This is a genomic window from Paenibacillus cucumis (ex Kampfer et al. 2016) (assembly GCF_019748695.1).
Taxonomy (GTDB): Bacteria; Bacillota; Bacilli; order Paenibacillales; family Paenibacillaceae; genus Paenibacillus; species Paenibacillus polysaccharolyticus.
Genome location: NZ_JACLIC010000019.1, coordinates 1 through 57,671, shown reverse-complemented (window position 1 = coordinate 57,671; position 57,671 = coordinate 1). Strand labels below are relative to the sequence as shown.

At 46.0% G+C, this 57,671-nt stretch carries 58 protein-coding genes (1 of these 58 running past the window's edge); 8 read left to right on the top strand and 50 right to left on the bottom strand.

Translation table 11 applies throughout. The features are described 5' to 3' along the window. From ahrC to spoIIIAA, 22 genes are all read right to left on the bottom strand, one after another. A protein-coding gene (ahrC, locus tag H7T88_RS11485; protein ID WP_221788527.1) for a transcriptional regulator AhrC/ArgR crosses the window boundary here: on the bottom strand, nt 1–327 show its 5' portion. 123 nt of this gene lie to the left of the window's left edge; only the first 327 of its 450 coding nucleotides appear in the window; the start codon lies at nt 325–327; its stop codon lies beyond the left edge, outside the window. Between the two features lie 90 nt (nt 328–417). Then, nucleotides 418–903, bottom strand: a complete 486-nt coding sequence (locus tag H7T88_RS11480) for a hypothetical protein (protein WP_221788525.1) — start codon at nt 901–903, stop codon at nt 418–420. 85 nt (nt 904–988) lie between these two features. Next, the gene (locus tag H7T88_RS11475) at nt 989–1,834 is read right to left on the bottom strand and encodes a TlyA family RNA methyltransferase (protein ID WP_154957657.1); all 846 of its coding nucleotides are present in this window, start codon (nt 1,832–1,834) and stop codon (nt 989–991) included. Between the two features lie 31 nt (nt 1,835–1,865). Next, nucleotides 1,866–3,773, bottom strand: coding sequence for a 1-deoxy-D-xylulose-5-phosphate synthase (gene dxs, locus H7T88_RS11470; protein WP_221788523.1), 1,908 nt, complete (start codon nt 3,771–3,773; stop codon nt 1,866–1,868). 290 nt (nt 3,774–4,063) lie between these two features. After that, nucleotides 4,064–4,969, bottom strand: coding sequence for a polyprenyl synthetase family protein (locus tag H7T88_RS11465; RefSeq protein ID WP_423246130.1), 906 nt, complete (start codon nt 4,967–4,969; stop codon nt 4,064–4,066). Next, nucleotides 4,962–5,219: an exodeoxyribonuclease VII small subunit gene (xseB, locus tag H7T88_RS11460; RefSeq protein ID WP_221788521.1), complete on the bottom strand. Its 258-nt coding sequence runs from the start codon at nt 5,217–5,219 to the stop codon at nt 4,962–4,964. The genes H7T88_RS11465 and xseB overlap by 8 nt, the downstream gene beginning before the upstream one ends. Then, nucleotides 5,209–6,573, bottom strand: a complete 1,365-nt coding sequence (xseA, locus tag H7T88_RS11455; RefSeq protein WP_221788520.1) for an exodeoxyribonuclease VII large subunit — start codon at nt 6,571–6,573, stop codon at nt 5,209–5,211. Before xseA ends, xseB begins: the two co-directional genes overlap by 11 nt. 10 nt (nt 6,574–6,583) lie before the next feature. Continuing rightward, the gene (folD, locus tag H7T88_RS11450) at nt 6,584–7,441 is read right to left on the bottom strand and encodes a bifunctional methylenetetrahydrofolate dehydrogenase/methenyltetrahydrofolate cyclohydrolase FolD (RefSeq protein ID WP_090922511.1); all 858 of its coding nucleotides are present in this window, start codon (nt 7,439–7,441) and stop codon (nt 6,584–6,586) included. Nucleotides 7,442–7,541: 100 nt separating this feature from the next. Then, nucleotides 7,542–7,994, bottom strand: coding sequence for a transcription antitermination factor NusB (gene nusB / locus H7T88_RS11445; protein ID WP_154888448.1), 453 nt, complete (start codon nt 7,992–7,994; stop codon nt 7,542–7,544). Between the two features lie 215 nt (nt 7,995–8,209). Continuing rightward, nucleotides 8,210–8,443, bottom strand: coding sequence for a DUF2273 domain-containing protein (locus H7T88_RS11440; protein WP_090922515.1), 234 nt, complete (start codon nt 8,441–8,443; stop codon nt 8,210–8,212). Between the two features lie 14 nt (nt 8,444–8,457). Beyond that, nucleotides 8,458–8,997, bottom strand: a complete 540-nt coding sequence (amaP, locus tag H7T88_RS11435) for an alkaline shock response membrane anchor protein AmaP (RefSeq protein ID WP_090922517.1) — start codon at nt 8,995–8,997, stop codon at nt 8,458–8,460. A gap of 146 nt (nt 8,998–9,143) precedes the next feature. After that, nucleotides 9,144–9,554, bottom strand: a complete 411-nt coding sequence (locus H7T88_RS11430) for an Asp23/Gls24 family envelope stress response protein (RefSeq protein WP_090922519.1) — start codon at nt 9,552–9,554, stop codon at nt 9,144–9,146. A gap of 217 nt (nt 9,555–9,771) precedes the next feature. Beyond that, nucleotides 9,772–11,115, bottom strand: coding sequence for an acetyl-CoA carboxylase biotin carboxylase subunit (accC, locus tag H7T88_RS11425; RefSeq protein WP_090922521.1), 1,344 nt, complete (start codon nt 11,113–11,115; stop codon nt 9,772–9,774). Between the two features lie 53 nt (nt 11,116–11,168). After that, nucleotides 11,169–11,639 (bottom strand): acetyl-CoA carboxylase biotin carboxyl carrier protein, encoded by a 471-nt coding sequence (gene accB / locus H7T88_RS11420; protein WP_090922713.1) that lies wholly within the window; start codon nt 11,637–11,639, stop codon nt 11,169–11,171. A 139-nt stretch (nt 11,640–11,778) separates the two neighbouring features. Continuing rightward, complete coding sequence (locus H7T88_RS11415; RefSeq protein ID WP_221788519.1) at nt 11,779–12,609, bottom strand: SpoIIIAH-like family protein; 831 nt, start codon at nt 12,607–12,609, stop codon at nt 11,779–11,781. Nucleotides 12,610–12,677: 68 nt separating this feature from the next. Beyond that, nucleotides 12,678–13,316: a stage III sporulation protein AG gene (gene spoIIIAG / locus H7T88_RS11410; RefSeq protein WP_221788518.1), complete on the bottom strand. Its 639-nt coding sequence runs from the start codon at nt 13,314–13,316 to the stop codon at nt 12,678–12,680. Nucleotides 13,317–13,331: 15 nt separating this feature from the next. Beyond that, nucleotides 13,332–14,177, bottom strand: coding sequence for a stage III sporulation protein AF (gene spoIIIAF / locus H7T88_RS11405; RefSeq protein ID WP_221788517.1), 846 nt, complete (start codon nt 14,175–14,177; stop codon nt 13,332–13,334). Between the two features lie 31 nt (nt 14,178–14,208). Then, on the bottom strand, nt 14,209–15,399 hold the full coding sequence (spoIIIAE, locus tag H7T88_RS11400) for a stage III sporulation protein AE (RefSeq protein ID WP_221788516.1): 1,191 nt from the start codon (nt 15,397–15,399) through the stop codon (nt 14,209–14,211). A 20-nt stretch (nt 15,400–15,419) separates the two neighbouring features. After that, nucleotides 15,420–15,809: a stage III sporulation protein AD gene (gene spoIIIAD, locus H7T88_RS11395; RefSeq protein WP_090922532.1), complete on the bottom strand. Its 390-nt coding sequence runs from the start codon at nt 15,807–15,809 to the stop codon at nt 15,420–15,422. Between the two features lie 31 nt (nt 15,810–15,840). Continuing rightward, on the bottom strand, nt 15,841–16,044 hold the full coding sequence (gene spoIIIAC / locus H7T88_RS11390; RefSeq protein ID WP_017687585.1) for a stage III sporulation protein AC: 204 nt from the start codon (nt 16,042–16,044) through the stop codon (nt 15,841–15,843). 29 nt (nt 16,045–16,073) lie between these two features. Then, on the bottom strand, nt 16,074–16,592 hold the full coding sequence (gene spoIIIAB / locus H7T88_RS11385; protein ID WP_154888439.1) for a stage III sporulation protein SpoIIIAB: 519 nt from the start codon (nt 16,590–16,592) through the stop codon (nt 16,074–16,076). After that, complete coding sequence (spoIIIAA, locus tag H7T88_RS11380; RefSeq protein WP_221788515.1) at nt 16,585–17,589, bottom strand: stage III sporulation protein AA; 1,005 nt, start codon at nt 17,587–17,589, stop codon at nt 16,585–16,587. The genes spoIIIAB and spoIIIAA overlap by 8 nt, the downstream gene beginning before the upstream one ends. Nucleotides 17,590–17,842: 253 nt before the next feature. Between spoIIIAA and H7T88_RS11375 the strand changes: the two genes are divergently transcribed. Beyond that, nucleotides 17,843–18,592, top strand: a complete 750-nt coding sequence (locus H7T88_RS11375; protein WP_221788514.1) for a 2-phosphosulfolactate phosphatase — start codon at nt 17,843–17,845, stop codon at nt 18,590–18,592. Nucleotides 18,593–18,679: 87 nt separating this feature from the next. Here the strand turns inward: H7T88_RS11375 and H7T88_RS11370 are convergent, their stop codons facing one another. The 5 genes from H7T88_RS11370 to H7T88_RS11350 form a co-directional block, all read right to left on the bottom strand. Next, the gene (locus tag H7T88_RS11370; protein ID WP_090922538.1) at nt 18,680–19,933 is read right to left on the bottom strand and encodes an aspartate kinase; all 1,254 of its coding nucleotides are present in this window, start codon (nt 19,931–19,933) and stop codon (nt 18,680–18,682) included. Nucleotides 19,934–20,124: 191 nt separating this feature from the next. After that, nucleotides 20,125–20,682 carry an elongation factor P gene (efp, locus tag H7T88_RS11365; protein ID WP_090922540.1) on the bottom strand — a complete coding sequence of 186 codons (558 nt, stop codon included), beginning with the start codon at nt 20,680–20,682 and terminating at the stop codon, nt 20,125–20,127. A 41-nt stretch (nt 20,683–20,723) separates the two neighbouring features. Then, entirely contained in the window at nt 20,724–21,797 is a 1,074-nt protein-coding gene (locus H7T88_RS11360) for a M24 family metallopeptidase (RefSeq protein WP_090922542.1), read from the bottom strand. Nucleotides 21,798–21,836: 39 nt separating this feature from the next. Continuing rightward, nucleotides 21,837–22,280 (bottom strand): type II 3-dehydroquinate dehydratase, encoded by a 444-nt coding sequence (aroQ, locus tag H7T88_RS11355; RefSeq protein WP_090922544.1) that lies wholly within the window; start codon nt 22,278–22,280, stop codon nt 21,837–21,839. Nucleotides 22,281–22,357: 77 nt separating this feature from the next. Continuing rightward, nucleotides 22,358–22,972, bottom strand: a complete 615-nt coding sequence (locus H7T88_RS11350; protein ID WP_253493202.1) for a YqhR family membrane protein — start codon at nt 22,970–22,972, stop codon at nt 22,358–22,360. A gap of 211 nt (nt 22,973–23,183) precedes the next feature. On the opposite strand from H7T88_RS11350, the gene H7T88_RS11345 reads away from it, so the two are divergent. Then, nucleotides 23,184–24,176, top strand: coding sequence for a DUF1385 domain-containing protein (locus H7T88_RS11345; protein ID WP_221788513.1), 993 nt, complete (start codon nt 23,184–23,186; stop codon nt 24,174–24,176). Nucleotides 24,177–24,181: 5 nt separating this feature from the next. Further along, entirely contained in the window at nt 24,182–24,520 is a 339-nt protein-coding gene (locus tag H7T88_RS11340) for an MraY family glycosyltransferase (RefSeq protein WP_090922550.1), read from the top strand. A 103-nt stretch (nt 24,521–24,623) separates the two neighbouring features. Here H7T88_RS11340 and H7T88_RS11335 read toward each other — a convergent pair whose 3' ends face one another. The 3 genes from H7T88_RS11335 to mntR form a co-directional block, all read right to left on the bottom strand. Continuing rightward, nucleotides 24,624–25,625: a patatin-like phospholipase family protein gene (locus H7T88_RS11335; protein ID WP_221788550.1), complete on the bottom strand. Its 1,002-nt coding sequence runs from the start codon at nt 25,623–25,625 to the stop codon at nt 24,624–24,626. Between the two features lie 130 nt (nt 25,626–25,755). Beyond that, nucleotides 25,756–27,357: a family 10 glycosylhydrolase gene (locus H7T88_RS11330; RefSeq protein ID WP_221788511.1), complete on the bottom strand. Its 1,602-nt coding sequence runs from the start codon at nt 27,355–27,357 to the stop codon at nt 25,756–25,758. A gap of 186 nt (nt 27,358–27,543) precedes the next feature. Next, nucleotides 27,544–27,972: a transcriptional regulator MntR gene (gene mntR / locus H7T88_RS11325; protein WP_090922556.1), complete on the bottom strand. Its 429-nt coding sequence runs from the start codon at nt 27,970–27,972 to the stop codon at nt 27,544–27,546. Nucleotides 27,973–28,158: 186 nt separating this feature from the next. On the opposite strand from mntR, the gene splB reads away from it, so the two are divergent. Further along, nucleotides 28,159–29,229, top strand: a complete 1,071-nt coding sequence (gene splB, locus H7T88_RS11320) for a spore photoproduct lyase (RefSeq protein WP_154957666.1) — start codon at nt 28,159–28,161, stop codon at nt 29,227–29,229. A gap of 107 nt (nt 29,230–29,336) precedes the next feature. Here splB and H7T88_RS11315 read toward each other — a convergent pair whose 3' ends face one another. From H7T88_RS11315 to adhE, 12 genes are all read right to left on the bottom strand, one after another. Further along, a complete protein-coding gene (locus H7T88_RS11315) occupies nt 29,337–30,056 on the bottom strand; it encodes a cytochrome c biogenesis CcdA family protein (RefSeq protein ID WP_090922559.1) in 720 nt (239 codons plus the stop codon). A gap of 76 nt (nt 30,057–30,132) precedes the next feature. Continuing rightward, nucleotides 30,133–30,936, bottom strand: coding sequence for a metal ABC transporter permease (locus tag H7T88_RS11310; RefSeq protein WP_090922562.1), 804 nt, complete (start codon nt 30,934–30,936; stop codon nt 30,133–30,135). Nucleotides 30,937–30,984: 48 nt separating this feature from the next. Then, entirely contained in the window at nt 30,985–31,743 is a 759-nt protein-coding gene (locus H7T88_RS11305) for a metal ABC transporter ATP-binding protein (RefSeq protein WP_221788510.1), read from the bottom strand. 111 nt (nt 31,744–31,854) lie between these two features. After that, entirely contained in the window at nt 31,855–32,847 is a 993-nt protein-coding gene (locus H7T88_RS11300) for a metal ABC transporter solute-binding protein, Zn/Mn family (protein ID WP_260510851.1), read from the bottom strand. A 332-nt stretch (nt 32,848–33,179) separates the two neighbouring features. Next, nucleotides 33,180–35,249: a methionine--tRNA ligase gene (gene metG / locus H7T88_RS11295; RefSeq protein ID WP_221788549.1), complete on the bottom strand. Its 2,070-nt coding sequence runs from the start codon at nt 35,247–35,249 to the stop codon at nt 33,180–33,182. A gap of 456 nt (nt 35,250–35,705) precedes the next feature. Further along, a complete protein-coding gene (yidD, locus tag H7T88_RS11290; RefSeq protein WP_090922569.1) occupies nt 35,706–35,960 on the bottom strand; it encodes a membrane protein insertion efficiency factor YidD in 255 nt (84 codons plus the stop codon). A 2-nt stretch (nt 35,961–35,962) separates the two neighbouring features. Further along, a complete protein-coding gene (locus tag H7T88_RS11285; RefSeq protein WP_090922571.1) occupies nt 35,963–36,433 on the bottom strand; it encodes a Fur family transcriptional regulator in 471 nt (156 codons plus the stop codon). Between the two features lie 319 nt (nt 36,434–36,752). Further along, the gene (locus H7T88_RS11280) at nt 36,753–39,047 is read right to left on the bottom strand and encodes a stalk domain-containing protein (protein WP_221788508.1); all 2,295 of its coding nucleotides are present in this window, start codon (nt 39,045–39,047) and stop codon (nt 36,753–36,755) included. Between the two features lie 306 nt (nt 39,048–39,353). Next, the gene (gene pflA / locus H7T88_RS11275; RefSeq protein ID WP_221788507.1) at nt 39,354–40,106 is read right to left on the bottom strand and encodes a pyruvate formate-lyase-activating protein; all 753 of its coding nucleotides are present in this window, start codon (nt 40,104–40,106) and stop codon (nt 39,354–39,356) included. 86 nt (nt 40,107–40,192) lie between these two features. Next, nucleotides 40,193–42,451, bottom strand: coding sequence for a formate C-acetyltransferase (pflB, locus tag H7T88_RS11270; RefSeq protein WP_090922577.1), 2,259 nt, complete (start codon nt 42,449–42,451; stop codon nt 40,193–40,195). Between the two features lie 281 nt (nt 42,452–42,732). Further along, the gene (locus tag H7T88_RS28715; RefSeq protein WP_260510846.1) at nt 42,733–42,861 is read right to left on the bottom strand and encodes a hypothetical protein; all 129 of its coding nucleotides are present in this window, start codon (nt 42,859–42,861) and stop codon (nt 42,733–42,735) included. Nucleotides 42,862–43,506: 645 nt separating this feature from the next. Further along, nucleotides 43,507–46,119, bottom strand: coding sequence for a bifunctional acetaldehyde-CoA/alcohol dehydrogenase (gene adhE, locus H7T88_RS11265; RefSeq protein WP_154888415.1), 2,613 nt, complete (start codon nt 46,117–46,119; stop codon nt 43,507–43,509). Between the two features lie 428 nt (nt 46,120–46,547). On the opposite strand from adhE, the gene H7T88_RS11260 reads away from it, so the two are divergent. Then, entirely contained in the window at nt 46,548–47,264 is a 717-nt protein-coding gene (locus H7T88_RS11260; RefSeq protein WP_090922581.1) for a Crp/Fnr family transcriptional regulator, read from the top strand. Nucleotides 47,265–47,405: 141 nt separating this feature from the next. Here H7T88_RS11260 and H7T88_RS11255 read toward each other — a convergent pair whose 3' ends face one another. From H7T88_RS11255 to H7T88_RS11230, 6 genes are all read right to left on the bottom strand, one after another. Further along, nucleotides 47,406–48,122: a hypothetical protein gene (locus H7T88_RS11255; protein WP_154888413.1), complete on the bottom strand. Its 717-nt coding sequence runs from the start codon at nt 48,120–48,122 to the stop codon at nt 47,406–47,408. Between the two features lie 194 nt (nt 48,123–48,316). Next, a complete protein-coding gene (locus H7T88_RS11250) occupies nt 48,317–49,045 on the bottom strand; it encodes a hypothetical protein (RefSeq protein ID WP_090922585.1) in 729 nt (242 codons plus the stop codon). Between the two features lie 183 nt (nt 49,046–49,228). Continuing rightward, nucleotides 49,229–49,531, bottom strand: a complete 303-nt coding sequence (locus tag H7T88_RS11245; protein WP_090922720.1) for a winged helix-turn-helix transcriptional regulator — start codon at nt 49,529–49,531, stop codon at nt 49,229–49,231. Nucleotides 49,532–49,875: 344 nt separating this feature from the next. Beyond that, complete coding sequence (locus tag H7T88_RS11240; RefSeq protein WP_145413147.1) at nt 49,876–50,604, bottom strand: ThuA domain-containing protein; 729 nt, start codon at nt 50,602–50,604, stop codon at nt 49,876–49,878. Between the two features lie 24 nt (nt 50,605–50,628). Then, nucleotides 50,629–51,597, bottom strand: coding sequence for a sugar phosphate isomerase/epimerase family protein (locus H7T88_RS11235; RefSeq protein WP_221788506.1), 969 nt, complete (start codon nt 51,595–51,597; stop codon nt 50,629–50,631). Between the two features lie 378 nt (nt 51,598–51,975). Further along, nucleotides 51,976–53,088: a Gfo/Idh/MocA family protein gene (locus H7T88_RS11230; RefSeq protein WP_154888409.1), complete on the bottom strand. Its 1,113-nt coding sequence runs from the start codon at nt 53,086–53,088 to the stop codon at nt 51,976–51,978. A gap of 192 nt (nt 53,089–53,280) precedes the next feature. Between H7T88_RS11230 and H7T88_RS11225 the strand changes: the two genes are divergently transcribed. Continuing rightward, nucleotides 53,281–54,099, top strand: coding sequence for an AraC family transcriptional regulator (locus H7T88_RS11225; protein ID WP_154888407.1), 819 nt, complete (start codon nt 53,281–53,283; stop codon nt 54,097–54,099). Nucleotides 54,100–54,209: 110 nt separating this feature from the next. Here H7T88_RS11225 and yxiS read toward each other — a convergent pair whose 3' ends face one another. Together yxiS and H7T88_RS11215 are read right to left on the bottom strand one after the other, a co-directional pair. Then, on the bottom strand, nt 54,210–54,524 hold the full coding sequence (gene yxiS / locus H7T88_RS11220; RefSeq protein WP_221788505.1) for a protein YxiS: 315 nt from the start codon (nt 54,522–54,524) through the stop codon (nt 54,210–54,212). A gap of 52 nt (nt 54,525–54,576) precedes the next feature. Further along, nucleotides 54,577–55,515 carry a Gfo/Idh/MocA family protein gene (locus H7T88_RS11215; protein WP_221788504.1) on the bottom strand — a complete coding sequence of 313 codons (939 nt, stop codon included), beginning with the start codon at nt 55,513–55,515 and terminating at the stop codon, nt 54,577–54,579. 233 nt (nt 55,516–55,748) lie between these two features. On the opposite strand from H7T88_RS11215, the gene H7T88_RS11210 reads away from it, so the two are divergent. Together H7T88_RS11210 and msrA are read left to right on the top strand one after the other, a co-directional pair. Next, complete coding sequence (locus tag H7T88_RS11210; protein WP_221788503.1) at nt 55,749–56,360, top strand: TVP38/TMEM64 family protein; 612 nt, start codon at nt 55,749–55,751, stop codon at nt 56,358–56,360. A 251-nt stretch (nt 56,361–56,611) separates the two neighbouring features. Continuing rightward, nucleotides 56,612–57,574 carry a peptide-methionine (S)-S-oxide reductase MsrA gene (gene msrA, locus H7T88_RS11205; RefSeq protein WP_154957676.1) on the top strand — a complete coding sequence of 321 codons (963 nt, stop codon included), beginning with the start codon at nt 56,612–56,614 and terminating at the stop codon, nt 57,572–57,574. Nucleotides 57,575–57,671 lie beyond the last annotated feature (97 nt).

Sequence of the window (57,671 nt, the reverse complement as noted above, 5' to 3'; positions counted from 1 at the left end):
AAGCAATGCTGCAATGGAGTTCGCTGTTCCCGGCAAACATTTCATCACTACAAGATTGTTGGCGTGATCAATGTGCAGGAAATTATCCACGAGCGCGCGCTTAAGCTTTTGAATCGGATTATAGCGCTGATCGGTTGGCAATGAATATTTATATCGTCCATCATCCATTGGAATTTTGATTAAAAGAAGCTCTTTGATGTCCCGCGATACCGTTGCTTGTGTCACCTGAAAACCCGCTTGTCGCAATGCTTCAACCAGATCATCTTGGGTCTCTATTTCATTTTGACTAATAATTTCACGAATCTTGATATGTCGTTGTCCTTTCATACATGCCTCCAATTAGAAATGTATTGCAAAGATGCAGTCTTGACCTTTAATGCAATGCTGTATCATGCCATATTTCAAACTTATTATATATTAATCCAGATCCTCTCCATCATACACGTCTTCTTGATAATCTATAAGCCTGATTACCATTATATCGGAATCATCCAGATCTACATAAAGCAATCCTTCACATCCGGGGTACAATAATAAATAGGGAAGAAAGCGATCCCTTATAGCAGGTCCGCTTCGTTCAAGCGGTTGCCTGCGACGGGAAGTTTTGACTAAATACCTTGCATCCTGCCGCTCAGCAACATAATCAATAAACAACCTGCTGTATAAAACGGAATTATCGGCCTCAAAGGCTAAAGGTACTTTCATTTTCCCGCCAATCACGTCGTATCCATTGGCCTCAAGTAAAGTCAGAGCAGGAGAATCTTGAATGTTTTCATTAAGTCTTAACTCGGCAAAGCTTACCGGAATCGGACGATTCAGCCAGCTACGCAGTCCGAGAAACAACCATACGATTAAACAGACAGCAAACACACCAATAACGATTGTGTCATATTGACCCTCCATTACCGCTCACCTCAGTGATATATTCGAGATCGAACACCCGTTTTCCTTTGTCCCAAAATATCTTTCCAGCGAAAAGAAACTCATCTTATGATGAGTTTCCCGTAAAAGTATGAGCGGCTTCTTTGGCGACCTGCTCTGCAAGTGCATCAAGTGAAGCCTCGTCGTTCTCTGGTTGTGCGGCCTCTGGTGCTTCCAGACGCCAGTGTGCGAGAAATTCGATATTACCCTCCCCACCCGTAATCGGTGAGAAGGTCAGGCCTTTCAGGTTTAATCCAAGTTGACTGGCAAAATGAAGCATGGTCTGCAATACATCCTTGTGCACCTTCGGGTCTCGGACAACACCTGATTTACCCACTTTATCTCGTCCCGCCTCAAACTGTGGTTTAATTAGAGCCACAATATCCGCAGGCCGTTGCAACAGAGCCAAGAGCGGCGGAAGTATAATTCGCAACGAAATAAAGGATACGTCAATGCTTGCAAAGTTTGGCACAGGTCCACTCAGATCTTCAGGCGTGACGTAACGGAAATTCGTACGTTCCATCACGGTGACCCGCTCATCATTACGCAGTGACCAGTCCAGTTGATTATACCCCACATCAATGGCGTATACATGGGATGCGCCATGTTGAAGAGCACAATCCGTAAAACCACCAGTGGATGAACCGATATCCAACATGACAAGATCATTCATATTCAGGTTGAAATGACGAATCGCTTTTTCAAGCTTTAGTCCACCTCTGCCTACATAAGGATGCACTGAACCTTTTACCTTCAGCTGAGCATCCCTTGGAATTTTCATGCCTGCTTTTTCAATCGGTTCATTATTGGCATACACAAGTCCAGCCATAATCGCAGCTTTTGCCTTCTCACGGCTTTCGTAGTAGCCCTGCTCCACCAGCAGCACATCGATTCGTTCTTTCGGGAGTGACATGTCTTTCTCCTATCCGCTAATCATTCTAATGTTAGGAAGGGAAACGTGTTTTGGACATTCCGTATGAAGATTGAACGGCCATTTTACGCAATTCTGCACTTACATTCTCCACTGTAAGACCAACCTCTTCACGTTGTTCCTTGATGCTGCCATGTTCGATAAATCGATCAGGAATGCCCATCAGATGCACATGAACATCATGTATACCTTGCTCAGCATAGAATTCCAACACCGCACTTCCCATGCTGCCTGCCTGCGAGGTTTCTTCAAGCACAATCAGCTTTGTCCCGCGGACAGCCAGATCACGAAGCATCTGTTCATCTAATGGTTTGAGGAACCGAGCATTGATAACTCCAGTATTTATCCCTTCCCGTTTCACCGTATCTGCAACTTCTTCAGCCAGCTGAACCATGGAACCCGAGGCCATAATCGCGTATCCTTCAGCTGGACGTAGCTGTTCCCAGGATCCTATTGGAATCGGAACTAACACATCGTCCATTGGTACGCCAACCACATTGTTACGCGGGTAACGATACGCAATCGGACCTTCGTTATAATCCAGCGCCGTTTTCATCATATGGCGCAGTTCATTCTCATCTTTTGGCATCATAAGCACGATATTTGGAATGTGACGCATAAACGCAACATCGTATACTCCCTGATGTGTCTCACCGTCAGGTCCAACAAATCCAGCGCGGTCAATTGCAAATATAACATTTGCATTGTGACGACAGATGTCGTGAACGATCTGATCATATGCACGTTGCATGAATGTGGAGTATACCGCATAAACCGGTTTTAGCCCTTCCATAGCCAGTGCCGCACACATCGTAGCTGCATGCTGTTCCGCAATCCCCACATCAATCATGCGATCCGGAAACTCTTTGCTGAAAGGGATTAGACCTGAACCTGTAGGCATCGCAGGTGTAACCGCAACGATACGTTTATCCTCTTTCGCTAGTTCAACAAGCGTCTGACCGAATACTTCGGTGTACATCGGTTTTCCAACGGCTTTGAGCACTTGACCTGATTCAATTTTATATGGCGAAATTCCGTGCCACTTATGCGAATCTGCCTCGGCAGGCTGATAACCTTTGCCTTTGGTTGTAAGTACATGAACCATTACAGGACCATCCACATTGTCAGCCTGTTTGAAAGCCTCAATCAGTTGCGGGATGTCATGCCCGTCAATCGGGCCCAAATACGTGAAACCCAGTTCTTCAAAAAGAACACCAGGAACCATCATATATTTGACACTATCCTTAATCCAGCTCGCCGATTTCGCCAGACGATCACCAATGGCCGGAATTTTTTTGAGAATACCTTCCACATCATCTTTAGCTTTCAAGTAATGACGATCTGAACGAATTTTACTCAAGTATTTATGCATGGCTCCCACATTGGGTGCGATAGACATCTCATTATCATTGAGAATAACCATCAGCTTACGCTGTTCATGTCCGATATGGTTCAGTGCTTCAAACGCCATACCGCCTGTAAGCGCTCCGTCTCCAATGATGGCGATAACCTGATTATCCTCACCTTTCAGATCACGAGCCATAGCCATACCCATGGCAGCAGACAATGAAGTACTACTGTGTCCGGCTTCCCATACATCGTGTTCACTTTCGTTCCGTTTGACAAATCCGCATAATCCGTTCTGTTGACGCAACGTATCAAAGCGATCCATCCGCCCCGTCAAAACTTTATGCACATAAGCCTGGTGTCCCACATCAAAAATCATTTTATCCGTTGGACTGTTGTAGCAGTAGTGCAGGGCCACGGTGAGCTCAACCACTCCTAAGTTCGGTGCAAGATGCCCGCCTGTAGCAGACAGCTTCTCAATCAGAAACTGGCGGATCTCTGCCGACAAAAGGACAAGATCATCCTGGGACATCACCTTTAGATCACTGGGTTGTTTAATTTGTGGAAGCAGCACGAGAATCTCCCCGCTTTCCTAGAATGTTGTTGTTTATTAGATATATATCATTTATTGAGTGTAATGGATGGAATAACATTGAATCATTATACCATAAATGAACAAGAATCATAATTTACAGCCCGCTTCAGCCGATCAAGAGTCGTTCGCTTACGATTCATATCCGAAGCTCTATAATTATGTATTCTCCAATCATTGAAAGAAGCTTTCGTTTCGTTTATTGGCATAAAGAAGCCATTACTATCATTACACTGTTCATTTCACATTGAATCAGCTGCCTAAGTTAAATGTTAATGGTCACGGCTCATCAGATAATCGGCAATCTCCATTAACCTTGAAGCATCCGGCAATTGCGCTCGTTCAAGTGCATCTTTAGCGGATTGTGTGAGGGATTTCACTTCTGCAACGGAAGCTTCCATTCCGATAAAGTACGGATAAGTTACCTTCTGCTGATTCACGTCACTTTGCGTTTTTTTCCCCATCTTCTGCTCGTCACCCGTCAGGTCTAAAATGTCATCCTGAATCTGGAATGCAAGTCCTAAATCCCGCCCAAATACACTCAGCGCCTCCAATTGTCCTTCTGTAGCCCCGCCGATGCGAGCACCTGCAAGGAGGGAGAAGACAATCAGATCACCTGTTTTATGCAGATGAATATATTGAAGCTGAGACAAATCAGTCAACCCTTGCTCGCCTTCCATATCAGCAACCTGGCCACCAACCATGCCTCTGGCTCCTGCAAGTTCAGCTAAATCCTGAACAATAGCTAACAGAGCATCAGCATTCACTCCGCTTTGACGTCCTGTCTGAACAATGCTGTAGAAAGCGTGGGTCAGCAGTGCATCTCCCGCAAGAATGGCTGTCGCTTCGCCATATACTTTGTGATTCGTTAATTTTCCCCTACGATAATCATCATTATCCATCGCAGGCAAGTCGTCGTGGATCAACGAATACGTATGAACCATCTCCACGGCGCAGGCTACCGGCATCGCAGCTGTACGCTCCGCTCCGAAGGCTTCCGCCGCAGCAACGACCAGAAGTGGACGAAGGCGTTTACCTCCAGCCATTAATGAATACTGCATCGATTCCGTGAGCGAACGAGGTATATCCCAATGCTCGGGAAGGGTGTGTTTCAGCGCTTCCGTAACATCTCCAGTTACTTCCTGAAGGTACGCTTCGAATGAAAGACGGTTACTCATTGATCTCACCGCTCTCATCGTCAGCCGTGCCAAAAGGCTTCTTGCGAAGCTCCCCATCTTCTTCTACGATCATCTCGATCTTACGTTCCACTTGTTCCAGCTTCAGGCCACATAACTGGGAAAGTTTCATTCCGCGCTGAAACAAATCAATCGCTTGCTCCAGAGGAACATCTCCATGCTCCAGCTGACCTACGATGTCTTCTAATGCCGCCATTGCCTCTTCAAAATTCAGTTCCGGTTCATTCGCCATGGATGTTGTTGTCCTCCTTCATTCCCCAGACCTGACAGTCCAGCTGTCCGTCCGCTAATTTGATCTTCACCGAGTCGCCCGGCTGTACATCATTTATGGATTTAATCAATTGCTGTTCCTGCTCATCGTAGACAAGACTATAACCACGTGACATTACCTTCAGCGGACTGAGTGCATCGAGATGCCTTACCAGTGACTTCCACTGTTGTTGCTTGCTACGTGTAATTGATCTCATCGCAAGTTCAAGTTGCTTACGAGCGGCTGCATTATCCCGGCGTGCTGTATTCACTTGTTCCCGAGGATTAAACCGCTGTAAAGCTGTCCGCAACCGTTCTTGTTTTTCTCCCGTCCATTTCATTCGTGTATCCACACTTCGTTGCAAGCGTTGATGTAACATATCCAGACGTTCTGTATGCTGCATCAACGTTCTGCGCGGATGCACCAGCACGGGGGAGCGCTGAAGACGATTTAGGCGTTCACGATGATATACGGCACGTTGCTTCAGACTGTTCTGTAACTGGCGCTGTCTTCGTGCAATCTGTTCCATCAGCTCTGCACGATTCGGCACAGCAAGTTCCGCTGCCGCTGTTGGTGTCGCAGCACGTAAATCGGAAGCAAAGTCTGCAATCGTAAAGTCCGTTTCATGACCAACCGCAGAGATCACTGGAATGGTTGAAGCTGCTATGGCTCGAGCTACAATTTCTTCATTAAAAGCCCACAGTTCTTCGAGTGATCCACCGCCCCGTCCTACAATAAGCACATCTGCTTCAGCCATATGGTTAAAGTTGTTTATTGCCTTGACGATGGATGGTGCAGCCCCTTTGCCTTGAACAAGCACCGGGTACAATACAACTTTAGCCGATGGATACCTTCGTTGCAGTGTGATTATAATGTCACGAACAGCCGCTCCTGTAGGAGATGTTACAACACCAATCGTTTGTGGATAACTTGGGATGGGTCTTTTGCGAGCAGGAGAGAACAATCCTTCGTCCTCCAGTTTCTTTTTCAGCTGCTCATAAGCCAGATATAGACTGCCTATACCATCTGGCTGCATATGTGTCGCATAAAATTGATACTGCCCGTCGCGTTCATATACCGAAACGTTACCACGCGCAATAACCCTTGCACCCTCCTTCGGTACAAAGGGTAAACGCTGATTATGCGATGCAAACATGATGGATTTAATCCGACTGTCCTTGTCCTTTAATGTAAAATACATGTGGCCGCTGGAGTGATGCGTGAAATTGGATATCTCTCCGCGCAGCCAGACGTCCGACAGAACCTGATCCGATTCCAGTTTCATCCGGATATATCGGTTCAGGTCTTTGATAGAGTAAATTTTTTGCTCTGCCACAGACAGTTACCTAGGCCAATCCGTGAGCGCGTTTTGCCGCGATCAGAGTGTTCTGCATCAGCATGGTGATCGTCATTGGACCCACGCCGCCGGGAACAGGTGTAATTGGGCCAGAGACTTCTTTTACACTTTCAAAATCTACATCCCCCGCGAGTTTTCCGTTATCCAAACGATTCATGCCGACATCGATCACAACAGCGCCTGGTTTAACATAATCGGCATCCACAAAATTGGCACGACCGATCGCTACGACCAGAATATCCGCTTGACGTGTAATTTCTTTCATATTAGCCGTACGGGAATGACACATCGTTACGGTTGCATTTTCACGTTGCAATAACAAGGACACCGGTTTACCTACAATGTTACTACGACCGATAACGACAGCGTGTTTACCGGACATTTCCAGACCCGTGCGTTTAATTAATTCAATGACACCGGCAGGTGTACACGGGAGCAAGCTGTCATCACCGATAACCAAATTCCCCACATTCACTGGGTGGAATCCATCTACGTCTTTATCTACAGCAATCGCATCGATTACCGCTTTCTCTTCAATGTGGCTCGGCAGTGGAAGCTGCACAAGAATACCATTGATGGACTTCTGATTGTTCAGCTTGTCCACGAGAGCTAGCAAATCCGCTTGCGATGTACTTGCATCCAACCGATGTACTTCAGAGTAAAAGCCGAGGTCATGACATGCTTTTTCCTTATTACGCACATAAACTTGAGAAGCCGGATCTTCCCCCACGAGCACAACAGCCAGACCCGGTACTACTCCCTGTTCGCTTAGTTGTTTTACTTCTGCGGTCATGCTTGCGCGGAGCTCTTGGGATACTTCTTTACCGTTAATAATAGATGCTGTCATTGTACTCTCTCCCTTATATGAACATATATTAGATAAAACGATCTAGATACATCCTTACAGAAAAGCTGGCTTGTCTACTCTACTCCATCAGAAAGTTCCCTTAGGATAATTTTTGCTTGATGCTATCCACTTCCTGAATCATGCGGCCAAGAACACCATTGACGAACTTGCCTGATTCATCTGTACCAAAATACTTCGACAATTCAATCGCTTCGTTGACAGAAACTTTGGCTGGTACATCATCACGGAATACCATCTCATAGGTGGACAAGCGCAAAATTTGGCGGTCTACACGTGACAAACGGCTCAGCTGCCAGCCTTTCAAATAGTCCACAAGCAAACCATCAATCGCTTCCTTATGCCCCCACGCACCTTGCACCATTTCGGTAACGTAGCTACGCATTTTTTCTTCATCACGGATTTCAACTTCCGTTTCATTTTCCTCAGCCGCTTCATTAATCAGCATATTTACCGCTTCAGACGCGCTTACTTCATTCATTTCCATCTGATACAGACTCTGTACTGCAATTTCCCTTGCCAAACGTCTTTTCATGTCCTGCCTCCTGCAGCGCTCATTCCCGAGCGTCATCATGCTTATTTTAAAATTCAAGAAACCACTTCATTACCCTATACAGGATACCCATGGCTCCTCTCTGATATTGCGTTCTCTTTTCACAAAAAAACCTGCAACACGTTTCCTCCAAAAATCGGGCAACTCAAACTACAGTTCTATTTTCGGAAGAAACATATTGCAGGGTTCTGATAGGCTTATTTGAACGGACGCCAGCGATCTCCAAGCCATTGTCGTAACTCTCCCCAAGGGATGAACGAGCCTAGCTTCTCATCGCTTCGTCTGCCAAATGTATACCCGATGAACACCAAAAGTGCAAAGAACAACATATCCCAAAAACCGATCCAAACATAAAGAAATCCCAATAAAATACCAAAGGCAACGCCTAGAATACGTCCCTTGTAGCTATCCCAAAGCTCTTTCCACAACATCAGTGAAACTCACCTCATTCCACGCGACTCTTGTAGTTAGGCGACTGGGTCACATTAGCGATATATACGGTTACAAAAGAAACAGGAATTCCTGTAATCTCTTGCACATGATCATGTATCGCCTTTTGCAGATCCGTAGTCAGCGCCGGAATAGGTGTCTCCCCATCCACAACAGCCCGAATCTTAATCTCCAGTCCTGACTCCACCACACGGATGCGCGCTTTGACGTCACGTACTCCACGAAAACGGGAAGTAGCCTTCAAACAGAGATTTTCAATTGTCTCCATTGAAATCTGAACATCCCCGAACTCGGTACGTTGATCCACAGAAGGTAACGAGCCACGCTCGCGGCGAATCGAGATGTAGAAAAAACGTAAACTCAGGACAAACAAAATCGCTGCCGCGACAATTGACGCAACAATAACATTTTGTTCCTGCTGGTAATTCAATTCGTATGGCAGCACACCGCTAATCAGTAAGATTACCGCTGCCGATATTGCTCCTACGCTTATGCTGTATATAAACAACAGAAGCCGATCCAGTATTTTAGCCACGAACTGCACAGCCTCCCTTGCTCACTCACATTGCTTAACTGCTGAAAAGCTTAACGTTGATCACCTTGTCCGTCTCAAGTGCATAACGAAAGACCCGTCCAAGACGGGATAACCCCCGACAGAAGTGCCGGGGGAAATCTGTCTTATTATTTTACACGTTGCGTGTTCAGGTCGATCTCTTCCACCTTTTCAGCACTCTTGAATTGAACGTCATGAATGTGAACATTCACTTCATTTACGTTCAATCCTGTCATGTTTTCAATGGAGCGCTTCACGTTTTGTTGGATTTCAGTAGCAACCTGCGGCAAACGGTATCCATATTCAATAATAACGGAAACATCCACTGCAGCTTCGCGTTGACCTACTTCAACCTTAACTCCTTTTGAAAGGTTTTTGCGGCCGAGCAATTCCGCGAATCCACCTGCGAATCCACCGCTCATCCCAGCTACTCCTTTAACTTCCACAGTTGCAAGTCCAGCAATCACTTCGATAACTTCAGGTGCGATCTGGATTTCACCGATATCCGTGCGTTCAAATTCTGTCGGTAGTGTACTCATAAATGTTCAACACACCTTTCGCGAGATAAGTTTGCGGCCATCCGTCAGGGTGCCGGTTCATTTTCACAACACTCAGAACCCTTCCGGTCCGGCTTTACCGGAGCTCCTGCAACCATCCGCTAGAAGGCGGGCTTATCCGATGCAGGAGACATGCGCTCTTATTATTACATACTATATCATTTGGGCTAGATTATGACAAACAAGTCCAATATGACTGTTAAATCTCGTTTTCCTCGAGAAATTTAATATCAAAATCTCCGCGAATAAACGTTGGATGCTCCAGAAGTTTCTGATGGAAAGGAATCGTTGTTGAGATGCCTTCAATCGCGAATTCTGCCAAAGCACGCTTCATTTTGGCGATCGCTTCATCACGAGTTGCGCCCCAAACGATCAATTTTGCAATCATGGAGTCATAGAATGGTGAGATTGTGTAACCAGGATACGCTGCGCTGTCCACCCGAACTCCAGGGCCACCCGGTGCAAGGTAAAAACCAATCTTGCCTGGTGCAGGCATAAAGTTACGGTCAGGATCTTCAGCGTTAATTCGGCATTCAATGGACCATCCGTTAATAACCACATCTTCCTGACGGAAAGATAACGGATTACCTTCGGCAACAGAGATCATTTCACGGATCAGATCGACACCCGTTACCATCTCGGTAACCGGATGTTCAACCTGAATACGAGTATTCATCTCCATAAAGTAGAACTCCCCGTTTGGACTTAGAAGGAATTCCAGTGTACCGGCTCCGGAGTAATTCACCGCAAGTGCAGCTCGCACAGCAGCTTCTCCCATGAGCGTACGGACTTCCTCGTTGATCACAGGACACGGTGCTTCCTCAACAAGCTTCTGACGACGGCGCTGAACCGAACAATCACGCTCGCCAAGATGCACGGCATTGCCGTGTTTGTCAGCCATAATCTGAATTTCAACGTGCTTCATGCCTGTCAGGAATTTCTCCAGATACACACCGGCGTTCCCGAATGCTTTCTGAGCTTCCTGCTGTGCAGCCGTGATTTGTTTTACCAATTGCTCTTCGTTTTCAGCGATCCGAATCCCTTTACCCCCACCACCAGCGGTAGCTTTGATAATGACAGGATACCCGATATCACGTCCAATCATAATCGCTTCTTCGGTAGTTTCCACAAGGCCGTCTGATCCAGGAATAACAGGTACGCCTGCATCCTTCATCGTCTGTTTCGCTACAGCCTTGTCACCCATCTTGGTAATAGCTTCCGGTGAAGGACCAATGAATGTAATGTTGCAGGAATCACAGATTTCCGCAAAATCAGCATTCTCGGCCAAGAAACCGTATCCAGGGTGGATGGCGTCACATTCCGTCAAAGTAGCTACACTCATCAGGTTAGTAAAGTTAAGATAACTGTCTTTAGACAGTGTTGGTCCGATACAGTAGGCCTCGTCTGCAAGACGGACATGCAAGGAATCTTTGTCCGCTTCCGAGTAAACAGCCACTGTCGAAATGCCAAGCTCGCGGCAGGCACGAATAATGCGCACAGCAATCTCACCACGATTGGCAATCAATATTTTATGGAATTTCATTTCGTCTTTGTCCTCCTTCGAAGCTCATGCGGTTGCTATAAACCTGTAAACCGTTATTCCGGTTTTACCAGGAACAGAGGCTGTCCGTATTCGACAAGCTGTCCATTTTCAACCAGCACTTCAACGATTTCTCCCTTGATGTCCGCATCAAGCTCGTTCATCAGTTTCATGGCTTCGATGATGCATACCGTTGTTTTCTCAACAACTTTATCACCCACACTCACAAAAGAACCAGCTTCCGGTGAGGAAGCTCTGTAAAATGTACCTACCATCGGAGATACAATTTTATGTAAATGACTTGTTGTATCGGCTTGCGGGGCAGCCTCGCTAACCACTGCGGTAGCAGCAGGTTGCACCTGAGGAGCAGCAATCACTTGCGGTTGTACGGCAGCAGCCTGTACGAACTCCGTTTTACCTGGTTTGCGAATCGACAAACGTGATCCTTCATTTTCAATTTCCAATTCCTGAACAGAACTTTCATCAACCAACTTGATCAGTTCTTTAATTTCGCTCAATTTAAACATTTCCATTATTCACTCCTTCGGCATCATGCCAGTCTCACGAGGACGGTCATATGGCTTTTAGTATTATATCATAATCATTAAAAATGGAAAGAGCCCGAGAGTCGAACAGGCTCCCGGGGCTTCCTTATCACATTTCCGATTACTGTTCTGTGACATATTGCACGCTGATTTTGTTCTGTGATACAGACAATTCTTTCATAACCAGATCAACAATAGAAACCGCCTGTTTAACGTCAAGTTTGTCACTCAGAACCACCACTTTATACTTGTCAGCCTCTTCTTGAACGACTGCATTTGCGAATTGCTGGGAAAGTGTCTCTTCAATGCCTGTAATTTTGGCTTCTTTATCTTCAAGTACCCGGAGCTGTTCTGTTGCTTTTGCATTTTCTTCCGGTGTTTTACTAAGATCACCTGCAATAGTCATCAATTCCTCGTACTTACGGTTGTTACTCTCTTCACGCTGCCACTGGTAATTCTGGAACTGACTGCTTGCCGACACAGCCGTATTTTGCTGTTCCATCTCTTTCAGCACTTCTTCATCCGTTTTAGCAGCAGTCCCCTCTGTTTCCCCTTCCGTTCCTGGGGTAGTCACCGCTCCTTTTTCCACACTAGTTTCTGACTTTTGATCCGTTTCTCCTTCTTTGCTGCCTGGTTCAGTAGCAGGTGTTTTTTCTGCGCTTCCCGCTTCCTTACCTTCTGCGCCAGTTGTGTTTTCGGCCGGGCTCGCCGCACCGGAATCACCCTTAATCTCTCCGCTGTTCACGACCTCGTTGATCACCAGACCTTCTGTTGGATCAAGAATACCAGCGGTTTCCTTTGCCTCGCCTTGTTTCATCGCATCTACTTGCTGACTGTCAGCTACAGGGGGATTAACGGGCCCGGAATCTTCAGTAAAGAGATAATAGGCGGACAAGATAACCATTAGACTCAGCATGGAAACCAGCCATATTGTTTGACGTTTGTTATTCATTTAGAAGTTCCTCCTCAAAAATAGGGTTGATTCTGACAACACATCTCTTCTTATCGTCATTCAAAGCTTTAATCCTGTTTGCGCGGAACAACCGAGATCCGGTAAGCCGCTACGTTCAAACCTTTTTCAACGGCATCTGTAATGAGGTCCTTCACAACCTTGTTCTCTGCACCTTTTGCCACCACCAGCACTCCGCGGATTTGCGGTTTCAGCTTTTTCGTGACAATGGGTGTCTGATCCCCTGATAATTCGTACGTAATGATCTCACCGTCACGGGTATATTGCGTCATATGCCGTTTACCGCCATTGGCATCCGTCTCTTCGGTAAGCTGCTGTGAATCTTTGACGTTCCGCTGCACCACGAGTTCTTCCGTAGAATCCACGGTAACCATCACATCCACAGTGCCTACACCAACGATATTTTCCAACACGCCTTTGATCTTGTCTTCGAATGCTATTTCAATCGCCTGAAAAGGGTTTTCTTCCAACAAACCATTTTGCATCGTCGACATGGAAGTAGCTTGTTCTGGTGGTTCACGACCGATGTTTTCAGAATCGATCTTTTTGACGTTGACAAAGGAATTAAAGAGCATGATGCCCACACCGATCAGTCCCAAAATGATTAACCACCGTAAGGTTTGACTGCGCTTCGCACCGCCTTCACCGCCACCCATCCAGCTTTCCAGCTTTTTGAACCAGTGTTTCATCGGATCGCCTCCTTTTCAGAGCACTTCTGAATTGTTTGTCTCCGTCACTCGCACCTGGCTCGCATCAACTTCCCACTTCTCTTTGAGCAATGTGATGATTTGTACTGCGTGTTCAGACCGTGAAACACTAGTTTGCTTAACGTTTGAATCTTCACTATCATTCCGGGTAACGGAGGGTTCGGATGCTTGATTAGAAGCTACCTGATCTCTCTTTGGTTGCTCGGATCGCTGCCCGTTTGACTCAATCTGTATATTCTTAATTTCAACTGGATCAATCTGCACAGGTTGAGTACTCGGGTAATTTTCATCATGTTCTAACGAATCTTTGGTTTCTTTCATCGGGTTGCTACTCACAGGTTCGGCCGCATCCGTTTTCGAATCACCCTTTCCACTTGCTAGTTGCACCTTCACATGCTGAATGACAGGCAGTTCAACAGAAGTGGTTGCTTGGGTATCCGAATTTGATTTCTTCATCGCCAGTTGTACCTCAACCGACTGAACCTTTGCTCCAGTTGTCTCTTCAATCTGACCTTTCATAACGTTAGCGAGTTCCTTCGCCGTCCACTTTAGGGACTGTTGTTGTTCACTCGCCTGCATTCGCTTCCCTTGAGCCAGAATCTGCTCCAGTGTGGCTTGCCCGTCAGGAGGTGCATCCATTGCGGTCATGGCGCGTTTTAGTTCCCCTACCGGATCACTTTTCAACAGTTTCGTGATGGGGGATAACAAGGTCAGCAGGATGAGAAGGCTCAGCACAAGCTTGACATACCGTTCCATGGAACGATTCGGGAGTAGCATATCTACAAACGTTGCCAGTAAAACGATCATGATCAGATCCTGCAGCCAGTTGCTCAGCCACCCCATCCTATCCAGCCCCTTTCCTGCAGACAGGTATTTAACGCATCATGACCGTAAGATTGCCTGCGGTCAGCAGAATCGTAATTGCCAGGAAAAACATGAGTCCAACGGCGGCCAGTGCCGCGAACACATAAATCATGCTTTTACCAATCGCTTGCAAGCAATCTACGATCGGCGTCTCTCCCAAAGGTTGCATGATCGCTCCGGTCACGTTGTAGATCAAGGCCAGCGCCAGAATTTTAATGGCCGGAAACGCACAGAGGAACAAGATAATAATGACACCTGTCAGTCCGATTGCATTTTTGACAAGCAACGATGCCGTGATCACGGTGTCCGTTGCATCTGCAAATGTCCTCCCTACAACGGGTACAAAGTTTCCTGCAATATATTTGGCTGCCTTCAAACTGACACCATCCGCAACCGATCCCGAAGCTCCCTGTACCGAAATAACCCCCAGAAACATCGTCAGCAGAATGCCCAGCAAGGCTACACTGATGTTTCGCAACAGGTCAGCCATTTGTGTCAATTTGTATTTATCCGAAAGCGAGCTCACCAGATGCAGCACAGCCGAGAAGAAGAGAAGTGGGAACACTAGCAGATGGATCAGCGTACTTACGAGATGAATCATGAAAATAATTAGCGGGTGCGTCACCGAAACGGTAACGACATTACCCATCGAAGCGAGCAGTGTGAACAGAAGTGGAACCATCGCCATCATAAAGTTGATCATGCCGGATATAGCCTCTTTTGCATAACCAATTGCTACGCTAAAGCTGTTGATTGCGATGATAATGATGACCAGATAACAGATGGCATATGCAATTTTACTAATATTGTTCTTCTCAAAAGCAGTCTGAAGTGTCTCCAAAATCATGCTCAGCACTGTCAACATCACGATCGTGACCAAAAGTTTGCCGTTATATAAAATTTCATGCAACATAAACGTGCCAATTGCCGAAAATACCGATTTCAGACTGAATCCTTCATTCCCGGGAATTAACATATCCATGAACGATGGCGTTTTGCCTTCTGGAAAAAAACCACCGTACTGTTTCATCAGTTGATCCCAATATTTCTCGACCTGATCCTTCGGAAGCTCATCAGCCTGCTGCTTTATCCACTCGTTTGAAGGCGTGGTGGCTACAACCTGTCCAATTACACCGAACATGAAACATATCATCAGCACAATGATGAGGCGCCAGCGCGGCTTGTTATGCATCAATTTCATCAGTTATCCGCCCGCCCTTTCTACACCGGCATCAGTTTCATCACGGTTTCGATAATGATGCTAATGATCGGAATCGCGAGTACAAGAATCAGCACTTTGCCAGCTAGTTCAATCTTGGAGGCGATGCTCTCTTGCCCTGCATCTCTGACAATCTGTGCACCGAATTCAGCAATGTAAGCAATGCCGATAATCTTCAATACCGTTTTCAGATAGATGCTCTCCATACCGGAATTTTCAGCAAGTCGCTTCAGCACTTCAATGACTGTGCCAATTTTGCCAATCAACAGCATAAAGATCACTACACCAGTGGCTGCCGCAATCAGAAAGGCAAACATCGGCTTTTGTTCCTTAATGACTAAAATCAATACGGTTGCAATGAGTGCCAGACCAACAACTTGAATAATCTCCACGGGTCACCACCATCCGGCTTCATGACCGATTTCATTGAAAAAGAAATATGGATTTAATCTCTTGTAGCAGGCTGTCCAGCATTCGAACAACCATGAACAGTACAACGACAAATCCGATTACGGTCACCCAGTGAGCCATATCTTCCTTTCCCATTTGTTTCAATACGGTATGAATCATCGCTATAATGATTCCAATGCCCGCAATTTGAAAGATTGCGTTCACTTCTAAATTCATGACCTTGGCACCTCGCTATCCCGGCTATTTCAGAAGATCAGTATGACGATTAACGCTCCGACAAGCATCCCCAGGCTGCGGCTCATTCGTTCGTACTTCACTTGATCGGCCTGTGCGCGGGATTCCTCATGCATAAGTTGCTGAATGGCTAACGAAATATGTTTGGTCTGATCTTGACGATCACTGGTGCCAAGGCTGTAACTCAACTGTAGCATGACCTCCCGCTCGTCTGATTTCATCGCTGATTTCCCCCATGCCTCCTCGACACCGGCTTGCAGACTCTCCCTGGCTGTAAGGCCATGTGGGGGTTCCATCTGTGTGGAGGCATGTAAAAAAAGAGTTCTCACCGGCTCTTTGGTCTGGGCCCCCATCTTGTTCATCGCATCAGGCAGCGGCGTTAAGCCGTAATTAATCTCTGTCATCAGCCGCTGTAGGGCCGCAATCAACTCACGTAGCTGCCTTGGCCGCAATGCATATTGCCTCGCCTTGTGAAAACCAGCGAGAGTACTTGCTAGCAGAATCAGCAAGGCGCCAAGCATATTAAGCAAAGGCTTCACCTCCTGACCCGGTCTGTTGCAGTCCTCGCATCTTGCCATCGGACAGTCGAAAGCTCATGCCTCTGCTCGTCCGCTGCAGCTGTACATAACGCTGAAACATCTGCTCGGCAATCAGTGTTTTCAAGGCAGGCCTTGCAGATAGTTCAGTCAGATCCCGTGCGTGAGCCGTGGCAATGACAGAAACTCCTGCATGCAGGGCCTCCATAACTGCCTCCGCATCCTCTGGCCGACCAATCTCGTCCACAATCAGAACGTCCGGTGACATGGAACGAAGCATCATCATCATGCCTTCAGCCTTGGGGCATCCATCCATTACGTCTGTGCGCGGCCCTACATCGAAGCTAGGCACACCTTTATAGCTTCCCGCTATCTCAGAACGTTCATCTACAATGCCCACTTTTAGTCGCGGGCGTATCCCCTGCCTCAGTTCACCACCGGCTGTCAGTTTCGTGCCGTTGCTGATCTGCCTTGCCAAATCTCGTAGCAACGTTGTTTTGCCTTGCTGCGGTGGAGATAGTATCAAGGTATGCATCACCTGTCCGTTCCTCATATCTAGCAGGTATGGAAGAATCGGGTCAGCCACGCCTTGCACTTCCCGGGCAACACGGACGTTAAATCCGTTGATATCCCGTAAATATTCTACACGTCCTCCACTAAGCACCGTCCGGCCAGCAAGTCCGATTCGATGCCCTCCCGGGATGGTGATGAATCCTTTTCGTAATTCTTCTTCCAAGGTATAGAGCGAATGGTTGCTTATGAGATCAAGCAGTCTGTGCGTTGCTTCTTTCAGAGGAACATAAGCTTCCTCTGGTTTTCCCGTTGGTACACCTTCTGGAGTGAGGAAGTGATAATTGTTTCCTGCATTAATTTCCAGCGGCCTGCCTTCTCGAATACGGATTTCCTCTACTTGTTCCAATAAGGCGGGCGGCATTCTGCCCAGAATGGTTCGGATGGGTTCCGGAAAAAGATCCCTCCATTTCACTTTCATGAGTAGGCTCCTCCAACTTGATTAATTTCATCTCTGATGCTTGTTCATATCTCAAGTTTATGCCTGTACATTCATTTTATGACGCTGAAATCTATCAATTCTTCAAAGACGATGAATGAGAGCCAAAACTCATAGACATCTTTTGTTCTAGGCACCTGTCTAGACATTCATGCATATAGTGCTTGCAAACAGATGGACTGTTCCACTGATAAACCAATGCTCGATCCCGAGGAACAAAAAGGAGTTGTGGGGTGTGCGTGTCGACGTCGTAGGTAATGTAAATGAAGTACGAACGATAGATATTGAAGGGCGAAGTGTGGTTGTCATTGATGTTTTGCGAACAACAAGCACAATTGTGACCGCGCTTGCTCATCATGCTGCGGGAGTTATTGCTACGGAGACTGTTCCGCAAGCCAAACAGATGTTGGTAGGAAACAGTATTCGGGGCGGGGAACGTTTTGACAAACAAATAACCGGATTCGATGCGGGTAATTCTCCCTATGAATATATGAGTGGTGACATTGCGGAAAAAGTCATTATCCTCACCACAACAGATGGTACAAGAGCTCTGATTAAAGCATCCAGAGCCAGACATATACTTGCGGGAGCATTCTTAAATGTTAGAGCGGTTGCTTCCGCTCTACTGGAATTACAACGGGATATTTTGTTATTATGTGCCGGTGAGCAGGATGAGTTTGCTCTCGAGGACGGCCTGTGTGCCGGATGTATTATTGAAGAGTTGTATCGTCAGACCCGTTCGCCACTGCAACTGAACGATCTTGGTATTATTCTGCATCAGGCTGTGTCTCAGTGTCATGACCAGATTACAGATCTGGTTCGCACATCATCCAGTGCACGCAGACTGGATAAACTAGGGAAAATGCATGATGTTACCTATTGTTCACAATTGAATCTGCTGGATTGTGTACCAGAGATGAGGGAAGGGAACGAGCTAAAACCTTACCGTAAAGTAAGAGGAGGCAACATGTGCAAACGACTATAGTCACAGCTAAAAGAGGTGTACTGCTGCCTAGTGGCAACGGTACACCTCTTCCTAATTATACGTTTATTTTACGCCTCATTTGCAATCTTATCTGCGAACTTGCGGTCCACCGATTACGGCTTGCTCAGCTGTATCCAGATCGTAAGCCGTGTGCAGAGCTTTAATCACGTCATGAAGCTTCTCTCCATCGATAACGCAGGAGACCTTGATCTCGGAAGTGCTGACCATTTTGATGCTTACGCCTTCACCTGAGATCACTTTGAACATTTTAGCAGCTACACCTGGATGGCTCACCATACCTGCACCAACAATCGAGATTTTAACCAGGTTCTCTTCGGAGGTAACTTCACGGTAAGGCAACCGGCTGTGCAGACCTTCAATGACACGAAGTGCTTTCTCGCGATCAGACAGTGCAACCGAGAAGGAGAAGTCCGCTTTGCCGTCCTGTACCCCGCTCTGCACGATAATATCGACGTCCAGTTGCTCACTAGCCAGTTCGCCAAATACTTCGGCAAGGACGCCCGGGACATCCGGAACACCCAAAATACTGATGCGAGCTACGTTTTTGTCATACGCGATCCCACTTACCACTACTCCTTGTTCCATTGCCGCTTCCTCCTTCACAACCGTTCCTTCATTATGGTTAAAGCTTGATCTTACAATCAAAGGTACACCGGAATGCTTCGCGTACTCAACAGCACGTGGATGCAATACCGCCGCTCCCAGATTCGCAAGCTCCAGCATTTCGTCGTAGGATATTTCTTTCAGTTTGCGCGCTACCTTGACGATCCTCGGATCTGTGGAATAAATTCCGTCCACATCCGTATAGATCTCGCAAGCGTCCGCTTGAATTGCTGCTGCGAGCGCAACAGCTGTTGTATCCGAACCGCCGCGGCCCAGTGTAGTGATCTCGCCGTCTTCCGTCATGCCTTGGAAACCAGCGACAATAACGATATTGCCTTCAGCAAGCGCAGATTTGACACGTTCAGGACGGATATCCTGAATCCGGGCTTTACCGTGAACCGGTTCTGTTCGGAAACCGGCTTGCCATCCTGTAAAGGATACGGCCTTGCGTCCAAGTGCCTGAATGGCCATGGATAATAAGGAGATCGAAATTTGTTCCCCTGTTGTCAACAACATATCCATTTCACGAGCAGGCAAATCACTGTTTAGCAGCTTCGCCTGATCAATCAAATCATCTGTAGTATCTCCCATGGCCGAAACCACGACGACACATTGATGTCCTTCATCCGCTTTTTCTACAACACGTCCGGCTACACGCTTCATGCGTTCTGTATCTCCGACCGAGCTGCCCCCAAATTTCATGACGTACAATGACAACGCAAATCCACTCCCTACCTTGTGCAGTATGCATCAATTGATATCTTTCGTCATTATTCTCTACGAGAAATGACTTTAACCCAGTATATTACGAAAGCGTCTGATAGGCTAATCTTTTTTCAAAAAAACCCTCTGCCATATTCATGGCAAAGGGTTTTCATTCTTGCATTAAAGCTTACAGCAAGTGAAAGTTACGCACGGGAAGAGTATTTACCTTCACGTGTATCAATCAGAAGCACGTCGCCTTCATTGATGAACAAAGGAACTTGTACATTCAGACCTGTTTCCACTTTTGCGTTCTTCGTAGCGCCTTGTGCTGTGTTACCTTTAACGCTTGGCTCTGTTTCAATAACTTTCAGCTCAACGCTTGTAGGCAAGTCGATACCCAGGATTTCACCTTGGTAACTAACGATCTTCACGTTCATGTTTTCTTTAAGGAAGTTCAGTTCCCACTCCAGTTGATCACTAGTCAGTGTGAATTGATCGTATGTTTCATTGTCCATAAACGTATGCTCAGAACCACTTGCATACAGGTAAGATACTCCACGGTTTTCGATAATTGCACGGCCAATCGTTTCACCTGCACGAAATGTTTTTTCAACCGTATTACCATTACGAAGGTTTTTTAACTTGGAACGTACAAAAGCTGCGCCTTTACCTGGTTTTACGTGTTGGAAATCAAGCACGGTATAGATATCGTTGTCTACTTGCACGGTCAAACCTGTTTTAAAATCGTTAACTGAAATCACAAAAGATCCCTCCTGATATAAGTAAAAAGTGTTTGGGTATGTTAGCCAATAACGGTGAACTTTTTGTCCGATTTCGTAAGAATATGAATACCTGACTCGGTAATCACAACGTCATCCTCAATTCGTACGCCGCCAAGTCCATCAATATAAATTCCCGGCTCAACTGTAACCACCATTCCCGGTTTCAACACATCATCGCTAAGCTTGGACAGACGCGGAGCTTCATGAACCTCCATACCCAGACCATGGCCCGTGCTGTGTCCAAACTGTTCTCCATATCCATAGCCTGCAATGATATCCCGAGCAAGTGCATCCGCTTCCCGTCCGGTCATACCTGGTTTCAGGTTCTCCAGCGTATGTAATTGTGCTTCCAGTACGATGTCGTAAATCTTGCGCAGTTCAGGTACAGGATTACCTGTTGCAATCGTACGTGTCAGATCTGAACAGTATCCGTCCAGCAACGCGCCAAAGTCAAACGTAATCAGTTCGTCCTGTCCAATTACTTTGCTACTTGCAACACCGTGAGGCATAGCAGAACGTTCGCCTGAAGCGACAATGGTGTCAAAGGAGGAGCTGGTCGCCCCATGCTTGCGCATGAAGAACTCCATTTCAAGATCCACTTCACGTTCAGTCATACCCGGTTTCGCAAATTGCAAAACGTGGCTGAATGTGGCATCTGCCAAATCTGCAGCACGCTGCATCACTGCAATTTCGTCAGCATCCTTGAACATCCGAAGCTGCTCAACAATGCCGGATACTGCTGTAAGTTTAACCGATTGCAACGATTCCGCATAAGAAGCGTGCGTACCAAATGTAACCGAATCCTGTTCGAAGCCAACTTCGTTGATGTTCGCTGCAACCAGCAAATCACGTACAGAATCCATCGGTTTAACACCGTGCTCCACCACGTTGAAACCTTGGGCTTGCGTGGATGCCTGTGCCATATAACGGAAATCAGTAAGCAAATAAGCTTCCTGCTCAGTAATAAGCACATATCCTGCCGAACCCGTAAATCCCGTCATATAACGGCGGTTAATGGGATTCGTAATCAGCATTGCTTTGAGTTCACGCTCGGCCATGGCCTCACGTAACTTGTGTACTCGTTTGTTTTCCATCGGTAACCCTTCTTTCTCTCACATTCCCGGGTTCCCGGCTCAGGTTTGTTTGTCCAGATGACGCACGAGAGCCAGCAATCCCAGTTCATAGCTTACTTCGCCAAATCCGGCAATCTGCCCGATCGTTTCTGCTGCTAGCACTGAATGATGTCTGAACGCTTCGCGTGCATGAATGTTGGATAGATGAACCTCCACGGTAGGAACTTTCACGGCATTGATTGCATCCCGTATCGCATAACTGTAATGAGTAAAAGCCCCGGCATTCAGCATGATCCCGTCTGCCTCACCCATTGCGGCATGAATGCGGTCAATAATGTCTCCTTCATGGTTGGATTGATAAAAAGCGATGGAGACGCCCAATTCTTCAGCCTGTCTGCGAATTTTGTCTTCAATATCCTTCAGACTAAGCGTTCCATAGATACCTGGTTCACGAACACCAAGCATGTTCAGGTTCGGGCCATTGATCACAATAATTCGTTTCATCGCTGCTCCACCCTCTCTGCAAATAACCATCTGCTATTTTAACACAGCCGTTACCGGATTGAGAAGCTTTTTTGCGTCTAGGCTCCTGCGTGCTCTGGCTCCCGTTTCCTTTCGTCGGTGTACTCCATCGCTACGGTGTAACCTATGAACAGCCCCCAAAGAAGGAAGAAACAAATTTCCGTGAAAATTGAATCCCATGTCAATTGATTTAACGGTTTCATCATTCCGAGTTTAGGCCCAAGCAGGATAAAGAGGATCACCCACCAGACGATCCCATACACCATACCGGGAAACGGCCCTTTTAATTTGCGGATGGTAAAGGTATATAACAGTGACGCAAAGATGGAAAACACGATAAAACACAACCAACCTGTCAAGTGACCTGCCGGCGTATAAATATATTTATGCTTGAAAAAAGGCTCCGCCAGAAAACCCACGGGTACAACGGTAAAATGCAGAAAATGAAATAGCCAGTGGATTCCTCCCCAGATTAGCCCGGCAAAGAACCCCAGTTCCAGCGCAAAGGAAAACGGATTTGTGAAATAGTGCGCATCTCCCTGCCTTGGCACGGAGCGCCGTTTCGTCACGTTTTCGTCACGTTCTCGCGGTCGTTGCCGATTTGTGCGCTGATCCGTTTTACCTTCGTGATTATGATTCGTTAATACGTCCTCATGAGTATGATCTGTCATCATAAACGTCCCCTTCTTCACTAGATGATCTCACAAGCATGCTAGATATTTTCTCACAGTTCTAGGGCGTAGTATGTTCAAAACAGGACAATCTTAACAGCGGCACTTGCCTTTTCTCTCGTAAACTAGAAATTGCTCTCAAAATTCGATACAATAAGGATATTAAACTGCCTTTGATTGTAAAGGCTTAGAACAGAATAGGAAGGTGAATAATTTGCCTCAACAATCCAAGCCTGTCAGCTACGGGGGGCAAGCTGTCATCGAGGGCGTAATGTTTGGCGGTAAACACGTCAATGTTACGGCAGTTCGTAGAAAAGACGGCGAAATTACGTATCTGGAAGTTCCCAAGCAAGACAAGACCTGGGTCATGAAATTGCGGCGGATTCCTTTATTACGCGGAATTGTCAGCATTATAGATTCAAGTGTCAAAGGTAGCAAACATCTTAATTACTCTGCTGACGCTTATGCTGATGATGAGCTCGAACCTGAAGAAAAAGCCAAACAACAAGAGAAACAAGGAACTGGCTGGAGCCTTAGCATGATAATCGGTGTGACTGCGGTAGCCATACTTTCCTTCCTTTTCGGCAAAATTGTACTGACGCTGCTTCCTGTCGTGATCGAGGACTTCTTATTTAAAAATGTATTCGACAATCAATTTCTGCATAATGTATTGGAAGGTGTCATCAAACTGATCCTGTTACTCGCTTATCTGTGGCTAATCTCACAGACACCAATGATTAAACGCCTGTTTCAATACCACGGGGCAGAGCACAAAGTCATAAGCGCATACGAAGCTGGCGAAGAACTTACACCGGAAAATGTTCAGAAGTACAGCAGGCTACATTACCGCTGTGGTAGTAGCTTTATCATGTTGACTGTCATCATCGGTATTTTCTTATACTCCGTATTCACATACGATAATTTATGGGAACGGATGGGACAGCGTTTGCTCTTGTTGCCAGTCGTACTAGGTATTTCGTTCGAGCTACTCAAGATTACGAATTCGCTTCGTGATATTCCTGTCTTACGTTATCTGGGATACCCTGGCCTGTGGTTGCAATTGCTTACGACCAAAGAACCTACGAACGCTCAAGTGGAAGTATCCATTGCGTCTTTCAATCGCATGCTTGAACTGGACGCCAAACTTGCCAACGTTTCGACTGTAACGGAAGTTCCTGTAGCAACACTTGATCCTGTGAAAGGGTGAATGAAATGAATAAGCAGGCTATTGTATTTTGGGCATTCATTGTACTGGCTGCTCTTGGGGTTATCAGTTTTATGACTAGAGCTTCGTTGTCCAGTATTCTCATCCCTCTGATCGTGTTCGGAGTTGTGTTCCTGCTGTACAAATTCCCGCCTGCCCGTTGGTCACGAAAAGCCAAAACACCAAAGATCAAACCTTCGGCAAAAACGATGGCTAAAGTGAACGCACAGAATAATGTCAATGCAAGAAAGAGCAGTTCGTCCAAGAAACGCAAGGACTACCCTTTTCAGGTCATTCAGGGCCAGAAAGGCAAAAACAACGAAGAGGACGTTCCCAAGTATCACTGATTTGTCCTTCCGGTGATATCTCTGTTTTCTTCTCACAGTAAAATGTAAAATAAAACCCAAAAAGCAATTCTCCATCATCCGGAGAATTGCTTTTTTCACGTTTCTATATGGGAACCAGCGGCGGCGAACCCGCCTGTTTCTTCCGCATTTCTTTTCGCTGCTTTTCCAATTGCTCGTTGTACATCTTCGTATTCCATGTGGTGAAAAACTCCAGACCAGAGGCCACACCTGAACGATATAAGTTCGTACTGTCTTGAACGGAGAGATTAAATTGTGTCGGTTTAATACCCAGCGTAGGAATTTTGACCGTACGGAATCGGTTAATCTGCTCAATGTAACGCTCATCGTGAGCTGTTAACATGGTCTCGACAAGCGCTTGCAACATGGTCAAAGGTCCTTTAATTCGTGCAGGTTCTACTTCTGTCTTACCTACCATTTTAAAACCGACTACTGGAATGATCTCTCCCCCTGATTCAGAGCGTTCTCCATCGAACAACCACAGTGGGAAGTTACTCAGTAGCCCTCCGTCCACGACATACACAAACTGATCTTGGAATGGTAGCCCCTTGGACATCATCGGTGATTTCCGAATAATGACAGGATCGAAAAAATACGGAATGCTACAACTCATACGTACAGCTTTAGCAACCTCAAGCTTCGAAGGTTCAATCCCAAAGCGCCGAATATCGTCGGGCAAGACGAGAATGTTTCCGTTAGAAATATCCGATGCGGTAATGAGCAACTTTCCAGATGGCAAATCAGCGAAGGTTCGGATTCCTTTTTGTGCCAGCATTTTGCGTATCCATGATTCCAGTGCTTCACCTGAATATAAACCTTTTTTCAAAAACAATCTTGTTGCTGGACCAATCCAGCGTGTATTAAATATAGGCGACCGTTGCAGAAGCGAAGCAAACGGCGTACTCTCAATGATTTCTTTCATCTCCTCGGCCCGGTAACCCGCAGCCAGTAGGGCAGCAACAATCGAACCGGATGATGTGCCAGCAACTCGGTTGAATTGCACTCCGCAGTCCTGTGCTCCCTGTACAGCTCCTGCAAGGGAAACCCCTTTTACGCCTCCACCTTCAAAAACGCCATTAATTAACACAACGAAAAACCCCCGTTCTCCAGGCAGCCATACTTCTACTGCCACTGTATGAGAACAGGGGTTGGTCATATAACTATGAGTTGAAGAATCCGTGATCATTAACAAGGAAAAATTAACGTTAGACTAGACCCTACAATCCATAGTAAGCTTTCAGTCGTTCAATCAAACCGAGCGGGTTTTTCGTAAGATATTGGGAACTGAAATAAATGTCTCCGCCAATAGATGGATACTTCTGATTATATGTCAATTGATCAATGATTTCTTGTGATGTCTGCCACCCAATCTCTGGCGTTCCGAGTTTATAAGGAGAATGGCCGATGTACAATTTTACATTGGTATTGGCTACCTCATTAACCCACCAATCGACGACCTTATCGTATCTTGCTGCACTTAGCGTCATGCTCCAGTATACCTGTGGTGCAACATAGTCGATCCACCCTTGTTTGATCCATGTCCGAACATCTGCATTCATGCTGTCATAAGCAGTTACGCCTGCTTTGGTATCTGAGCCAGTCAGATCATTTGCTTTGTTACGCCATACACCAAATGGACTGATCCCATACTCTACATTAGCTTTCGCTTGATGAATACGTTGTCCAAGTTGCTGTACAAACTGATTAATGTTGTCACGGCGCCAAGCTGCACGGTCTGTTGAACCTGACGTGTTATACATTTTGTAAGCAACATCATCATTAAAGGTCACATTGGAAGGATAGAAGTAGTCGTCCAGATGCACTCCATCCACGTTATAGTTATTCACAACTTCCATAATGGTATCCATAATATGCTGCCTTGCTTCTGGAACACCTGGATTAATATATAGTTTACCCGATGCATTTACAATCCAGTCCGGATGTAGCTTGGATACATGGTTAGTCGCCAGATTGGCTGTTGTTGCTGAGTTCGTTGCCCGAAACGGATTGAACCAGGCATGAAATTCAAGCCCGCGTTTGTGCGCTTCCTCAATCATAAAAGCCAGTGGGTCATAACCTGGATCTTTCCCCTGGGTTCCTGTCAGAACACTATTCCAAGGCACCAGTCTGGATGGATAAATGGCGTCTGCATTTGCTCTAACTTGTACAAATACAGCATTGATCCCCATGTCTTTTAACTGATCCAGTTGACTTGTGTACTCCTGCTTCTGTTTATCTACATTGCCTTTCGCGCCAGAAGATGGCCAGTCACCATTAACTGTAGATATCCAGGCTCCGCGCATCTCATTCGTTGCTGGTGGGGTTACACTTCCTCCTGGTTCTGCAGGAGTTGGTTCCGGTGTTGGCGTTGGTTCTGCTCCGGTGTACAGATCAATGGTTTGAGCCGCCTGATTCCAGTTCACTTGAATCCCCAAATTTTCACTTACAAAACGAATTGGAACCATCACGCGACCTTGTTTGAGTTGCACGGAAGCATCCAGATCAACCACGGTATTGTCCACTGTCGCTTGCTGACGTCCACTCGTCATCGTAATCGTTGAATCCGATTTCTGAATCGTCACCGTCCGGGTTGCCTGGGACCATAACACAGAAGCCCCCAGTCCTTCACTGATGACCCGTAACGGCACCATCGTTACGTTCACCTTGGGCATGATATAGGGTGACACATCTGATTCCAGACGCTGACCATCCAGAAAAATAGTAATCTGCTTTGAACTTGCTGCCTGAGCGGTCATACCGACTGACTGTAATCCAAGAACAAAAATGAGCAGTAGCAACAATCCTTTACGCAATTTCATCAATACAATCCTCCAACATCATTAAATTTGCGGTAAATTCTACTAGTTTAATAGACGCTTGGCATACGGGTTTAGTTGCGCAATTGACCAAATGTTGGTTGGAATTAAAATATCGAAATTAAAAATGCTCCTCGCCATTCCATTGGCAAGAAGCATCCTTTATTTATCAACATATGAATTCAAGGCTCAAGAGTCCGTGTTACTCATGATTTCCTGAATGTTTTTTAGGTCTTGCAGACGGCTCTCATCCTGACGGAAATATTCCACAAGAGACTCAATACATGTAATGGAGTCCCAGCTTAAGTGATGTTCAATACCTTCTACGTCGTTATATATGTTCTCTTCCTGAACACCGATCGTCGTTAGAAACTGCTCAAGCAGATGATGGCGCTCCATCAACCGTTTGCCCATTTTTTTCCCTTTTGGCGTTAGTACCAGCCCGCGGTACTTCTCATAGATCAGGTACTCGTCTTTGTCCAGCTTTTGGATCATCTTCGTCACGGATGAAGGATGTACTTCCAGTCCTTCAGCTATATCAGACACACGAGCATAGCCCTTTTCATCAATCAATTTGTATATACGCTCCAAATAATCTTCCATACTGGGCGTTGGCATCTGCTTCCCTCTCTTCTCTCTGACCGGTTCTACGTACCTGGTCCCTATCTTCTAATGATACATGTTATCAATGCGCATTGGCAAGTCCTACCCGATTCCGATCCGCCTTACACAAGGATTGGCAGGCGTGACTTCTCTTCATTTGAGGCAAACTAAGTCCAGTTTCGTATTGAAAGGAGTGATCCTGTGAGCACAAGCGTGGCCCAGCCCCCTGTTAGAAAAGTAAAGGGTACTAAACCCTTTATTCCCGATTTGGTGTATTTTGAACCAGGTGCGCTTGAATATGAAAAAGGAAAACGAATTATGGAATGGGTAACCTCCCAAAACATTCCTTATCAGATGACCACTTCACACAATCGAATCACCAACCTCCCCGGTGAGACAGAGCAAGAAAAATACCGGATGGCCAAGCGAACTCTGGTTGTAGGGGTACGTAAAACCTTGAAATTTGACCAGTCCAAACCATCAGCAGAGTATGCGATCCCTATCTCGACAGGTTGTATGGGGCATTGCCATTATTGTTATCTTCAAACCACATTAGGTGCAAAACCATACGTTCGCGTGTACGTAAACACGGAAGAAATCATTGAAGCTGCCAAAGGTTACATCGAGGAACGCAAACCCGAAATTACCCGTTTCGAAGCAGCCTGTACCTCCGACCCCGTCGGTCTGGAACATATCACGGAAAACCTGAGCGACCTTATTCGTTTTATGGCTGATGAAGAATACGGGCGTTTACGCTTTGTGACCAAGTATCATCACGTCGATCCGCTACTTAACATCAAGCATAATGGCCATACGCGTATCCGGTTCAGCGTGAACTCGGATTATGTTATCAAAAACTTTGAACCCGCAACTTCCCGCTTTGAAGAGCGAATTGAAGCTGCAGGCAAAATAGCCCATGCCGGATATCCACTCGGTTTCATTATTGCTCCGATTATTTGGTACGATGGCTGGCAAGAAGGTTATGCTGAGCTACTGCAAAAGCTGGCAGATACCTTGCCTGAAGAGGCTACCAAAGACCTGACGTTTGAAATGATTCAGCACCGTTTCACCAAAACGGCTAAAGCGACCATTGAGAAAAGATATCCAAAAACCAAGCTGGAGATGGATATTGAGAAACGGAAAATGAAATGGGGCCGCTGGGGTCAGTACAAATATGTGTATAAAGATGACCAGCAAGATGCCCTGCGCGAATTCATTACAGAACGCATTTTCGAACACTTTCCTTTAGCCAACATTGACTATTTTACCTAATTCAACTCGTATATCATCAGATCAAAAAGCAGGTTGCATGTTCCAGAAAAGTTCTGGTTCCTGCAGCCTGCTTTCAATTATTTATTTTGCTGAAGAAGAAAAATGCTTCACGTTAAGTTGATCATCCAATCGGGTGTAATTTGCTGCAGCCAGATTGTTATTTGGGTCATCTGATCCGTGAATAGCAAAATACCCATTAAGAGCATTAAAGCTCCGCCAATCTTCATCATGAGGTTTGAATAACGCAAAATCCAGCGTGTTGAACCGATAAAGAACGCTAGAACAAAAAAGGGTAAAGCAAAGCCTACCGTATAACCTGTAATCAGTGTCAGCCAAGTTGAAGGTTCGCTCGCTGCCATGGCGATAATCGCCGTCAGAATCGGTCCGATGCAAGGCGACCAGCCTGCCGAAAAACCAATCCCAAAAACAAAGGAACCTAAATACCCCGCCGGCTTCCATTTCATATCCAGTTTGCGTTCCTTCATTAAAAATTGCGGCTTGAAGATACCTAACAAAAACAGTCCCATCAACATAATTAAAATCGCGGACAGTTGACGAATCAAATCCCGGTTATCATTGAAAAATTGTCCAAATAATCCTGCACCCAGACCCAGCGAATAAAATACTGCAGAGAATCCGAGAATAAACGCCAGTGTATGCGTTAACGTCTTCAAGCGCACCTCTCGCTGATTCCGATCCTCTTTTAACTGTTGCACAGTCATTCCCGTGATGTATGAGAGATACGAAGGATATAGCGGAAGACAACACGGTGATATAAAAGAAGCGAGGCCAGCAACAAAAGCCAGCCATACATTAACATCAGGCATGAAGCAATGTCTCCCTTCCTGGGGCTCACTTGCTCTTAAGTACTTGTTTTTAAACGATAAGTGTAGTAGTCAGAGATCAGGCTCGGAACCCTTTTTTAGCAATCATCGTTAGGATCAGCATACCAATGAGCAGCAGTACAATCGTTGCTCCAGGTGCCAGGTTCCAGATCCCCGCTGTAACTAGTCCAATCACAACCGCAATCTCTCCGATGACCACCGACAGAATAATGGCTGATTTGAAGCTTCGAGCCATGAGCAGGCTGACGGCGACAGGAATGGTCAACAAGGCGGATACAAGCAGAGCACCCACGATCTTGATCGCCGTACTGATTACCAATGCTGTCATCACTGTAATTAACATATTCAGCATTTTGACTGGCAATCCGGTCACTGCAGCTGCGTCCTCCTCAAAGCTGAGCAGGAAAAACTCTTTATGTAGGAAGCCCACTACAATAACAACGATTAGCGTCACGATACCCACCAGCTTCAGATCCGCCACGTCCAATGTGTAGATGCTACCAAACAAATAGCTCATCACATCCGCATTGTACCCTTTTCCCAGTGTAAAAAACAGCGAAGCCAGCGCTACGCCTCCAGACATAATGATCGCAATGGACAACTCAGCATAGCTCTTGTAAGCTTTACGCAACTTTTCAATAGCAAACGACGCGAGTACCGCAAAAATCAACCCAACACCGATCGGGTATACCTCGATCAGAAAACCAAGCGCCACACCTGCGATCGTTACGTGTGACAAGGTGTCTCCGATCATCGAAAGTCTGCGCAGTACAAGAAAAAGTCCAATCAGCGGAGCAGTGATACCGATAAGCAAACCACCTGCAAGTGCACGCTGAAAAAAATCACTCCATAATATTTCCAAAACTAACACGACTCCTTCGGCCTATCATCTAATGGCCCACATACATAGCTAGCGTACCTGCGCGGTAGTATGCTGCAGGTTGGTTTCTGCACAATCCTCGATCTCATGCGAATGACGCACATGGAAATGAATCTTGCCATTCGTGAGCGCCGCTTCCGCGCCAAGATAACTCTCCATGCGATCCATATCATGTGACACCATGAGAAACGTCATCCGATGATGTTCATGCATATGGGTAATCAGTTCGAAAAAACTGGCTTGTGACTCTGCATCAATCCCCACGGTAGGTTCATCGAGAATCAATAGATCCGGGTGATTAATCAACGCACGGGCCAAAAAAACACGTTGCTGCTGACCGCCGGACAGTTGTCCAATACGTTTGTTTGCGATATCCTCGATTCTCATAACCTTCATTGCATCGATGCATTGTTGCTGACTTTGACGAGAGATGCGGCGGAACATGTTTTTGTTGTTATACAGCCCGGACATAACAACCTCACGAACGGTAGCCGGGAACAACGGATTAAATGCATTTTTTTGTGGCACGTACCCGATCCGGTTCCAATCCTTGAATTTACGAATCGACTCTCCAAACAACTTGATATCCCCCTGCGCAGGAGGAAGTAGTCCTACCAGCATACGAAGCAACGTTGTTTTCCCTGCTCCGTTTGAACCGATAATACCTACAAAGTCACGTTGTTGAACCATAAAATTTAGATCTTGAATCACGCGCTGATCCCCGTAGGAAAAAGACAAATTCTCGATCTGGATAATCGGATCATGACATAATGGCATGATTTGCTGCATGGCAAAGCCGCCCTTCATAATAAATAAAAATACGTAAATATCGTGCTTAACATTCCAAAAGTCTTCGCCGATGGAACAGCAAAGACTTCTGGATGTTTACCTTCATTCTTCTTATTTTAATGCGATCAGCAGATTTTGCAAATTTTTCTCCATCAAGGTGAAATAATCATCTTTGTTCTTCACCTGTTCCTGCGTCAGGCCCTCAACCGGGTTCAACACCATCGTTTCTACCCCTGCTTCGCTGGCAAGTGTTTTGGCTAATTTGTCGGATACAAGCTCTTCAAAGAAAATGTACTTGATACCTTCATCTTTAACCAGTTTAGCCAGTTTTACAATATCCTGTCCAGTTGGTTCTGCATCCGGGGACAGTCCCATGATGGCATGTTGCTTCAAACCATAATCACGTGCAAGATAACCGAACGCCTGGTGTGATACTACAATTTCCTTCTTTGCTACGGATGCTAATTCATTCGTGAAACGCTGATCCAGTGCTTTAAGTTTGGTATGAAGCTCCTTATAACGTTGCTCGTAACCAGCTTTGTGTGTAGGATCAACTTCTACTAAACTGTTCTTGATATTTTCCGCCATGATCATTGCGGATTTGGGGCTAACCCATGTATGAGGATCGATATGATGGTCGGCTACTTTTTCCTCATTGCCACTCTCGTCTGCATGGTCATCGGCATGTTCATCCTCATGCTCTTCACCATGTCCGTGACCATCGTCTCCTTCTGCTGTTAACAACTTGACACCTTCGCTGACAGCCACGGATTTCACTTTTGTATCACTGTTCAGTGATTTCAAAAAGTTCGGCACCCATCCTTCCAGACCCGCACCATTGTATAAGAAAAGCTGTGCCTTGGACGTATTCACAATATCCTGGCTCTTCGGTGTCCAATCGTGCGGCTCTACTCCCGTAGGCAGCAAGTTAATAACATTGGCATCTTCTCCGCCAATCGCTGCAGTAAACGCATATACCGGATAAAATGTGGTCACCACATTAACTTTGCCTTCAACAATTTTGGCTGTATTCTCGTTGTTTTGCCCACATGCAGACAATACAAGCAAACTAAGTATGAGCAGACCGCTCCAAAGTAGCTTCATTATACTCCGTTTGCCAAGTTTGCTGGATCGATCTAATCGTGTCTGTCTCTTCTTTTGAATAAATGTCATATATAATTCACTCCGCATCACTTAATCGTAAATATTACTGAAAGAATTATAGGTAACCTGCTCCTAATTGTCAAGGCTCATGTCTTATTCATTCTTTCCCGAAGTGCGGGGTTCATAACAATATATGTTTGTTCTTCAGTTATCAGCTCTTTTTTCAGCATAAAAAAGCGGTCCGAATCACTTCGGACCACCCTTGGTTCAAACTTGTGACAATCTCTGTACGATTGAACACCCTAGTTGCTTGTCTTATACTTAAAAACTTTTTATTTCACTTGCGCGCCATTAGGCATGCTGTCTGGTACGGTAGCAAGGGTCAACTGATCCCCATGAGAAGCTGCCAGGATCATGCCTTGAGACAGCTCTCCACGCAGTTTTACTGGTTTGAGATTGGTCACACAGATGACTTTACGTCCTACCATCTCTTCTGGCGAATAAAACTTTGCGATACCAGATACAACCTGACGTTGCTCATAACCAAGATCCAGTTGTAGCTTAAGCAATTTATCTGCCTTTTTAACAGGCTCACAAGCGATGACTTGTGCCACACGTAGCTCAACTTTGGCAAAATCATCAATGCCGATCTCTTCCTTGCCTTCAGGTGCTGTTACCGGTTCTGCTGAAGCTGGAGTAGCGGCTCCTGCTTCTGCCTGGCTTGCATTGGACTGTGCTGCTTTTTGTCCACCTGTCATCGCTTCAGAGATATAAGCAATTTCCTGTTCCGCATCCAAACGCGGGAAGATCGGCTCGCCTTTGTGCAATGCGTTGCCAGCAGGCACGATGCCCCATTGTTTCGCTGAATCCCAAGCTGTCAGTTCACCTTCTTGGATGCCCAGTTGTTCCCATATTTTGCGCGGCGCACGAGTCAGGAACGGCTGTAGAAGAATGGAGGCAATACGCAAGCTTTCAATCAGATGGGACATTACGGATGCCAGCTCATCCCGTTTCGCTTCATCACGAGCAAGAGCCCATGGTTGTGTTTCGTCGATATATTTGTTGCTACGGCTAACAAATTGACTGATTGCCGTAAGCGCCACAGAAAACTGCAAATTTTCCATCGCTTGCTCTACTTTTTCCACCGTTGCATGTCCTGCTTCTTCCAGCGAAGCATCAAATTCCGTTACATTGGAAGCAAACGCAGGAGCTTTGCCTTCAAAGTATTTGTCGACCATCGCTACGGTACGGTTCAGCAGGTTGCCCAGATCGTTTGCCAGATCGGAGTTTACACGCTCTACGAAGCTTTCCGGTGTAAATGTACCATCGGAACCAAACGGTACTTCACGCAGCAAATAGTAACGAAGCGAATCCAGGCCGTAACGATCAATCAGGGTTACCGGGTCCACTACGTTTCCTTTGGATTTGGACATTTTGCCATCTTTCATCAATAGCCAGCCGTGTGCAAATACCTTCTTCGGTAATGGAAGGTCCAGCGCCATCAGCATGATAGGCCAATAAATCGTATGGAAACGAACAATTTCTTTACCTACCAGATGAACATCCGCTGGCCAGAACTTGTCGTACAATGAAGCATCCGAAGAGCCGTAGCCCAGTGCTGTAATGTAGTTGGACAACGCATCAATCCATACGTAAACGACGTGTTTCGGATCACCTTTAACTTTGACACCCCACTCAAATGTCGTACGGGATACCGCCAAATCCTCAAGACCCGGCTTGATAAAGTTGTTGATCATCTCGTTTTTGCGGGATTCCGGTTGGATAAAACCAGGATTCTCTTCGTAATATTTCAACAAACGATCTGCATATTTACTCATACGGAAGAAGTAAGATTCTTCTTTGACGAGTTCAACCGGGTGTCCGCTATCCGGACTTTTAGCCGAGATAATCTCGCCTTTCTCATTTTTTTCAACATCCACCAGCTGTGTTTCAGTGTAATAAGTTTCATCCGGGATGCTGTACCAGCCTTCGTACTCACCCTTGTAGATATCACCCTGCTTCAGCAAACGATCAAAGATATCTTGTACGACGGTTTTGTGACGCTCCTCGGTTGTGCGAATGAAGTCATCATTGGAGATGTCCAGCTTGTTCCACAGTTCCTTGATGCCTACGACAATCTCATCGATAAAAGCCTGTGGAGACAATCCTTTCTCCTGAGCCTTGCGCTCAATCTTCTGGCCATGTTCATCGGTACCTGTCAGATAACGCACCTCGTATCCACGCAAGCGTTTGTAACGAGACATTGCATCACCTGCTACTGTTGTGTACGCATGCCCAATATGTAGCTTGTCGCTTGGATAATAAATCGGCGTTGTTAAATAAAATGTTTTTTGATCCGTCATGAATGACTTCTCCTCCTTCAATTGTTCTAACGAATACATACCAATCGCTCGAATGGAACCATCTTCCTGATCCGAAAATGAACACAAAAAAACTCCCTCCCTGTATGGGACGAGAGTATCTCTCACGTGTTACCACCCAATTTCCCCGCATTTTTCACAAAACGCAGGCTCTTCCGGTCCTTCGACCGCCCATTAACGCTGGATCACGCCTCAGGCTTACGACAATAGCGACAAGTCGCTGATTGCACGCTCGAAAGAGGTTCCTCCGGGACCATCTTCCATCCTCCTCCCAGACCGGTTCTCAGCTTCTCCGGCTCTCTGCACTGGGGGTGTGTCTGTACTTATCCCTTCACTGGAAAATCATATACAAAAAATATACTGAAATGCTGACCTTGTTGTCAAGTATACCACCGAATAGAACCAAGCTTCTGGGTTCCAGCTACCTGCTCTATAACACCTTGATCAGCAAAAATGAACATCAGGCTCTTTTGCACATTACGGTTCGGATATCACTACATTTTTCTCCACCTTAGGCGGAACCAAATCTACACCGCCCGGATGAAACGGATGACATTTGGCAATCCGTTTCGCCGCTAGAAGGGAACCTTTGAGTGCACCATGCACTTCAATTGCTTCCATCGCATACGCCGAACACGTAGGATAAAATCGGCAGGTCGGCGGTTTTAATGGAGAGATGTAATTGCGGTATACCCGGATGGGAGCTTGCACGATTCTACGCGAAAGTTTCATCTTCAATTCTTCCCGTGGCTGTGTGCATGCTGATGTGTAGATGACTTCTTCGCTGGAGCATGTTCAGCACAATCCTTGCAATATCCGAATACTTCAAACTTGTGATCCACGACCTGAAATTGCTCGGGAGCATCAGCAAGTTGCATCGGACAAAAAACGATCGGGTAGGTCTTCTGACACTTCAGGCAGATCATATGATGATGATGGTGGCCTTCGCTGCAATGTGCTCTGAACTTCACTCCATCTTCAAATATAACTTGCTCCAGCACGCCTAGTTCCTGCATTACACGCAAGTTTCGGTACACCGTGTCAAAGCTTAATCCGCTGTAAGTCTTACCCATATATTCGTAGACGTCCTTGGGTGTAAGATACCCCGGAGACTCGGCAAATAACCGTGCAAGTGTCTTGCGCTGATCGGTTATACGAAGTCCCTGTGAGGACATAGTTGATATAATCTCTTCCGTCGACAGCATGATTTACAGCACCTCCTGTCATACAAACCTTTTGCATTTTCATCATGCGACAAAATCTTTTGGCAAAAACCGTTGCTTCTGCTCTTTTTGTATACCTCTAATAATGCATGAAATGAAGAACAGAGTCAACGGAACCCTACACGCAAGTATAGGGGTTTTGCTTAAACTAAAAACTTAAACTAAAAACAAAGGACCCCATAAGTATGGAGTCCTTCGGTTGACGGTTCAGAATATAGGTCATACAGGTGACTTTTGGGGTGAACGGGTATATAAAATATAAGCTTTCACTCCAAACCGTACGGTTTGATTCACTAGAATATTACTTCTCAGCTGGAAGTGGGGTAAACAGAATGTTTACCGGCAAGTTGCTACCAGGGGCAGCAGAGAAAACAATGGTAACACTCTCACCGTAAGAACCTGTGCGATACAGCACATTTTGTTCATTCGGCGCACTTAGAGACTGGCTGTTATTCGACAACTGCACCAGCTGTCCATTCACAAGTGCTGAACCGTAATACTTGCCTCCGCGAGGATTAAACGAAATCAGTGTACGCGGAGCAACATTGTTCAGGGTGATTTTGTACAGTACACCGAAGTTACCAGCGTTAGAAGCGCTTGTGAAGGCCATCGGGTCTGTGCCGTCGAGATTCGGATCACTTGCATTATCCCCGAGTGGCAGACGGGAAGGCTTCGTGCCAACTTCCTGATCGTACGTAATGATTCGTGTTGCGTTTGGATAAGTCCCACGGTTATGAACGCCGTCACGGTCCAGAACTGGCAATGAGGACAACACGGCCATCGGATCTTTATTTTCTTCGATCATTACAATGTTGTAGTCAAGAGTATAATCACTGAAAGCGTCGGAATAAAGGGAGATGACCTGCCCTTCTTTCATCGAAATATTGTTCAATTCCGTCAGAATCAATTTGCTTTCTCCTGGCTGGATGTATACTCTCTTCGAATCTGCCCCCGTTTGCATGGATTTGAACCATTTATCGATGGACAATTTACCCGCAACGGTAGCAAATGGCGTCGGTCCTGCAAAGCCCATATTTTGCTGATCGAATACAGCTGTGTATGGATTGTTATTGGTTGCAATCACATACATCTTTACTCTTTTGCCCGTATTATTGACATGGTGAATCATGAAACGCGTCTGTCCAAAGGAAGATTCCTTGTAGACAATGCCTTCCTGGTTAACGGTCTCAGGGCTGTTACTACGAATAAGCAGGCTTGATTCATCCGTGTACGTAAACGGAACTTTTTCCATGCCAGGAACTTCTCCGCCGTTGAATGTAAATTTGTCCCCTACTGGTACGAACAATTTGTTGAAATCAGACTGATTATAAAGCGTCTCGCTTGTGATCATAATCTCTTTCGTATATGTGTTGCTCAAACCGTGCTGATCTGTAACCGTAAGTGATACCGTCTTCGGTCCCGGAAGGAAAAATGCGAGTGCATTGTTGCTCCAGTCTCTTTTGACGATCGCATCCTCATCATCTGTACTTTGATCAGTGTAGGAGATTTTTTCACCCATTTTGTATTCTTCCTTGTCCGTTGTAAACATCGCTACTGGGGGAAGATTCGGACGCTCCACTTTGATCGTAAGCGTATAAGGGTTACTCCACTGGCCACTGGAATCTTGAACCGTATAAGTCACCGTATAAACGCCTGGCTGATCAAAGGAATCTTGACGTCCAGTCCACTGCTCATCCACAATCGGAAGGCCGTTCGGCGAACTGTTTTTAGTCGTGTAGATCACTTGATCTCCTGCAAAAATTTCCTTTTGTACCGTAAAGCTGGCTACAGGTTTAGTGTTAAGCTTCAATACAACCGTCTTCGCAGACTGATTAACGGTATATGTGATGTTCAGCGCTTGTGTAATGGACGTCAATGGAATCATGAACGTGCTTTTTTCTTGATAAGCAGGGCCTTTCATCGTTCTGGATTCTCCGTTAACGGTATACACTTTGCTGTTTGTTTTAAAACGAAGTTCGTCCGCACCGCTGAGAATGATTGTCTCTTTGGTTGTATTATCGTACTTTACATCGTAACCTACCCGATCAACCAATGCACGAATGGCCACGTAGGAAACACCATTTTTTACAGCCATTGGCTGTCCAGCCAGATACGTTTTCCCATCCTGAACCATCTTGTTGCTATTCATATAAAGTGTCAGGTCTCCGGCAGATCGCACAGTCGCAGCTGTTCCACCAGTCGTTGGTTGCTCTACTTCAGCAGGTGTTGGTGTGTTTGGTGTGTTTGTTTCTTCACCTGTTCCTTGTTCCCCGTTTGCTCCTGTTGCCGGATTTACCGGTGTAGCTTCTGTTCCAGAAGGATCTGTTGTTCCCTGATTGGATTCTATGGCGCTTTCATTGTTGGCAGGTTGTGAGTTGTTTGATGGATTGTTAGCAGGATCAGTCGTTGCTCCTGATTTTACTTCAGACTCAGCAATTGGCTGTTCTTTCTTTACAACCTCAACGGATTTCACTTTTGCGGTATTCACTGGCGTAGCTTCACTTGAATCTGCTGCTTGTGCATTCGCAGGAATAACTGCAAAGGCCTGAAAAACAGCAAAAGCGGTGAGTATGGACAACTTCTTTTTCAAATTCATTCTTTGTCTTTGGCTCCTTCTGCTCCCATTTTATTAATATCCCCTCTAAAAGTCATATGATTAGACGCTCAGAAACGGGAAAAGTTGCTAAAAATAATGAATAAGAATTGTAAACTTTTAATAGAAGTGAAAAACTATGAAAATAGTTATCTGTTAAAATAAACAAGCTGTATGGGTTAATCTAAAGATTTACCTGGCTCCAGTGCAGAAGCATTTGTTCTAACCGTTGAGAGTAAAAAATAAAAAAACAACCTCTACGAAATAATATTCGTAAAGGTTGCTTGTGAATAGATGTTCGCTTACCGCTTACTTTCCTGAACAAATGACGCTGGCTGTTTCTGCACGACCTTGCTCAATCAGGCGATATGCCCGTTCAACTTCTTCTTCGGTTGGAGAAGGTACGCCATCCAGCGGATAAACTTTACCCAGTGCTTCCCATTTGTAAATCCCCATTTGATGATAAGGAAGAATTTCGAACTTCTCTACTCCATTTAGCGTACCAATGAAACGCCCGAGATTTAACAAATCCTCTTCCTGATCATGAATACCAGGCACGTATACATGTCTGATCCACATTTTTCGACCATGATCGGATAACCATCTTGCTGTCTTCAACGTACGTTCATTGGATTTGCCTGTCAGTTTGATGTGTTTCTCGTCATCGATATGTTTCAGGTCGAGTAATACAAGGTCGGTATGGTCAAGCAGATCATGAATACGATCCGGTTCATTAAACCCGTTACTATCCAGTGTCGTATGAAGCCCCCAGCGACGTTTGACTTCCTTGAATATTTCTGCGACGAAGTGAGCTTGCAGGGTAGGTTCTCCGCCAGATATGGTAAGTCCACCGCCAGAGCTACGATAGTAGGACAGGTACGGCTGTATTTCAGCCATTACCTCCTCTAATGTCATCTCTTTTCCACCATCCAGTGCCCACGTGTCAGGATTGTGACAATACTGACATTTGAGCAGGCATCCTTGCATAAAAAGCACGAAGCGGATACCTGGGCCGTCAACCGTCCCGAAAGTTTCGAGTGAATGAATATGTCCGTTAACCATGTTGCCTCTTCCTTTCTTTTCGCATCCGCTATGCGTTCATTTTTATGTTGAATCAGAATACTTGACTGGACTACTGGAAAAGTAACTTACATCGAACCGTGGAACGTACGATTAATAACATCCAGTTGTTGCTCACGTGTCAGTTTAATAAAGTTAACTGCGTAACCGGACACCCGTACAGTTAATTGCGGATATTGTTCCGGGTGATCCATTGCATCAATCAGTTGCTGACGATCAAATACGTTTACGTTCAAGTGATGCGCATTTTGACCAAAATATCCATCCATCATCGCAGTCAGATTGGATTTGCGTGTAGCATCTTCTTTACCCAGTGCTTTTGGCACAATGGAGAAGGTGTTGGAAATACCATCAAGGCTGTGTTCATAAGGCAGTTTTGCTACAGAACCGAGCGATGCCAGTGCACCTTTTTTATCCCGTCCATGCATTGGGTTCGCCCCTGGTGCAAATGGTTCGCCTGCTTTACGTCCATCCGGTGTTGTTCCTGTTTTCTTACCATACACCACGTTGGAAGTGATGGTCAGTACAGATTGCGTTGGCATTGCGTTACGATAGGCTTTGTGCTTGCGAATCATGCTCATGAAGCTTTCTACCAGCTCTACAGCAATGCTATCTACACTGTCATCGTTGTTGCCGTAACAAGGGAATTCACCTTCAATTTCAAAATCAACGGCAATGCCTTGTTCGTTGCGAATCGGTTTAACTTTGGCATATTTGATGGCACTGAGTGAGTCCGCTGCTACCGACAGTCCCGCGATACCACAAGCCATCGTACGTAGAATGTCACGGTCATGGAGCGCCATTTCAATCCGCTCGTAGCTGTATTTATCATGCATGTAGTGGATGACGTTAAGAGTGTTCATGTACAGTTTAGCGAGCCACTCCATCATCGGTTTGAAGCGTTTCATCACTTCATTATAATCCAGTACCTCACTTGTAATAGCAGGATACTCCGGACCAACCTGTGCTCCCGATTTTTCGTCACGTCCACCGTTGATCGCATACAGTAATGCTTTCGCCAAGTTGGCCCGTGCGCCGAAGAACTGCATTTGTTTACCGATCTTCATTGCAGATACACAGCAGGCAATACCATAATCATCGCCATAGATTGGACGCATCAGATCATCATTTTCATACTGGATGGAACTGGTTTCGATCGATACTTTACTGCAATAATCTTTGAAAGCTTCAGGTAACTTCGTGGACCACAGAACAGTCAAGTTCGGCTCCGGAGCAGGTCCCAGGTTGTGCAGTGTGTGCAGGAAACGGAAGCTGTTTTTGGTTACACGTGTCTCGCCGTTGACGGACATCCCGCCGATAGACTCTGTTACCCATGTTGGGTCACCACTGAACAATTCGTTGTAATCCGGCGTGCGCAGGAATTTAACAATCCGCAGTTTCATGACAAAGTGGTCAACCAGTTCTTGAGCCTGTTCTTCTGTCAGAATACCTTCTTGCAAATCACGTTCAATGTAGATATCCAGGAATGAAGATACACGTCCAAGGGACATTGCAGCACCGTTCTGTTCTTTGATCGCTGCAAGGTAGCCGAAGTACAACCATTGGAATGCTTCTTTAGCCGTTGTTGCTGGTAATGAAATATCGAAGCCATGCATCTCGCCCAGTTGTTTCAGTTCTTGCAGTGCACGAATCTGTTCGGACAACTCTTCGCGCAAACGAATGACATCTTCATCAATAACATCAACTTCAAGTGCATTGAGCTCACCTTTTTTATTACGAATCAGGAAGTCTACTCCGTACAAAGCTACCCGGCGATAGTCACCGATGATCCGGCCACGACCGTAAGCATCCGGCAAACCTGTGATAATACCCGCTTTACGTGCTGCACGCATCTCGGAAGTGTAAGCATCGAATACACCTTGGTTATGCGTTTTACGAATGTTTGTAAATATATCAATGACACCTTGTGGCATTTCGAACCCGTATGCTTCACAAGCATCAATCATCATGCGAATTCCGCCGAATGGCTGAATGGAACGTTTGAACGGAGCGTCTGTTTGAACTCCGACAATCTGCTCTTTGCTTTGATCCAAATATCCCGGTTGGTGGGAAGTAATTGTTGCAGGCGTATTCACATCAACGTCAAGCACACCACCGTTATCCCGTTCTTTTTTGGTCAGGTCGGATACAATATCCCACAATTCTTTGGTATTCTGGGTTGCACCTGCAAGGAACGCCTCATCGCCATAATATGGGGAAAGGTTATGTTCCAGAAAATCATTCACATTAACCGTCTTGGTCCATGTTCCTTTGGTAAAGTTTCTCCAGCCTGTTTGTTGTTTAACATCTTTTTCGATCACCGACATCGTAATCCCTCCGCTTTTTTGGATTTCTGGACACATTATATTGTTGCAATAGACGTATCATCATGTGTCCAAAGCCGCGATTTATGTGAATTGTTTCACATGATCCGGAACACGTTCTCTCTACTGGGGAACCGGAACCGCAGAATGAATGTTTTTCTTATATTTTCAGTATACGTCGAGCAAGTCACACCATCTGTGATTTTTATCACAAACTTTGGATGTTGTCTTATTGCACTGCGCCACGGTTGTTCACACTTGACCACTCCGCGGGCAGAACAACTTCAGATCGCCGTTATCCCCGGATTTTTTCGATTCACTTTTCCAAAGTGAAAATCCGGTGATAAATGCGAACGCTTCGCTTCTTCCGTCTGTCCTGCCCGCTCCGTTATCGTGTGAACCTCTCTGTGCAAACAGCCACCTCCCCCTTTGTTCCTAGCATTTTGGGGAACCATTGCTCCGCTATGCTCGGAGCAACCAAGGGCATGATATAGGTTCCTGAAAAACGGACGCTTCGCTTCTCCGTTTTTCTGCCCATTTTTGTGCTGCTTACGCGGGTATCAATTTGCTACAACTCTACTGGTACGTTCTTCGTGTGACCTCGTTCATTCATGGGACTAGATCGCTCCTAAAAAACGGACGCTTCGCTTCTCCGTTTTTCTGCCCATCCTTTTTCTACTGCTTACGCGGGTATCACTTTGCTACAACTCTACTGGTACGTTGTTCGTGTGACCTCGTTCATGCATGAGACTAGATCGCTCCTGAAAAACGGACGCTCCGCCTCTCCGTTTTTCTGCCCATTTTGACTCTCTGCGATAACTTAGTCTACACTGTGCCTGTGGACGGTCCGCTTCGACCTTGCACAAGACCTGTCTAGCGGACTGATAAATGAGGGCTTCGTTTCTCGTTTCTCTGCCCTCTTTGCCTCACCTCCTTTCCTATCTCTCCGTTCTTTCCTTCGGCTATGCAACTATACAGCAATCGGGGCTCCCCAATGTGGAGAACCCCTGAATCAATTGCTTTAACTTGAAGTGCTAAGTTGTAATTTATGTTGCTTGTTATTCAAATTTGCCATAGAAAGCGTTGCGATACACATCGGCAAGTTCAGTGACCAGCGGCAGTTTTGGATTCGCTGTTGTACATTGGTCTTCGAAGGCACGATCTGCCAAGTAGTCTACACGCGATTCGAAGTCTTTCGCGTCAAATCCGATTTCCTGGAACGATTCCTCGATGCCCAGTTTTTTGTTCAGATCACGGATGGCTTTAATCAAGCTGTTCACGCCTTCTTCGGTTGTGCGTGCTGGTAATCCGAGAATACGTGCGATTTCGGCGTACCGCTCATCTGCCACAAAGTGCGAATATTTCGGGAACGATGCAAATTTCGTCGGTTTTTTCGCATTGTAACGAATAACGTGTGGTAATAGGATAGCATTGGTGCGTCCGTGTGCGGTGTGATATTGACCTCCCCATTTATGCGCCAAGCTGTGGTTAATGCCCAGGAACGCGTTGGCAAAAGCCATACCAGCAATCGTGGAAGCATTATGCATTTTCTCGCGTGCCAGTTTGTCACCTTGCAGTGACGATTGCTCCAGGTATTGGAACACCAGTTGGATGGCTTTGATTGCCAGACCATCTGTATAGTCATTCGCCATAACAGATACGTACGCTTCAATCGCATGTGTCAATACGTCCATACCGGTGTCGGCTACTGCCGTTTTTGGCAAACTGTATACGAACTCAGGGTCTACAATCGCCACATCTGGTGTCAATTCATAGTCAGCCAGCGGATACTTGGTATTACCATGCTCTTTATCTGTAATAACCGCAAACGATGTAACTTCCGAACCTGTACCCGATGTTGTCGGGATGGCTACAAATTTTGCTTTCGATCCGAGTCTTGGGTATTTGTAAATCCGTTTACGGATATCCATAAATTTTTGTTTCAGGTTGTTGAACTCTGTGTCAGGATATTCATAGAACAACCACATCGCTTTGGCAGCATCCATTGGTGACCCGCCACCGAGTGCGATAATACAGTCTGGCTGGAAGCGTTCCATCATGGCTGTACCGCGGTCTACTGTTGTTGTTGATGGATCTGGCTCAACTTCTGAGAAGACTTCAATCGCTACCGGTGTCTGACGTTGACGCAGGTAATGCTCTACTTTTTCCACATATCCGAGTTTGACCATCATGGCATCTGTAATAATCGCTACGCGAGTAATGTCCGGCATTTTGGCAAGGTATTGAGTTGCCCCTTTTTCGAAGTAGACTTTGTTCGGCACTTTGAACCATTGCATATTCACGGTACGGCGAGCCACCCTTTTCACATTGATTAGGTTCACAGCAGTTACGTTGGAAGATGTCGAGTTACGTCCGTACGATCCACAACCCAGTGTCAACGATGGCATGTTGGTATTATAGATATCTCCGATTGCGCCATGTGTTGAAGGGGAGTTCACGATAATCCGTCCGGTTTGCAGGCGATCCGCAAATTGATTGATCACTTCTTCATTGTTCGAATGAATGACAGAGGAGTGACCCATACCACCAAAAGCAACCACTTCTGCCGCACGCTCAATACCATCTTTTGCAGATTTAACTTTGTAACATGCCAGCACCGGACTCAGTTTCTCAGCAGACAATGGGAATTTGGTGCCTACACCTTCAATCTCGGCTACCAGAATTTTAGTACCTGCCGGTACTTCAATACCGCACATTTTGGCAATGTTCACAGCGGACTGACCTACAATGGTCGGGTTAACCGCACATTTCTCTGCGTTGATTGCACCTGCTGTCAGTTTGGCTGCCTCTTCTTTGTTCACAAAGTAACAGCCGTTCGTAATCATTTTCTTTTTCACTTGATCGAAGATGGGTTCTTCAATAATGACCGCTTGTTCGGACGCACAGATCATACCATTGTCAAAAGACTTCGACAGAATCAAATCCGTTACCGCCTGGTTGATATCTGCACTTTTCTCGATAAAGCAAGGCACGTTACCTGGTCCTACGCCCAGTGCCGGTTTACCACAGCTGTACGCTGCACGCACCATCGCTGATCCGCCAGTCGCCAGAATGAGAGCAACATCATTGTGGTTCATCAGTGCGTTGGTACGATCCATGGATGGATCATCAATCCATTGGATACAGTCGGCTGGAGCACCGTTTTTCACAGCAGCTTCAAGCAAAATTTTCGCGGCCTCGCGGCTACAGTTCTGTGCGGAAGGGTGGAAACCAAAGATGATCGGGTTACGTGTTTTGATGGCAATCAGTGCTTTAAACATCGTTGTTGATGTCGGGTTGGTTACCGGTGTGATCCCCATGATAATACCAACCGGCTCCGCAATTTTCTGGAAGCTGTCATATTCATTGTCTTCGATAACGCCTACTGTTTTTTCATATTTAATGCTGTTATAAACATACTCTGTTGCGAATATATTTTTAATAATTTTATCTTCATATACACCGCGTCCCGTTTCTTCCACGGCCATTTTGGCGAGCATCATATGTTTATCCAGTCCCGCAAGCGCCATTGCCTGCACAATCCGGTCTATTTGCTCCTGATCCATGGACATGAATGCTGCATGTGCTTTGTTCGCTTTATCAATTAACGTTTGAATATACTGACCTGCTGTCGGTTCTTTTGTTGGGGCGACTTCATTTTTTACAGCCATCTCCCTCATCCTCCTAAAGGTTCGTATTGGTTTGTCTCTCTTCTTTACATGCACATCGTAACACGGGGAAAAGATATATTATGTGATTTTTTTCACAAAGTATGACAAATTTTAGTTAAGTTTTTAACCTCCCCTTAGAAGTCATATTTCAGTTTCTATTTAAAATAGTAGACCAACAGCCTCATCCTTCCCCTCGAAAAGTGAATTTAATCACAATGTTTGAAATTTCGCCATTTTTAAATGCTTTCCATGCCCCTCAAACGGTAAGATTAGGTATATACTGAACTTAAAAATTGAACCACCGCAATTTGTACCGTACCTCCACACGGCCGAGATGCCCAGATCAGGATGGCACAGTTTGCGGCGAACCTCGGGGGCAACATGTAGCTGCACTCGCCAGACCGGGGAGATAAAGGGGAGATCAACGTATGGGAGAACTAACAAACGTACTGGAAAAACGCGGAAACACCAACTGTTTCTCGGAAGTGAATTTTAATCATCTGCTCGTAACGATGAAAGACCGAACCTACCCGGAAGGAACACATCTGTACTGGGAAGGTGACGTCTCTGACAAACTTTATTATATGAAACGGGGACGTGCACAGATCACGAAATCCACCGACGAGGGCAAGGAACTGATCATGTACATGTACCAGACAGGCGATATGATTGGTCAGGCCGATCCGTTCTTTGGCTCCAGACACAGCTTCTCGGCGGAAGTACTGGAGGACAGCGAGATTGGTGTGCTGGAACACAAGGACCTGGAAATGTTGATCTGTCAGCATTGTGACTTTGCGATTGATTTCATGAAGTGGATGGGCATTCATCATCGTTTAACCCAAACAAAGTTCCGGGATTTGATGTTGTACGGTAAACCTGGGGCACTCTGTTCTACCTTGATCAGGCTATCCAATTCGTATGGAGAGGCGCACGGAGATCATGTGATGATTCATAAAAAAATTACCCACACGGATCTGTCCAATATGATTGGCGCTACCCGTGAAAGTGTAAACCGCATGCTCAGTGACCTTCGCAAAAAAGATGCCATTGAATATGACAATGGTATGATTGTGATCAAAGACCTGAAAATGTTGCAGGGCATTTGCCACTGCGAATTGTGCCCGAATGAAATTTGCCGCATTTGACGTCATGTTAAATGAATAGCTTGACCTCAGGTAGCGGGCCTTTCACTTGCTGTCACGACTGTTTAAAGAGTTCATCATACAGTAAAAAGCCCAAATTTGATTATTATCAACATTGGGCTTTTCGTATTTCCTTGTATGTGCTCAGGATGCGTTGACAAGTTCAAGCTTCACCGCATCCCGTGGATTTAATTTCATATCCAATCCATTCTCCATTAACTCTTTATCATTGACCTTGATTACCCAGCGCTGATTCGTCCGAGGCATAACATTCTCAACGGCAACAACAAACTTGTTATTCTCCGACAGACGCACAACTCCACTGGATTTTAATACGTCACGAACAGTGCATTCTTGCACATAAATACCGGCATACTGCCGATTCAGATTTGGTTCCACGCTACCACCGCTCACTTTAAGCAGGGTTGTCTGATATGCGACACCTTCTCCCCCGCTGTCAGCAGCTTTGACGTATATAATGACTTCATCCTTAGCATGAAGCTCGGTATCCCACTTTTCTGGAGCAATATCCTTACCGTTCAGCTTCACTGCCCAACTCAGAGACGAATCAAGAGAAACCTCACCCACAGACTGGATCCGTTTTCCGTCTGCCGTAAAATCAACCAGCCCGCTGTTCAGCAAAGCTTTTTTGAGCGTCAAGCCTTCACTGAAATCTCGTTTGATGGACTTCGTCGCATCAGGTAAAAAAGTACTGCCATCAATGGCAACCGTAATCGTATTGGCTGAATCTTTCTCTGAGACAACCGGCTGTTCGGAAGGCTGTGTCTCTCTGGTACACCCCGTCAAAATGACGAGAACAATCATACATAGACCTATGTAACCGGGAATTTTCTTCATCATGTAGGTAACACCACCCTGCGTAAAATCATTCACCCTGTTGTCCATACCCTTTATTATGGCACATTCTTTGATAAAAAACAGTGTCAAAGCCGTTACTTTTGTCCTTTCCCTGTTTACGCACCTACCATCAAAAAAGGGAGAGCCTGCAAGCAGACCCTCCTTATACTGCATTAGCCATACGTTTGACCCGACCACTATTGAACAAAAGCCTGCATGTAGGTACGACCTCCGTCGCCGTCCTTCACATAGGGATTAAGGCCAAACGTCTGAGTATCGGATACAAAAACACCAGTAAGCAAACGACCTTCAAGTAATGCACCGTCTACCTGTACGCAGCAGGACGGAGCATCTACGTATTCCTGATACAACGGAATATGACCGTAGGGCTGATGAATTTTGAACACTTTGCCCTGCTCATGCAATGGGCGATCCGAGAAATACGTCGGAACAATATATCGTGCAATAACTTCCAGTTCTTCCGCAGTGTAGAACGGCTCATCACCAAGCCAAGGTGCAAACATACGGATTTTTTCGTATTGTGACCAGACAACGGCCTGAATGAGCATTTCGATCTGAACCAATTTCCCGTTTCCGGCCTTCAGACAGAGCCGGTCGTTGTAAGTTTGTTGTTTTGCATGAGACACACGATCTGGTAACCGCAGTTCACAGCCGATACATTTCCAGCCACTAGGCGCTTGGATCCATTTTTGCAGCACCGCCGGAGACGATCCTGAGCCAGCGCTGTTCATCCAATCCACGTCTGTGTGGACAGGATTATTACTCCCCGAAGGTGAATCAACCGAGCGTTTGAACAGTTCTGCCGTTTTCTGATAAATCAGATGAACCTGAATGGATGCGCTCTCAAGTTCTGCAATATCTTGTTTGCCGTAGCGTATTTCACGGGATAAGCTTTCTTCTCTCATGACAAGTGGCCTCCTTCGCTCCGGCCGTCTGCGGCCATTTTCTATAGATTATACTACATCTGATGACAACATGTGCAACGGATAAGCGAAAAAGTCCCATGTAAGCTGTCACAGAAGACAAAAAACTCTTGATTTCACTGGAAATCAAGAGTTTCTGTACTTTCTGCACACAGCATCAGCTGGTTATTCCACCCAGTGTTCGGCCCAGTCTTGAATTTGACTCATTACAGGCTGTAACGCCTTGCCCTTCTCGGTCAACTCATACTCAATTCGCACTGGCGTTTCCGGGTACACATGACGCACCAGAATACCTTCGCTCTCCAGGTCTTTCATCCGTTCAGACAACATCTTGTCGCTCATGGATGGTATCAGATTGGAGATGTCTTTGAATCGCTTTGAACCACTCATTAACGTTTGAATAATCAACCCATTCCAGCGCTTGCCCAAAAAAGAAAACGCCGTCTCAAAGCGCGGACACATCCGCATATCTTGATCTTCCACTTTTATCACCTCTTTAGAGATCACTCAACTTACGTTTTGTTAGTATATTTCATAATAACACATTTGAGCTTTAAAGAAAACGTCTGCCGCAAAAAACTTTACATTAAAAAAACAAAACTCAATACTATCGATACAGTATACCTTCAGTATACAACACGTTATGGCAGGTAACCATGGGAAATATCGTTTAACAACTGATATCCTTATATTACCCAAAAAGAACCCTTCTACCACAGTCAGACGACCTGGAGAAGGGTTCCCGGTATTACCATATTACCTAATCAATTTTAATGATGAATGTCCATGAGTAAAGCTAAAGCTTCTGCGGCTTAGACCAGCACGCCACCAATTGGTCTTACGGGTTCGCTCTTGCCGTATTGTGGCTTCGAACTTCGGGCAGGGTAGGCCCATTTTACAGCGTTGCTGATCACTTTCAAGATTTCCGGATTGTAATACGTGGGGTACGTTTCATGTCCGGGCCGGAAATAAAAGATTTTGCCTTCGCCACGACGGAACGTGCATCCACTGCGGAATACCTCTCCGCCTTGGAAATTGCTCACGAACACCAGCTCATCCGGTACTGGAATATCGAAGAATTCACCGTACATCTCTTCTTTTTCCAATACGATCTTGGCGTCGATGCCTTCCGCAATCGGGTGAGACGGATTGACACACCACACGATCTCCTGCTCATCTGCTACACGCCACTTGAGATCACAGCTTGTGCCCATTAACGCTTTGAAAGGCTTCGAGAAATGACCCGAATGGAGCACAATCATACCCATACCGTTCAATACACGTTGCACTACCTTCTGTACAATCTCGTCGCTAACGCGATCATGTGCCATATGTCCCCACCATATAAGCACATCTGTGGAATCCAGTACCTCATCACTCAAACCGTGTTCAGGCTGATCCAATGTAGCTGTACGAATCGCAAATCCCTCGCCGCCAAGTCCGTCAGCAAGTGCACGGTGCAGACCGTCCGGATATACTTCTTTTACTTCATCATGTATTTTCTCATGGACAAACTCATTCCAAATGGTGACGTTAATCATATTCAATTTCCCCCTAGTATAGCTCTAAACCCACCACATATCGCCCAGCGGTTCCTCGATCAATACTTGCTGGAGATTTTGTACGGCTTTAGAGAATCCTTCTTCAACCGACATCAGACCGTCTTCATGTTCAATACTTACCACATAATCATATCCAACCAGACGCAGGGCACTCATAATGTCCGCCCACGTTTTGTTATCATGTCCATAACCCACGGAGCGGAACTGCCAAGCACGATCTAACATGTTCGTGTAATCCTGCATATCTGTTACCCCGTGTTTATTCACGTTCACCGGATCAATCGTTGTATCTTTGGCATGGAAGTGATGAATTGCATTTTCACGACCCAAAATGTGAATCGCTTGAACCGGATCAATGCCTTGCCACCACATATGGCTTGGGTCAAGGTTCGCACCAATGACTTCGCCTGCGGCTTCACGCAGTCTTAGCAACGTTGCAGGTGTGTGCACGGAGAATCCACCGTGCAGCTCCAAACCTACTTTTACGTTACGATCCGCAGCGAATTTGCCCCACTCCGTCCAGTAAGGGATCACTTTGTTTTCCCATTGCCATTTCAAAATTTCTTGAAAATCATTAGGCCACGGTGCCACAGGCCAGTTTGGATACTTCGCATCCTCATGGTCTCCCGGACAGCCGGAGAATGTATTCACAACAGGCACTTCCAGCTTTTCAGCCAGCTCTACCGATTTTATGAAATCATCATGGAAGCCTTTTGCAATGTCTTTTTGCGGATGCAACGGGTTGCCGTGGCAACTCAGAGCGCTGATCGTCAGACCGCGTGATTCCACCGCATTTTTGAAGTTTTTAAGTGCTGTAGGATTGCTTAACAATTCATCTGGCTTACAATGAGCGTTCCCCGGGTGTCCACCTGTTCCAATCTCTACTGCTTTAAGTCCCTTGGAAGCTACATAATCAAGGGCATCCTCTAATTTACGTCCACCGAATAGTACCAAAAATACGCCGAGTTTCAAGTGCAATTCCTCCCTGATTTAGATAGTGTATGATTGCTGTGTTTGCTCTCCTATATATGTTGAACCAAATCTTTACACGGAGCACTCCGATGACAGAATAACCTGGAGAGTAGCTGTTATCCCCAGATTTTTTTGATTCCCTTTGATAGGGAAAAATCCGGTGATAAAGGCGAGCGCTTCGCTTTTCCAGGTTTTTTCCGTCCTCTCCGTTGCTGTGTAAATAAAATGTTCAAACGATATAGTTTATCAAACCTGTCGCTGTTGCATTTTTGCTCCGTTCTCATGCTTGTTTAGTTATTGTGGAAAAACAAGCATGATTCTATCCCGAAAATTCACGTTGTCACTCATGGATCTTCAAACTGGAAGCTCCATTATCCATTAATGAGATTCAACTGTTTCATTTTCGGATGGACTGGCATTGGTTGTTACAACGCTGTCATAGGTGCTCTCCAGATGAATGTGCTTGCCTTCAAGAGAAGAACGCTGAAATGCATGCATGGCTTCAAGCACATGATATGCCAGCTTGCCACTTGCTTTATGCTCGCGTCCGGCACGAATGGACTCCACCATCTCGGTTAGTCCAATGCCCCTCTCATTGTGCCCACTTTCGAAGGCCGGCTGAACCGTCTCCCATGTGTCTTGACCATAACGGCGAAGCTTGACTTCTCCATTGAAAAAGTTAGGATCAGGGACACTGAGCGTGCCTTCCGTGCCATAAATTTCGATACGTGGCAGATCAGAAGCGCCGCGGATATCAAAGCTTGTAATCATCGTTACGATGGCTCCATCCGCAAAATCGATCGTTCCAGCCAAGTGGGTTGGTGTTTCGACACGAAGCGTAGTTCCCTCTTTGGGACCTGAACCAACCTTGCGATCAGCAATCTGAATACCTGCGGACGCGCTGATCCGGCGAATCGGGCCAAGGAGCGTAACGAGAGCCGTCAAATAATATGGCCCCATGTCAAACATTGGCCCGCCCCCTGCCATGTAAAAAAACTCAGGATCAGGGTGCCATGCCTCCGGCCCCCCGCCCATAAAGAAGGAAGTAGCCGCAATCGGCTTGCCAATCAAACCTTCTTCAATGGCTTTGCGAGCAGTCTGGATGCCTGATCCAAGGAACGTATCCGGCGCAGAGCCAACGTACAGTCCCTTTTCCTCGGCAAGCTCCACTACTTTGCGTCCATCTTCCAGCGAAATGGCCAGCGGTTTCTCGGCATACACATGCTTGCCTGCTTCCAGAGCAGCCAGATCAGTCATCGCATGACTGCCCGGAATCGTCAGGTTCAGCACAAGCTCAATCTCGTCATTTTGTAACAACTCATCTACATTGTAAACGTTTGCGATATTAAATTCATCTGCCCGTTCCTGAGCACGCTCACGGATCAGGTCAGCGACCGCAACAACCTCGATATAAGGATTTGTTTTAAGATTTTCTAAGTAAATCGCACTGATATTGCCGCAGCCAATGATGCCTGCTTTCATTTTTTCCACGATGATGTTCATCTCCTTACGCATGTAAGAACCATGTTCATTTGCTTAAAATGCTTGTTGAAACCATAGTTTGTTTATGTTGCTCAACTCTAAGTCTATGGTATTCTGTTTGCGCTTCAATTAAAATGAATAATATGATTGAAACATGAACTATCTGGTCATAATTTTCTAATTCACACAAGGAGTATACCTATGCCAACAGACTTTTCCTGCCAAGTTCTTACAGCTGGCTTTTCATTCCACCGTAAACCTTACAGCATGGTTCAACTGGATGGGGTAAAAAATTACTTGATGCGGCTTCAAACGGATGGACGCTGCCGTGCTCGCATTGATGGCTCCATGTCCAGGGTTGACGCAGGAGACTTGCTTCTTTTTGAACCGGATGAACCTTATGAACTGAGAATAGACAACGAGTACAATCCTATGGGGGAGCGGCTTGTGGAGAGTGGGGACTATCATATTTTCTTCAACGGTTCCTGGGTGGATGAGTGGTGGAAACACCATAAACGGCCGACTCGAATCAAGGTGGAATTGTCCGAAAGCTTATTAACTTTATTCAGACAGTTGATTCTGGAGCAACGTCGCCTTTCCAATCCTTACCCCGAGATTTCGAGTTATTACATGCGTATATTATGTTTGGAAGTGGATCGATTGTTATCCGAGCATCCAACCCATACGAAAACCAATTATGTTGCTTATGAAATTAAAAATTATATCGAGGAAAATGCTTCTTCTCTATTCAAACTGGAGGATGTGGCAACGCATCTGGGCATCAGCGTCTCACGAGGGGTGCATCTTTTTAAAGAAACGTTTGGCAAAAGCATTATGCAATATACGCTAGATGTGCGTCTTAATATGGCCAGAGAACGGATTATTTTTAGTCCAATGACCCTCGAACAAGTCTCTGAATCATCCGGTTTTAACAATTATACATATTTCCATCGTGTATTCCGTTCCCGGTTTGGCATGTCCCCTAAGGAATTTCGCCTGATTCACCGGGAACAGATGTAATAACTCTAATTCTTTACGTAACAATTGGATTTCCAAACGCTAATGCATAAACACTGTTAAACCTCAAATTGTTACCATTTTGGTGATGCAGTAGTATACGTCTTTTATACTTATTTGCGCGCGGCGATGGCCTCGGACACGACCATAGCGAGGTCTTCGTTGCCAAACATGGAGAGTACACCAAGCACAGTATCGTCTCGAATATCTCCAGCTTCCTCCTTGGGGACAATCAGCTTCTGTATCTGCTGCAAACGCTCATTGCTCTGTTGCTCGGGATACGCTTGTCGGTACATCTCTTCCGGGTCAAGCTCGTTATTTACACACCACTGAGCAAAGACCAAGATCATCATCTCTTCTTCCTGCTTATACGACTCAATGACGGCTTCCTCAATTTGTTTGTTGCGTTCCTTTTGATACTCATCCATGCTTTGTTAGCGCTCCTTTACTTTACCTCGTTCAACTGTACACTGTATTTACTTATCCCGTGATCAGCTTCTCAGCCAGCTCATGACTGTCCATAACATAACTAGCACTGATCTGGCAGTCATCGGGTGTATGCAGACAAGCAAGGAAATGATCTACAGCTCCGGCGAAACCTCTGCGTTCCAGTACGGTATCCCAGCTTCCAAATGTCTCTTTTGTATCCAGTTCCCCTTGTTCTGCATAGTAAGCTGTATCCATATTCACGACTTCTACCGATCTTCCTCCGCCGTGCATCTCTACCTTTTCTAGATCAGCGCCTGCGGCACGAATCATTTCGAACCGAGCGAGTGCCGTTTTACCTTGCCTGGCTGTTCCAGCCGCGTGCAACAACCGACCTTGATCATCTTCGCGAAGCCACTGATGCACAAGTTGTACATCGTTATCTGCGTACCATAACATCAGATCAAGAATATGAATGAGATCATCATAGATGGTCTCGGCGGCTGGGCGATCTTGTAAACCTGTGCGATGTTTGGTCAGAGTGAGTGTTTCGTAACCCTTTTCGCCCTGCATCCATTCTTTTGCCTTTAGATACATCGGTGCGAATCTGCGGTTAAATCCAACAGCGAGCAACAAGCCCTGTGCTTCTGCGAATGCCGTCATCTCTTCAGACTCCCGCAGGGTATAGGATAATGGCTTATCTACATACACTGCCAGTCCCTTCTCCAGACATGCCATCACAATCTCGAAATGGGATTCCGTTGCCGTATGTACAAATACCGCATCCAAATCCCAGGACAGCAGCTCTTTGAGATCGGTTGTGCCCCGCTCAATGCGATTCGTCTGTCCAATCTCCTTTACCGATTCTGGTGAGCGGTTCATGATGCCAACAATCTCTACTTGCGGATGGGCCGTGAGTAGTGGCAAATATACTTTACGTGCGATTCCCCCGAGTCCGATGATTGCAATTCGGGTGCGCTTGATCGTTTCCATGATGAGCATTCCACCTTCAGCTATATTCATTCGTCAGCCTTCATTTGTAATCCGGCCTATGACTTTCTCCGTCCTATAGTGTAACCTCTCCGCCTCTAACTTGCCAGTGATCCGAAGTAATAGCTGTCTACATTGTTCACAAGATGGCCTGTCGTGGTAAACTTATAAAGGATAGCAGAACCGGATGAGACTCTGAGTCTCCAAGGATCTGAATTGAAAGGAGCGTTTGGCTTTTGCGAAAATGGTTATGGCTCCTCGTTTATGTTTTACTTGCCGGAGTCACGTTTATTTACAGATATGAACTGCTGGCATGGGCCGAGGATCATCAGTCCATTCCGCTGTTACTTTCTTTGGCAACACTGTTTGCCCTTGTACCTGTTATTCCCTACAAAATTGTTATTATTGCTTTTGGGTACAGCTACGGTATAACCATGGCTGCATGGATTTGCTGGCTCGGCACAACGCTTGCGGCGATCCTCGTCTATGCTGGTGCAAGAACTATTTTTCGGGAACAGGCTCGGGGTTATCTTGAACGTATCCGTGGATTGAATCGGTTCACGGCCTGGATGGAAGCACATCCGTTCATGGGCGTGATGACGATGCGTTTACTGCCCGTGGTTCCCCAGATGGCTGTTAACATCTATGCCGGCATTACGTATACCCCCTTCTGGGTGTTCTTGGCAGCGACAGCGATTGGCAAAATGCCTGCAATCTTTGTATTTGCCTACGCAGGGGCACAGGCCGGTTCATCGATCTGGCTGAGTTTGGGAATACTGGCGGGATATATGATTGTTATGGCTATGATTTTCATGTTGTTTCGCTATCGGTCACGTAAAAAGGCTTGAGGCTGTACTGAACAACTTTTCCAGTCTGATTCATGCCTACTTGCGCGATCCCGCTTGGTTGACTTGACCATTCGGGATATAATAGAAGAGTAAGCCTAATATTCATATTTAGAAATTCAAATATAACGATGATTGCTGGAGCCTCTCTTTGAACGGGAGCGAATGTTTTTGGGGCAAACGCATGCCATATAGCATAGCCCTGTTCAAATGCAAGCGCCCGATTCTTTCATCAGAAATGGAGTGAATATAGCATGGAACAACAGTCATTGGAAAAAGCAACATTTGCAGGCGGATGCTTCTGGTGTATGGTATCCCCTTTTGAAGAACTGCCTGGTATTCATAAGATCGTTTCAGGCTATACAGGTGGACATACCGAGAATCCTACGTATGAGGAAGTATGCTCGGAAACAACAGGTCATGTGGAGGCGGTGCAGATCACGTTTGATCCATCCATTTTCCCATATGAGAAACTGGTTGAGCTCTTCTGGCAGCAGATTGATCCAACAGATGCCGGTGGACAGTTCCATGACCGCGGATCATCTTATCAGACGGCTATCTTCTACCACAGTGAGGAGCAACGCCAGATTGCTGAAGCTTCCAAAGCTGCACTGGAACAGAGCGGACGTTTTGACAAACCGATCTTCACCCCAATCCTGCCTGCCAAACCGTTCTATGAAGCAGAAGAACATCATCAGAACTATCACCGCAAAAACCCTGCTCATTACAAACGGTACAGCAAAGGCTCAGGCCGTCAGGACTTCATTGAGCGCAACTGGTCGGGTAGTGTGGACAAAAGCGGACTTAAGGAGCGTCTGACTCCGCTTCAATATGAGGTAACACAGAACAATGCCACGGAGCCCGCGTTCCACAACGAATTCTGGGATCATCATGGGGATGGCATCTATGTGGATATCGTATCGGGTGAGCCCCTGTTCAGTTCTACCGACAAATACGATTCGGGTTGCGGCTGGCCAAGCTTCACTCGTCCACTTCGAGACTACAACGTGAAGGAAAAAACAGATCTCAGCCACTTCATGATCCGTACCGAAGTTCGCAGCCGTGAAGGAGATTCCCACCTGGGGCACGTATTCCCGGATGGCCCTACGGAAGCAGGCGGATTGCGTTATTGCATCAACTCCGCGGCACTTCGTTTTATACCTAAAGAGGATCTGCAAAAAGAAGGCTACGGCGAATACCACGTTTTATTCGAATAAGTCTGGGCAGAAGCAATAAATGTAGCAAAAGTACCCTCTTACTAAGCCAAAAGAGCAATGGGTTGATTAAAATGTACCCTATAAGATGGACACTTAA

What these genes read in the sequence shown, in the direction of transcription:
- H7T88_RS11475 (WP_154957657.1), bottom strand. Translation starts at nt 1,834, where the DNA reads ATGTCACTCCCGAAAGAACGAATCGATGTGCTGCTGGTGGAGCAGGGC.
- adhE (WP_154888415.1), bottom strand. Translation starts at nt 46,119, where the DNA reads ATGGCTGTAAAAAATGAAGTCGCCCCAACAAAAGAACCGACAGCAGGT.
- H7T88_RS11350 (WP_253493202.1), bottom strand. Translation starts at nt 22,972, where the DNA reads ATGATGACAGATCATACTCATGAGGACGTATTAACGAATCATAATCAC.
- accB (WP_090922713.1), bottom strand. Translation starts at nt 11,639, where the DNA reads ATGTTTAAATTGAGCGAAATTAAAGAACTGATCAAGTTGGTTGATGAA.
- H7T88_RS11330 (WP_221788511.1), bottom strand. Translation starts at nt 27,357, where the DNA reads ATGAAATTGCGTAAAGGATTGTTGCTACTGCTCATTTTTGTTCTTGGA.
- H7T88_RS11225 (WP_154888407.1), top strand. Translation starts at nt 53,281, where the DNA reads ATGCCAACAGACTTTTCCTGCCAAGTTCTTACAGCTGGCTTTTCATTC.
- folD (WP_090922511.1), bottom strand. Translation starts at nt 7,441, where the DNA reads ATGACAGCATCTATTATTAACGGTAAAGAAGTATCCCAAGAGCTCCGC.
- H7T88_RS11280 (WP_221788508.1), bottom strand. Translation starts at nt 39,047, where the DNA reads ATGAATTTGAAAAAGAAGTTGTCCATACTCACCGCTTTTGCTGTTTTT.
- spoIIIAC (WP_017687585.1), bottom strand. Translation starts at nt 16,044, where the DNA reads ATGAATTTAGAAGTGAACGCAATCTTTCAAATTGCGGGCATTGGAATC.
- H7T88_RS11315 (WP_090922559.1), bottom strand. Translation starts at nt 30,056, where the DNA reads ATGCCTGATGTTAATGTATGGCTGGCTTTTGTTGCTGGCCTCGCTTCT.
- nusB (WP_154888448.1), bottom strand. Translation starts at nt 7,994, where the DNA reads ATGAAAAGACGTTTGGCAAGGGAAATTGCAGTACAGAGTCTGTATCAG.
- msrA (WP_154957676.1), top strand. Translation starts at nt 56,612, where the DNA reads ATGGAACAACAGTCATTGGAAAAAGCAACATTTGCAGGCGGATGCTTC.
- H7T88_RS11215 (WP_221788504.1), bottom strand. Translation starts at nt 55,515, where the DNA reads ATGGAAACGATCAAGCGCACCCGAATTGCAATCATCGGACTCGGGGGA.
- pflA (WP_221788507.1), bottom strand. Translation starts at nt 40,106, where the DNA reads ATGGTTAACGGACATATTCATTCACTCGAAACTTTCGGGACGGTTGAC.
- H7T88_RS11250 (WP_090922585.1), bottom strand. Translation starts at nt 49,045, where the DNA reads ATGAGAGAAGAAAGCTTATCCCGTGAAATACGCTACGGCAAACAAGAT.
- H7T88_RS11260 (WP_090922581.1), top strand. Translation starts at nt 46,548, where the DNA reads ATGGGAGAACTAACAAACGTACTGGAAAAACGCGGAAACACCAACTGT.
- H7T88_RS11440 (WP_090922515.1), bottom strand. Translation starts at nt 8,443, where the DNA reads ATGTTGTGGAAAGAGCTTTGGGATAGCTACAAGGGACGTATTCTAGGC.
- H7T88_RS11340 (WP_090922550.1), top strand. Translation starts at nt 24,182, where the DNA reads ATGAATAAGCAGGCTATTGTATTTTGGGCATTCATTGTACTGGCTGCT.
- H7T88_RS11245 (WP_090922720.1), bottom strand. Translation starts at nt 49,531, where the DNA reads ATGCGGATGTGTCCGCGCTTTGAGACGGCGTTTTCTTTTTTGGGCAAG.
- H7T88_RS11305 (WP_221788510.1), bottom strand. Translation starts at nt 31,743, where the DNA reads ATGCAGCAAATCATGCCATTATGTCATGATCCGATTATCCAGATCGAG.
- H7T88_RS11430 (WP_090922519.1), bottom strand. Translation starts at nt 9,554, where the DNA reads ATGAGTACACTACCGACAGAATTTGAACGCACGGATATCGGTGAAATC.
- pflB (WP_090922577.1), bottom strand. Translation starts at nt 42,451, where the DNA reads ATGTCGGTGATCGAAAAAGATGTTAAACAACAAACAGGCTGGAGAAAC.
- H7T88_RS11240 (WP_145413147.1), bottom strand. Translation starts at nt 50,604, where the DNA reads ATGATTAACGTCACCATTTGGAATGAGTTTGTCCATGAGAAAATACAT.
- mntR (WP_090922556.1), bottom strand. Translation starts at nt 27,972, where the DNA reads ATGCCAACGCCCAGTATGGAAGATTATTTGGAGCGTATATACAAATTG.
- spoIIIAG (WP_221788518.1), bottom strand. Translation starts at nt 13,316, where the DNA reads ATGAAACACTGGTTCAAAAAGCTGGAAAGCTGGATGGGTGGCGGTGAA.
- aroQ (WP_090922544.1), bottom strand. Translation starts at nt 22,280, where the DNA reads ATGAAACGAATTATTGTGATCAATGGCCCGAACCTGAACATGCTTGGT.
- H7T88_RS11415 (WP_221788519.1), bottom strand. Translation starts at nt 12,609, where the DNA reads ATGAATAACAAACGTCAAACAATATGGCTGGTTTCCATGCTGAGTCTA.
- H7T88_RS11480 (WP_221788525.1), bottom strand. Translation starts at nt 903, where the DNA reads ATGGAGGGTCAATATGACACAATCGTTATTGGTGTGTTTGCTGTCTGT.
- H7T88_RS11285 (WP_090922571.1), bottom strand. Translation starts at nt 36,433, where the DNA reads ATGCTGTCGACGGAAGAGATTATATCAACTATGTCCTCACAGGGACTT.
- metG (WP_221788549.1), bottom strand. Translation starts at nt 35,249, where the DNA reads ATGTATTCGTTAGAACAATTGAAGGAGGAGAAGTCATTCATGACGGAT.
- H7T88_RS11300 (WP_260510851.1), bottom strand. Translation starts at nt 32,847, where the DNA reads ATGAAGCTACTTTGGAGCGGTCTGCTCATACTTAGTTTGCTTGTATTG.
- H7T88_RS11360 (WP_090922542.1), bottom strand. Translation starts at nt 21,797, where the DNA reads ATGGAAAACAAACGAGTACACAAGTTACGTGAGGCCATGGCCGAGCGT.
- accC (WP_090922521.1), bottom strand. Translation starts at nt 11,115, where the DNA reads ATGAAATTCCATAAAATATTGATTGCCAATCGTGGTGAGATTGCTGTG.
- yidD (WP_090922569.1), bottom strand. Translation starts at nt 35,960, where the DNA reads ATGAAACTTTCGCGTAGAATCGTGCAAGCTCCCATCCGGGTATACCGC.
- H7T88_RS11255 (WP_154888413.1), bottom strand. Translation starts at nt 48,122, where the DNA reads ATGATGAAGAAAATTCCCGGTTACATAGGTCTATGTATGATTGTTCTC.
- H7T88_RS11465 (WP_423246130.1), bottom strand. Translation starts at nt 4,969, where the DNA reads ATGAGTAACCGTCTTTCATTCGAAGCGTACCTTCAGGAAGTAACTGGA.
- xseB (WP_221788521.1), bottom strand. Translation starts at nt 5,219, where the DNA reads ATGGCGAATGAACCGGAACTGAATTTTGAAGAGGCAATGGCGGCATTA.
- spoIIIAA (WP_221788515.1), bottom strand. Translation starts at nt 17,589, where the DNA reads ATGAAAGTGAAATGGAGGGATCTTTTTCCGGAACCCATCCGAACCATT.
- yxiS (WP_221788505.1), bottom strand. Translation starts at nt 54,524, where the DNA reads ATGGATGAGTATCAAAAGGAACGCAACAAACAAATTGAGGAAGCCGTC.
- spoIIIAE (WP_221788516.1), bottom strand. Translation starts at nt 15,399, where the DNA reads ATGAAATTGATGCATAACAAGCCGCGCTGGCGCCTCATCATTGTGCTG.
- spoIIIAF (WP_221788517.1), bottom strand. Translation starts at nt 14,177, where the DNA reads ATGGGGTGGCTGAGCAACTGGCTGCAGGATCTGATCATGATCGTTTTA.